Consider the following 56,130-nt stretch of genomic DNA (forward strand, 5'->3'; position numbering starts at 1 on the left):
ACACCAAACGAAGTTATTCTAACAAACCGCCGTATACCGAACGGTACGTACGGTGGTGTGAGGAGACAGCAGGGAAACTAATTCCCTGCTTCTTACTCGATTTTTGTTATTCGCTATATTTAAAAAGATAACAATCTGTAAATATGAAACTAAAAACAAAATTTATAATAGCATCGGTTTTACTCACCGTTATTATGGTAGATATGATTTGGTGGTTCCGGGCAACGGATAGTGATAATTCATTTGAAGTTATCAAACAGAATTACCTTTCAGTATTTCCTGGTTTTTTACAAAATCCTTTATTACTAACCGGTATCGCAATTGTATTTTTGGTTATTTCAGGAATATTTTTTGTTCAAACCAGAAAAGGAAATTTACTTAAAATAGTGTCCACAGTTGGCTTTTGCTTAAGTTTTACGCTGGCTTTCTGGCAGTTATTTTCTTTAATGTTTGGTTAAGTACCAAGGCCCGTGTCCCCACAAAAGAGTCTGCACGTAGTAGCACATGTTGAAGTTAAACTCTTAAGAAATTTCTAAGCTTTCGGAATCAAAATATTTTTAATAATCACATTTATGCTCATTGCATTGGGTTTTATTTCGTTCAGAATTACAAAACCCAGCCGTCTAAACCTGATTGGACGGATGCCGATTTAATTATCTGTTTTTATTTACTTGTGTTATGCTTGCTTCACAGGTTTTCTATCGGCGGGAGGGAAACCAGCCCTTGCTTTCCAAAAAAACAAGAATTGATAATAGCATAAAAGATTGCTTCATAGTTCCTCCTAGCAATGAAGAAAAAAATCCCTCGCTGATTTGATCAACAAGGGATTTTTTATTTGAAAAAGTCAGATTAAAGCTTAAAAACGATTATCGATCAATCGAACCCATTACTTTTTGGCCAAAAGCATTTAATGCATCTTTTTCGGCTGCACCCTCACTTACCATTTGGTGAACTTCAAGCGCACCACAAATATTGGTAATCATTTCACCTGCAACATCCACTTCGTGCTCACTAACGCCTCTAAATTCGCAAAAAGCCTCTAAAACCTCTAAAGTGGTCTCCAGTTGTGCTGGAGTGGTGTTTTGAAATAATTGTCTTATAACCGGAATCTTCATTACTTTATCTTGTTAAATAGTTCTATTAAGCCTTCTGCTTTGTTGGTTTGCACCTGATCTACCAAACTGCCACCTTCAAAAGCTGCGAAAGTTGGTAAATTGTCAACGTTCGCAAATTTGCGTGAGTTTGGAAGTTTTTCGGCATCAACGATCAAGAAAGCCACATCTTCATTTTCTGAAGCCAATTTTTTAAACTTTGGTTTCATGATTCTGCAGTTACCGCACCAGGATGCAGCATACTGAACCATAACTTTTGAGTTATCGGCTAAATATTGTTGAAGGTTATCTTCTGTTAATTCTAAAAACATAACTTTTTGCTTAATTAGTTAGCAGCTAAATATTCAGCTACACCAGTTCTGTTTGCGTTCATTGCTTCTTTTCCTTCTTCCCAGTTTGCAGGGCAAACTTCGCCATGTTTTTGAACGTGGGCATAAGCATCAATTAAACGTAAATATTCTTTAACATTTCTACCTAGTGGCATATCGTTAACACTTTCGTGGAAAACTTTACCAGTTTCATCAATTAAATAAGTAGCTCTGAAAGAAACATTTGAACCAGAGAATGATTCATTTCCTTCTTCGTCGTAGTTAACTTCTTGATCTAAAATATCTAAGATGCCAGACAATTGTCTGTGTGTATCTGCTAAAATTGGATAAGTAACACCTTCAATACCACCATTATCTTTTGGTGTATTTAACCATGCGAAGTGAACTTCGTTGGTATCGCAAGATGCACCAATTACAATTGTATTTCTTTTTTCAAACTCAGGTAAAGCAGCTTGGAAAGCGTGTAATTCTGTAGGGCAAACAAAAGTAAAATCTTTTGGATACCAGAATAATAACACTTTACTATTTTTATTTACAGCTTCTTCAAATACATTGATTTTCAAGTCGTCACCCATGTCTGACATTGCATCAATACTAACACTCGGGAATTTTTTACCTACTATTGCCATAATTTTTGTCTTTAATTTTAAGGCACAAAGGTAAGGCTTAATGAGGAGTCAATCAACCCTGTTTTACTCATTATTTATTGTATTTATTGATAACGATATAGATGAAAACTATATTGTTTTAGGCAACTATAATTGGCTTCTATTTCAGTTTTCTGCTGTCATGCTGAGGCACGAAACATCTTTGTTTGGTTATTATAAATGACGGCCAGATAAATGATAAGGTTACTTCTTCAACGTAGTTTCATAAAGCTTAAATATTCTCTTGTACTCATCCGTCCAGCTGCTAGGCTCAATAAAGCCATGATCTTCTACCGGATAAACGGCAAGTTCCCAGTTGTTTTTACCAAGTTCTATAAAGCGTTGTGTAATGCGTACAATATCCTGAAAATGAACATTTACATCAACCATTCCATGGGCCATTAATAAGTTACCTTTTAACTTATCGGCAAAGTAAATTGGCGAACTTCTTTTGTAAGCAATCGGATCGTTAAAAGGTTCGTTTAAAATGTTCGAAGTATAGCCATGATTGTAATGTGCCCAATCGGTAACCGAACGTAACGCCGCACCACTTGCAAAAACATCCGATTCGTTAAACATGGCCATTAAGGTAATAAAACCGCCATACGAACCGCCATATAACCCAACATGTTGAGGGTTTACGCCATATTTATCAACCAAAAACTTTACGCCATCAACCTGATCGGTTAAATCTTTTCCACCCATATGGCGGTAAATTCCCGTACGGTGATCGCGGCCATAACCAGAACTTCCGGTATAATCGATATCAATTACAGTGTAGCCATTATCTGCCAGTAAGTTATTGAACATGAATTCGCGGAAGTAAGTGCTCCAGCCGAAATGTACGTTTTGAAGATAGCCAGCACCATGAACAAAAACCACAGCAGGGTGGTTTGGGTGTGGATTGCTTGATTTATACACCCTTGCATACACATCGGCGCCATAACGGTTTTTAAAACTTACCATATCCGGCTGACGCCATTTGTAAGCATTAAACTCTGCAGAGGTAGATTGTGTTATTTTTTCGGCTTTTGCGCCCACCTTATTAGGTTGAAGATACAGTTCGCCGGGTTTATCCATGTAAGAATAATTAATGGCAATGTATTTTTCGTCAGGAGAGAGGGTAAGTTCATTCAAGCCTTTCATGGTTGTAATTTGAACCAGCTCGCCACCATTTACGCTGATTTTAAATAAATTGGTAATTCCTGGGTGTTCTTTATTTGTTTTAAGATAGAATGTATTTCTATCCTTCGAAAGCTGAACTGATTGTACTTCCCATTTGCCTGAAGTAAGCTGTTTTTTATCTCCCGTGGCTACATTAACTACATAAAGGTGCGAGTATCCGGTAGCTTCGCTTTGGTAGTAAAAGCGGTTGTTATCAATCCATCCGGTGCTTCCCTGATAAAAGCCACTAATGCCGGGGCCACCAATCCAGGCTTCATCGCGTTGGCGATCAATTAAAGTGAATTTACCTGTTGAAGCGTCTAACTTTAAAATCCAACGGTCTTTATTGTCGGTTGATGTGGCCACAACAATTCCTGTACTTCCGTTATCATTCCAAAGTGGGCCAAAGAAATTTACAGGCCGATCAGCGTTTTTCTTTTTTAAAGTGTCCAGCTCTTTTGGGTAATCTTTCAGGTAATCCGGAAGATCTTTTATACCTGGTATGGTAGCGGTTTGAATGGCATAAACAGAATCTTTTTGGGTATCGTAGATAAAACCCTGAGCGGTATTTTCGCTTTCCCCAACTTTTGTTCTGCCAGGAATATCTTCTGTATAACCAGAAGAAGTAATGTAGTTTGGCACAATGGTGCTGTGGTTGTTTTGCGCAGGTGTTGTTAATTTATAGGTGATGTAATGCCCATCGGGACTAATGGTTACGCTATTTAAAAATTTATCTTCTGTATACAGTTCTTTTAGCGGTTTTGTATCGCCAGTAGCGGCTCCTGAGCGGCCTCTTCCTCCGCGTGTGCCGTTCCTTGTTTCTGCATTTCTTTTTTTAATAATATCGAACAGTTCCGTTTGTTGGGCTTTAAGCCATTTATCCTGCTCTGTAACAGATTTGGTTTCCGGTCTTCCGGCTTTTTTACCCTTCACAAAATTGGTTAACTGCTTAGTTTCAGCTGATTTTAAATCAACTTCGAATAAATTGTCGCCTAATTGGTAAACGATATTCCCATTGGTTAAAAAAATAGGGTTACTTTCTCTTTCCTGCGTACTGGTTAACCGGGTTTCTTTTTTGTTTTTAAAATTTTGCAGGTAGATATCGCCACTTTTTTCGATTAAGCCAAGTGATTGATCTTTATTGTAGGCATAGTTTAAACTCAAAAGTTTTTCGTCTTCTTTCTCCGCTGCTTTAACCGGCTTGGACGATGTTGCCGAAACCTTAAATAAATCCTCTTTAATTTTATTTTCCGGGTTCCAGTTAAAATACAGCGTTTTGCTATCTGCGGTCCAACGGAAGTTGGTGGGTGCAATACCCATCCATTTTGGATCGCGCATAATTTTTTCTACAGTTAAGGGCGCCAATTGTTGCGCAAAAGTATATTCGCCCGTACAGAGCAAAAGAAAAAGTAAATATTTCTTCATGAATTTTTGGTTTGCCTGCAATTTAACGAATGGACAGGCCAATTTTAGCAGGAAATGGAAATGTTACAAGTGTCGTTTTTAATTTATCAGAGATGAAATTTTGAAATTACCTATCACCTCTGTACCAATCAATGCTTAAATATTAGCGGATTACTCTTCCGGTTTTATCTACATTTATTCTATCAAATGGTTCGAGGTATTCGTTAATGATTACGGCAAATTCTCGCCTGGTTAACACTTTTTTAAGGTCGTATTTAGAAGTGAACCTATAATTTTTAGACCATTTTTTTTGAAGATCGGCTTTAGTTGCATCAACAGCTTTATTTCCTACGTAACAAACCATGTTTATGGTATTTTCCAAATCGATGGGGATATTCTGATGATCATCAAACCAAATTTGTGCCTTATAATAATAATCTTTAATTGGTTGTTTAATTTCGTTGTATGTAACTTCTTTTTCAGGTTTAAAATAGGCTTTGTTTTGTTCAAGCTCAGCTTTGATAATGCCTGTTATGCCTATTTTTTGAATGGCCAACCAATTGGAGTCTGTCGGTTTTACATCATCAAAAGGCATTAAAGGATGTTTGTAGGCCAATAACTCGCCCTGAATCCCTTTTAAATTTGACAAACTCGTTTTGGTATTGTAAAATGATGCATATGCTGCGGTTGCACCTGCTGGTGGTCCAATTTCATATTGATCTGCGGGAATGTATAAAAGGTTTTCCTGATCAGGAATCAACAAATTATATAAGGATAAATAGTGAGCACCTTGCTGGAAATTACTTGCGATTGTGGTTCGATATAAATTTTCGCTGTAATTTAATACACTTAAAGTTGCAGGTTTTAAGCTGGTTGTTTTTAGCGAAGAGATTAATTTCCCCGGATCATCAGCCATAATCAGAATCTTCGCTTTAATGCTTTTTTCTTTTGTAAGCTTTACTTCCCATCCACTTCCCGACCGCTGAATCGCTGTATATTGGGTGTTGTTAATTACGTTTAAAAGCTGTGTGCTGTCAACAATAACTTTTACAGGCTTTTTTTTATCTGGCTTGGGCTTGGGGATATCAAGGCTTTTCGCATTTTCAGTTTCACGCTTTAAAAAGCTTTGATAAAATGGCATTAAGGTTTTTTTTGTTCCAGCAATTTTATTTAAATCCAATTGATCTTTTTGATTGAGCAGAAGTGTTTTTACGCCCGATTTAAAGGATTGAAACGATGCGGAATAAGCAGCATCACCACTGCCGATAACCAGTACATCTGTTTTTATGGTTTGTGCATGAATAACCAGGGGAATTATGAATGCGGCAACAAAAAACAATCTTTTCATCCTTTATTATTGAATTTTGCTGCAATATGCTTTAAATGAATGAATTTTTAATGAAATGACTACAATTTAACTCGATTTATAACATAAAGTGGTAAGAATTGTGGCTTAATAACAACTTTATAGAGGTAATTGTGCGGTAACATATAAATGCCAAGGATGCGTAGGTTGCACGGAATTGCATTAAATTTCCGTCTATTTATCTGCGTCAAAAACATCACTCATTATTTCTGTAAAATAACTATTTTGCTGTCATGGATTTAGAACAACTTAAATACCCGATCGGTCAGTTTTCAATGCCTAAAGTTTTTGATCAAAAGCAAATTGATACCTGGATTGGAGAAATCGAAGCTTTACCAAGGCAAATTCAAGATGCGACAAATAATCTAACTGATGACGAATTAAACCAGACTTATCGCCCCGAAGGGTGGACCTTGCAGCAGGTGGTTCATCATATTCCAGATAGTCACCTTAATGCATACATCCGTTTTAAACAAGCCTTTACCGAAGATATTCCGGTAATAAGACCCTATTACGAAGAACGTTGGGCCGAAACGGAAGAAGCTAAAAATGGTGACATTAAATTATCAATTGATTTATTAACTGGTTTGCATCAGCGCTGGGTAGCTTTTTTAAAAACATTGAAAGTAGAAGATTACCAAAGAAAATATATTCATCCGGCACAAAATAAAGAACTCACATTGGCAAATATGTTAGGGATGTATGCCTGGCACGGAAAACATCATTTGGCGCACATTACAAATACTATTATAAAATGAAAAGAATATACTTCAGTTTTGTGATCTTAATTTTTATTTGTTTTTACACTAATGTACAAGCACAAAAAAATCTTTCGCAAACTTTCGCTTTTGTACTTGGCTCATGGGAAATGCAAACATCAAAAGGAAAAATTGTTGAACATTGGGAGTTAAATCCAGATAAAACCCTTAGCGGTAAAAGCTACAGCGTAAATGCAAAGGGAGATAGCTTGCTTACTGAAACCCTTCAGATTAAAAAAATTGGGAAAGAAACTTTCTATTGCTCAATTGTAACCAAACAAAATGAAGGAAAAGAGACATGTTTTAAATTGATCTCATCTAAGGATAAAGTCTATGTTTTTGAAAATAAAACACACGATTTTCCGCAGCGAATAGTTTATCAGGATCAGGGAAAAATTGAAATGCTCGCCTGGATTGAAGGCGAGCTTAATGGTAAAAGCCGAAAATCGGAGTTTAGGTACAAACGCCAATAAACATTACATCAAAATCAGCATTACAGCACTCATCGCAATCATTAAGGCATCTTCAACAATGGTTACGGTACTCATGGGTAAGTTAAATACGGCACCTAAGCAGGCACACTGAATCTTTTTCTTGTTTAACACACTTTCCAAAACACCAAAAATACTAATGGTCATTACAATAAGTGTAACCCAGTTAATAATGGTTGGAGATAAGTTTAATGCAAAAGAGAGGCCTAAACCGAGTTCGATAAAAGCATAGATGTATCCCCAGGCACTAAATTTTTTCGCAACAATATCATACATGGCATAACTTTCGGCGAAGGCTTTTAAATTAAGCATTTTAAAAAAGGAGAATGTAAGAAAGAAGCCTGCCATAAAAATGCGCATAAAAGCCATATAATTAAGGCTTTTGCCTTGCCACGAAACTATAAGGGCAATTGCGGTAACATATCCAAAAATTATTAAAATAGGTTTATACGTTTCGGCCCACGATTTTGCTTCTTCAAGTGTTTCGCTATGTTGTGCCGCAGAAATTTGATATTTACTCTCTGTGCCTCCTAAGGCTTGTTGAAGGGTGTTTAAGCCGATGTGTTTATCCATGCTGATGGTAGCAGAATTGCTATCTTTTGAAACCTCGACAGCAGTAACATCAGGTAAAAGGAGCAGGTTGTTTTTTACTTTATTTTCGCAACCGCCACAGGTCATGCCGGTAAGTTGATAGGTATGTGTCATGATTATGAATTCTTTATACAAATTTACCGCTTCGGTAGGCGATAAGCGTTACAGAATAATCATAAAGTTTTATAGAATTTTGAGCCAATGTGATTCTGCAATCAGTCGTTATATTGACTGTAATGGAGAAATCCGTAGTATAGCATTTTCCTTAATAGCCTGAATTTCCTTACGGTAATTATCTAAATAGGCTTTTGACAATTAAAGAGTTAAGAAAATTAAAGTTTATTGGTGGTAAAAAGAATAAAATCAGGCTTTTAACGATTCACTCTGCCTAAACCCCAGCTTATCCTACCAAAACCGAAGTCATGGTTAAAGAACCTCCAACCGCTTTATCATTAAAAAAAGAAACCTCTTCCTTATCATTTTTCATTCCGAGTGTATAAATGAGTGGTAAATAATGTTCTGGCGTAGGGACGGCCAACATCGCATCTGTACCGAGGCTACGGTAATTAATCAGCGGTTTATGATCGCCGTTGGCAATTAAATTTTTAAACTTATTGTTCATTTCGTTGGCCCAATCGTAACCTCCGCCATTAATCATTTCCCAACTTAACATGCGAAGATTATGTACCATATTTCCACTACCCAACACCAAAACGCCTTTTTTACGCAGGGCATAAATTTCCCTGGCAATTTCGTAATGTTGCTCCGGCGATTTTGTATAATCAATGCTCAATTGAAGAACAGGAATATTGGCCTCAGGATACATGTGTTTTACTACTGTCCACGTGCCGTGGTCTAAACCCCAATCGTGATCTAAGCCTACTGGAGTTGAATGAATTAAATCAGGTATTTCTTTCGCTAATTCTGGATCTCCAGGCGCGGGGTACTGCACATCAAAAAGTGCTTGCGGGAATCCGCCAAAATCGTGAATGGTACCCGGAAAATCCATTGCAGTAATGTAAGTACCATGTGTATACCAATGTGCCGATACCACTAATACCGCTTTCGGCACAGGAATATTTTTTGCCAATTCTGCCCAACTCTGGCTAAACTCATTGTTTTCTATACCGTTCATGGGCGAACCATGGCCAATAAATATGGTTGGCATCAAATCGGTTTGAGGCAAACGCTGAGTAAAGTTTTTAAATTGAGATAAGGTTGACATAATGTTATGTTTGTCATGCTGAGCCTTTCGAAGTGCCTATGTGCATTTCGAAAGACTCAATGTGACAGCTTTTTTTTAAATGACGATCTTGTGTTATTTTGCCTGAACAAATTCAAGGTTTAATTTAATGGCAACATCTTTTGCAACGCCAGCACCTGTTGGATCATATTTAATGTTATAATCTAAACGGTTAATGGTAGTTGTTGCACCAAAACCCGCTTTGGTATTGCCTTGTTGATCTTTAGCTGTACCGCCATAAACAACCGCAAATTTTACATCTTTTGTAACGTCGCGGATGGTTAATTTTCCACTTAATTCGTAATTATTACCACTTAGTTTTTTGAAAGAAGTGCCTTCGAATTTCATTGTTGAAAATTTCTGAGCGTTAAAGAAATCGTCAGTTTTTAAGTGATTATCTCTCATTTCAACACCTGTAGTAATGCTGTTTACATCAACCGTAAAGTTGATTTTAGCATCTGTTAAATCTGGTTTCGAAGCAGTAACTGTTCCGTCGAATTTTTTAAATGATCCATCAACAAAAGAAATGCCCATGTGTTTAATCGAAAAGTTAACAAATGAGTGCATTGGATCTATTTTCCAACTTGTTTGTGCAAATGAGGCCACACTGATAGATGTAGCGATCAGAAATAAGAATAATTTTTTCATCAGGATATAATTTAGTGAATTATTAAGTACAAATGTAGTTAAGGATCGGCCGATCAATCTTGACTTATGGTAAGAAATTTAGAGTTGGGTTAATCGGAGGATTAATTGTTAACTGAAAACTTTTAACTGGTTAATAGTCTTATAGTTGACTGACGGTAGCTAATAGGCCATCAACCATGATCTATCTTACCAATAACCAATGTATTTTTTTATGCATTATACCTCATCAAGTGTTTTCCTGCTATCTGTTGAGTTACCTTTGTAAACAGAAGGGGTAATGCCGGTTACTTTTTTAAATTGTGCCGATAAATGTGCTACGCTGCTGTAATTTAGCTGATAAGCAATTTCGCTTAATGTAAGTTCGCCATAAGTAAGCATTTCTTTAGCTTTCTCTACTTTTTGTGCGATGAAATACTTTTCAATTGTCTGGTTTTCCACTTCCGAAAACGCAGTGCTGAGCGTATTGTACTCCATTTTCAATTGCTCGCTTAAGTACACAGAGAGATTAATTTTTAGCGGCTCTTTGGTGTAATGCACCAAATTAATAATCGTCGTTTTAATTTGTTCTGCAACCTGCATTTTCTTATCCTCAAGCAATTCGAAACCAAAACGGCTCAAATTCTGCCCTATTTTGCTTTTATCTTCCGCTGAAATGCAATAGGCAAGCGTAACTTCACCAAGTTCAACCAATAGTGGTGTAAAGCCGAGCTGCTCCAGCTCAGCCTTAACCACCATTTTGCAACGGTTGCATACCATATTTTTGATATGCAGTTTCATTACTTAGATTTTATGGTTTCAGAAACATCACCACAATCAAACATCATACTTCCATAATATGGATTTTCGATATTTTCTTTTTCATTTAACCAGCTTGCTTTAGCCATCGGGCAGTGTTGAATGTAAACCGTTTGGCTATTAAATTTTAAGCCTTTAAGAGTCTTAATCATGGCATAAGAAATTCCTTCGAAAGCTTTTCTTTGTGTTTTTATATCATTCGATCCCGCAAGCTGTGCTGCTTTACTTTTGATAATGGCTGCTTGTTCCATAAATAGTTTATGTTGATCGGCAGGAAGATCTTTATGATTGACTGCATTCACTTTTTCTGATAAAAATTTTGCTTTTTCTACCGCAAGGTCTTTCTTATCTGTTGCCAATGCATTTTTTACATCGTAATAAGCCGTTAGTACTTGATTTAATGCTGCATCTGTTTTGCTTTGTGCATAGGTAAAAGCTGTTGTTGCGATTGTTATGATGGCAACTAATCCTAATATTTTTTTCATCTTTTTATTATTTTAAAACATTAAAGAAATTAAATTCTGCACGTAGCAGGTACATGTTTTTGGTATATCGGTTCTCCATATTTCCGGTAGCCTGAAAACGATAGCCTAAATCGATCCTTGTTTTACTGTTCAAAACCATTTGTATGGCAGGGGCTATATCCAGATAAGATTGGCCACTGCTAGGATCTGTTTTGCCTAGCAATTCGAGATATACATTAAAATTTGGCTGATTGTAATCCTTGTAAACCACAGGTAAAACCAGGTAACCTGATGACAAGCTATAGGATAACATGTTTTTCGGCTGAGGCATTCCGGCAATCTGCCGCTCATTATTTTCAAATGCGTGTGCATAACCCAAAGTTGACGAAAGTGCTAATTTGTGCAAAAGCTGAGTGAAAATTAATCCACCCTGCACACCACTGTTATCGCCTTCCAAATTTATGTCGTGCGTATAGGTAGGTCTTCTACTGGTACTTGCCCGGCCAAATGCTGAGGCCCTAAAATGGCTGTGTGTATCATCCAATGATAGAAACCGATACTTTGCATACAAACTTCCACCTTCTAAACGGTATTTTCCATCCATATCAGACAGGAAAGCTTGTGCATGCATCATTAAGTTTTTGTTAAAGCCGATCATTACCTCCGGAATCGTTCTGCTCACATAGCCGGGGTAATTAAACATCCCTTCATTGGTAATTCTAACACCGATTGATTTGGTGGGCATATTGCTCGCCGGCTCCGTAAATACATATAATTCTTGCGCATGAGCGAGATTATAAACGCCGATAAATACCAGCGCTAACATTAATATCCGTTTCATTTTAAGAAAGAACGAGGTGATAAATGCGTGTTTTTTTGCCATTTACAACACCTGCGCCACTAGCATAAGCATCTGAATTAGCTGTTTTGGCCTGTTTTTTAAATGCAGCACCCGAAATAAAATCTTTATCAACCACACTTGCCTTTACTGTGCCGCTAAGCGTTTTGCCTTTTACGTTTACAAAACGGTACACATTACCATCAACAATAGCCTGGCCTTTATCATCAACTTTTACATCGTTAAAGTTAAAACTAGCTGTTAAATTGCCTACCGAAAATCCAGCATCCTGAACTTTTTTACGAACGAGATCAAGATTGATATTGGCATCTTTTTTAAATGTTAAAACAAAAATATTTTTGTTTAAGTCTGGCTTCACACTGCTGATGAAATTTAATGTTTCTAAAGATTTTTGTGTTGCTTTTGAACACATGGAACAAGTTAAACCAGTTACCTGTAAATCTGCTGAAGATATTTGTTGCGCCGAAACACTAACGGCGAAGAATAGCATAAGAATGCTGAAAATTTTTATTGTTTTCATGATTTTTTGAATTAGAATTTTAAAAAAATGTCACATTGAGCCAGTCAAAACGCTAAAACGTGCATTGACGAGCTGATGCTTAAATCCTAATTCCTAAAAATGCAATTGAAAACGTGAAGTGCAATCCGCGAAGATAAAGGCGGTGCCTTGTTTGAATTTTTACTAAAAAACTTTGGAAAAATGTTGCTTAGAAACTCAAAAACAGGAGGGTGGAGAAAAAGCTGAATCGAAAACAACTTCGGCATTTGTACTTGTGCCTCTGTTTGATGGCTATCTTTAACCTTAACCGTTACCTGGGTATTTTTGCAACAACCGTCGTCTTTCTTTTCTGCAGGAATATCTTTACAGAATTTGCACGATAACTCATTGCTGAAAAGCTTAACATTTTCCAATTTGCCTCCACAGAAATGGAGACTTAAAGCCAAGCCCATAACACTAACTGCATAGAATACAGCTAAAGAAAGTGCTATTTTTTGTTTTAACTTCATTAATACAAAGGTAAAGGAAAAAAAACCGAATAATGCCAGTATTTATTTATTGAATTTCATTTTTTAGCTTAATTTAGCGTCAAACCAATTTAAATGAAGAAACTATTACTATTTCTATGTGCTTTTTCTGTGCTTTCTGCTTTTGCGGCTAAGCCTAAAAATCAATACGTACGCATTAAAACTGAATTCGGAGAATGTATTATTAAGTTGTATAATGAAACACCATTACACCGCGATAATTTTTTAAAATTAACCAAACAAGGGTATTACAATGGCGTTCTGTTTCATCGTGTGATTAAAGATTTTATGATTCAGGGTGGAGATCCAGACTCTAAAAATGCCAAGCCAGATTCATTGTTGGGCAACGGCGGACCAAAATATACCATTCCTGCGGAGTTTAATGATAGTTTATTTCATAAAAAAGGTGTTTTAGCCGCGGCCAGAGAAGGCGATGATGTTAACCCAGCTAAAGCATCAAGTGGTAGCCAGTTTTACCTGGTACAGGGAAAGGTTTTTACCGAACAGCAATTGAATAATGTAGAAGAAAAGCGGCTCAAATTTAAAATTCCTGAGTGGCAACGTGTGGTGTATAAAACCTTAGGCGGTACGCCACATTTAGACCGAAATTATACCGTTTACGGCGAAATTGTTGTGGGTTTGGATATGGTTGATAAAATAGCTGTTTTAGCGACGGATAAAAATAACCGACCAAAACAGGATGTTAAAATGGAAATCACTATTTTGAAAAGGAGAGAGGCAAAAAAGTTGGAAAAACAATTGCTGCAGGGATCGTTGAAAGATAAAATGGTTATGTAATCAAAGGATCCTGTCTGTTGTCAAAAAAGAATAGGATTCTAATTTCTTCCTGATAAACCTGATAGTAAAAAGAAGTATATTTTGAAATAACACCTTTTCTCACTTGTTTATTTTAGCGAAATGGGTTCGTAAATGAAAGGCTGAATGGCAACTAAATCAATTTTTCTATAAGCGGTTTGGATAAATTTTTCGGCTTGATGATATCCCCATGTTTCTTCAATAAAAATCCCAATTAAAAGTAGTGTTTCATAGGCTTCTTCTGAAAAAGAAATGTTTAATGCCATTTCTCAGAAAGTCTCCTTTTAACTTCTTCATAAGGAATTAACTTGCCCTCCTCGGCCTGCTTTAGTCCCCTTTTAATCCCTTCCTGTACATGTTTTGGTAATTCATCCAGCACCACTTTTTCATTGTAGTTTAAAAGCATCTCCAACTCTGATAAAAGATTTTCATCGTCCGTTTCAAAAACTTTTTTTGCAATCTCGATTTTTAATTCCTCAATGCTCATAAACAAATTTAACGAAAGCAAATCTCAATTACTAAGCATTTATTTAATTAATTTCTAAATTTACCGCCCACAACAATTGAAATTTACGGAATGAAGATTATCTCCTATAATGTTAATGGGATCAGGGCAGCAAGTACCAAGAATTTTTTCGGTTGGCTTCAGGCTACAGCTGCTGATATGGTATGTTTGCAGGAAGTAAAAGCGCTGCCATCTCAAATACCTGAAATTATTGCGTTAATTGAGCAATTAGGGTATCACCATTATTGGTTTCCGGCAGAGAAAAAAGGGTATAGCGGAGTTGCCATTTTATCCAAAATTAAACCCAATCATGTAGAATTTGGCTGCGGAGAAGAATGGATTGATAAGGAAGGACGCATTTTAAGGGCTGATTTTGATAACTTTTCATTAATGAGCCTTTACATGCCATCAGGCTCTAGCGGGGATGAACGCCAGGTTAAAAAGTATGAATTTATGCGTTTCTTTGATGTGTATATTGATGAATTGCGAAAAGAAATCCCAAACCTAATTGTGAGTGGCGATTATAATATTTGCCATACCCCGATAGATATTCATAATCCTAAATCAAATGCCAATTCATCGGGGTTTCTGCCTCAGGAAAGGGAATGGATGCAGTTATTTTTAGATAATGGTTTCATTGATACTTTTCGTCATTTTAATAAAGATCCGCATCATTATACCTGGTGGAGCTACCGTGCGGGTTCGAGAGGAAAAAACCTGGGTTGGCGCATCGATTATCATTTGGCCACCAAACCAATGGAGCATCGCCTGAAAAACGTAAGGATTTTGCCTGACGCCATCCATTCCGATCATTGTCCGGTTCTTCTAGAAATCGATTAAGGATTGAGTTAGCTGGTTAATTTTTTATCGGTTAACTGTAATTCAATTAGCAATTTACACAGATTAAATTTTTAACCTTCAACCTAACCAAATGTTAATCACAGATATAAAAGGCCTGGTAGGCGTGCATCCTAAAGATAAATTGGTGCTCCGCGGAAGTGAATTGGATCAATTGCCTGTTTTGCAAAATGCCTGGCTTTTAATTGAAGATAATGTGATTACAGATTTTGGTATGATGGATGCTATCCCGCCTCATATTTCAAGTCTTCCTGCTCAAGTATCGGCCAAGGGCAGGTTTGTTTTCCCTTCGTGGTGCGATAGCCACACCCATATTGTTTTTGCAGCCCCACGTGAGGAAGAATTTGCCATGAAAATACAGGGCAAAAGTTATGAGGAAATTGCAGCTGCGGGCGGTGGAATTTTAAATTCTGCCAATAAGCTTCAAAATGTATCCGAGGATGATTTGTTCCAAAGTGCAGCAAATCGTTTAAGGCAAATGATTTTTCAGGGAACTGGTGCTGTAGAAATTAAAAGCGGTTACGGTTTAACAACTGAAAGTGAAATTAAAATGCTCAGGGTAATAAAAAGGCTGAAAAATCATTTCCCGATTCCAACCAAGGCAACTTTTTTAGCTGCTCATGCATATCCGGCTGAGTTTAAAAATAACCACCAGGGATATATCGATTTAATTATCAACGAAATGTTGCCGCAAATTGCCGAAGAAAAACTGGCTGATTACATTGATGTTTTTTGCGAGAAAGGATTTTTTTCTGTCGAAGAAACCGATCAGGTATTAAAAGCGGGAGCAAAATACGGCCTTAAACCAAAAGTACACGCCAATCAGCTTTCAGTTTCCGGAGCTATAGAAGTTTCAGTACAAAATAAAGCAGTTTCTGTAGATCATCTGGAAGAAAGTAATGAAGAAACCATTCGAACGTTACAAAATTCCCAAACCATTGTAACTTTATTGCCTTCTTGTTCGTTTTACCTGGGTATTCCATTTGCGGATGCCAAAAGCTTTATTAATGCAGGTTTGCCTGTTGCCTTAGCTACAGATTATAATCCAGGTTCAACACCATCAGGAAACATGAATTTTGTGGTATCGTTAGGTTGCATTAAAATGAAAATGCTTCCTGAACAGGCCATCAATGCAGCTACATTAAATGGTGCTGCGGCGATGGAAATAAGCAGGGATTTTGGAAGCATTGCAATTGGAAAAAGGGCCAATTTATTCATCACAAAACCGATGCCCTCTATTGCCTATTTACCTTATAGTTTTGGCGAAACGCAAATAGAAACTGTGATTATAAACGGTAAAATTTATAATGGATAATCTTAAAATATATTCGCAAAGCGACATTGATCATTTGATTATCCGGAGGGATGGAGAGTGCAAAATTGGCGAGCATGTTGCTGTTTTTTCATCGTGGAACAATTTGGAGCACACCAATGCGAAATTTGTGTTTTTAGGTATTCCTGAAGATATTGGCGTGCGGGCAAATGCCGGTATTGCTGGTGCTGCATCCGCCTGGAGAACAAGTTTGGTTGCTTTTCTTAATATCCAAAGCAATCGTTTTTTAAGTGGTGAAGAAATTTTGGTTTTGGGCCATTTTGAAATCAATGAGCCAGAAGATCCTTCTATAAATGGTTTAAGGAACAAAGTAGCTGAAATTGACAACCTGGTTTATCCGGTAATTGAAAAAATTGTTGCTGCGGGTAAAATTCCGATTGTAATAGGCGGGGGGCATAATAATGCTTATCCGATAATCAAAGGCACTTCATTAGCAAATAAACAACCAATAGATGTTTGGAATGTAGATGCCCATGCTGATTTAAGAAAGCTTGAAGGTAGGCACAGTGGCAATGCGTTTTCTTATGCCTTAAATGAAAGTTACCTGGATAACTATTTCATGTATGGATTGCATCAAAGCTATAATAATGAAGAAATTTTAAACCAGATAACAACGAATCCTAAATTGAAAGCGGTGTTTTTTGATGATATTTTAACAGGAGCAGATTATAGCGGATTAATTAATAATCTTGGACAAACAGCTGGCCTGGAAATTGATTTGGATTGTATTGAAAATGTGCTTTCGAGTGCTGAAACACCTTCAGGTTTTACCGTTAATGAGATTAGAAAACTAATTTTGACTACCGCTAAAAAATTTTCCTATTTGCACATATGCGAAGGTGCAACGCGGATGCTTGATGGAAGGGTAAGTAGGTTGACGGCTAAATTAATTGCTTATTTGGTGAGCGATTTTGTAAAGGCATATACTTCTTAGGTTTAGCCAAGGAGTCACAGAAACACTGAATATTTCTTGTTTTGCGTGGTTCTGAACTTGTTTCATCATCTTTCTTGTTCTCTTAATAGTTGAATGATTATGTCTTGAAATGTAGGTTCTGAAACAAATTCAGGATGACGATTCATAAGTAGAAAATTCTACAAATGCTCGGCTTCGTATTTTTCTCCGGCTTTCAACATCAGCTCAATCTGCTTTAGGTCTTCTGCTGTTAATTCTTCCTTTTCCTGTAATTCGAACACCGCAATCATATTGTCTTCGTATTGTTTTTCAGTTTTGATAACGATTTCTTGTGGCATGCCGGTAAACTTAAAATTTTATAATTTCTGTAGGTGTAATGCAAAAATCCAACTTAATGTCATGTTCATTTACATTGTCGATTTTTTCAATAGCAGGATACAAAGATAAGCCTATTTTCTGAGCATTTAAGCCTTCAAGAAAGCGATCGTAAAAGCCTTTACCATAACCTACGCGATAACCTTCTTTATCGAATGCTAAAAGTGGAACAATCACCAGGTCTACTTCACCTTTATGCAAGCTTCCTTTTTGTGGCTCCAGAATATTATAAAGGTTTTTCTGAAGGTCATCAATGCCCAGGTATTCATGGTTTGTCATCAACGCCGTTTCAAAATCAGCTTTAGGGACGATAATTTTAATTTCCGGATGATTTTTATTCAGCCATTCTATCAGCAGAAATGTATCAGGTTCTTTTTTTTCTACAATCGGCAAAAAAATATGAAGGGTCTTAATCTTGCTGAAATCAAGCGATTTGAATTGGTTTAAAAGAGCTTTATTAAGTTTTCCATATATTTCGGCATTCAGTAATAATCTGTCTTTTAACGCCTGCTTTCTGATTTCGGCTTTTAGCATAATAGCAAAGATAAATATTTTAAAAGCCCGTCGGTTTCAAAAATCTGCGAGGTTTACATCACGCCGAGAATAAAGAAACAAAAAAGCCTCTAAGAATTAATTTAGAGGCTTTTAAGTAATTTGTTTAAACTATTTTACACGCTCAACATATTCGCCTGTGCGCGTATCGATTTTAATTTTATCGCCCTGGTTTACAAACATCGGAACTTTAACTTCAACACCATTTTCTAAAGTAGCTGCTTTTAAAGCGTTTGTAGAGGTATCACCCTTAACCGCTGGCTCCGAATAGGTAATTTCAAACTCAGCAAAGTTTGGTAATTGAGCCATAATTGCTTCTTCACTTTCCATAGAAACAATAATGTTCATGCCTTCTTTTAAAAATTTGATGGCCGAACCAAATAATGATTTCTCTACGTTAAACTGCTCGTAGCTGTTGTTATCCATTACAACAAGGTAATCGCCTTCTTCGTATAAATATTGATAATCGTTGGTTTCAACGCGGCAAATTTCAACAGCTTCGTCGGTATTCATACGTGCTTCAACAATTCTGCCCGATTTAATGTTACGGAATTTACCAGTGTAAAATGCTCCACCTTTTCCAGGTGTACGGTGATTCCATTCGTCAACAGTAACCAGTTCGTTGTTTATACGAAGGATGTTACCTGTTTTAATTTCTGATGCTTTAGCCATATTGTGTTATCCTAAATTGGATTTATATTTCATTTTTTCGTGACGGCAAAGGTAAAATTATTTTGATAAAAACCTATAAAGGTTTAAGGGATAAGGCCTAGGGAATTGAGGGGATTTTTAGAATTCGGGATGGTTTTATTTTACCCTTTCCATGTATTCGCCGGTTTTGGTATCAACCTTCACTTTATCACCCTGATTAATAAATAGAGGAACCCTTATTTCGGCACCTGTTTCTACTGTAGCATATTTTTGCGCACTTGTAGAGGTATCGCCTTTTACAGCAGGTTCAGAATAGGTAATTTCTAATTCTACACTATTGGGCAGTTGCGCAACAATTGGTTCATCACTTTCAAAAGCGATGGTTACATTCATTCCTTCTTTTAAAAATTTAATAGAATTTCCGAAAAGCAATTTTGGGATGTTGTACTGCTCAAAAGTATTGTTATCCATCACTACCAAATAATCGCCATCTTCATAAAGATATTGGTAGTCGTTGGTTTCTACACGGCAAATGGTTACCTCCTCGTCTGTTCGGAAACGGTACTCAACAATTTTTCCTGTTTTTACATTGCGCATTCGGGCTTGATAAAATGCCCTTAAATTTCCGGGGGTGCGGTGTATATATTCTTCTACACTTACCAACTCCCCGTTAAAACGAAGCACATTTCCGCTTTTTACTTCTGATGCCTTTGCCATTTATGTTGAAATAATGTTTTGTTAATTTTAAATATCAAAGTTAAAAAAATCAATCATGATTTGGAAAGGAAAAACTGTAATCCATTGTTCCATGGGTCATTTATATTGATTTGTTTTTTGTTTACAATATGGCCAGGGGAGGTGAAAAAGGCCGTATAAAAGAAATGCCTTTGGGAACCACTCCAAAGGCATAATCAACCTAAACCTCAAACTAAACTATGAAAAACTCTTTGCCTTTAACGGGCTATATATTTTGTTTCGGACTAACCGAAAATATGATCTTTTAATGAAGAGATAAATTAATAATTGTTTCTCTTTTTGGTGGTGCAAAGGTAAGTATATTTATTGAACTACAAAATATTTTTTTAAAAAAATATTTATAATACAAATGTATGACAAAACAGACTTAGCTTTATGTGATTAAAGCATGTTTAACTTACTTGTAATCTGATATTTGTATCTGATTTGTGCAGAAGTCGTATTCTTGTATTTGATTGGAGCCAATAATTGTTAGCCTGTCTTTTGCAAAATTTTCGATCAGTTCGCGGTACCAACTAATTCCCTGAACGTCTAAATTACTTGTTGGCTCATCTAAAAATAATATTGGCGTATCGGCACAGCAAGCCAAACCTAGTTTGGTTCTTTGCTTCATTCCCGACGAAAAGTACTTGATTTGTTTGTTTGCTGCTTTTTCCAAACCCAATATGCCGATCAGCTTTTTGGCATCAAGCCCAGAGGCGAAATTTTTAAACTTAAAATGAAAATCTATACTTTCTTTTAAAGTAAAGGTTTCTACCAGTTCGAGGTACGGCGCAGCTAAACCGATGTATTTGTAAATGTTTTCTACAGGAATTTCTTTGCTTTCAGAGAATGAAATCTCACCTTCAGAGGGTGATAAACTGCCCGTTAAAACACTCAATAAAGTAGATTTGCCCGAGCCGTTGGGCCCTAGTATGGCATAACTGCTGCCTGAAGAAAATTCAGTGCTTAAATTTCTGAAAATCCATTCTTTATTAAATCTTCTGCCTACGTTGTTTAATGAGATTTTCATTTTTGCCGGGCCGTTTAAGATTTTGCGTTAAGCGGTTTAATCATGCAAACGCTGTTATCAATACCAACATATTGACCATAATTTGGCGTAACCTGATAACCGGATTTTTGGTAAAGAGATATGGCTTCTGGTTGTTTTTTGCCAGTTTCTAAAACACATGAAGCAAAACCCAGCTCGGCAGCCCAGCTTTCCAAACCGTTTAAAACTTTAGCCGCGATGCCCTTTTTTCGGTAATCGGGGTGCACAAACATTCTTTTAACCTCGGCTTCTGTTGCTGAGAAAGGTTTTATTGCACCACAGCCAACCGGATTTTCATGATGATAAGCTACAATTACAGCTTTAATGGCGTAAATCTTATTAAACTGAGCATAAAAAGTATGGTCTTCACCATCCCTAACCGCCAAATCCTGATCTAACAATGCTACCAATGATTTAAAATCGGTATTATCTGAATCGGTTCTGACTAGTGTTAACTCACTCATGAATATTTGTTTTGCTTTAAGCTTGGTATTGCTGCTCTATGATTAGCTGCCCATTCCGAAACCCTTCATTACACCACGGTTAGAATTACGGATAAAATCTACAATTTCGTCACGGATTTCAGTTGGTTTAAATTCGGCTTCGATCATGTCCAAAGCTTTGGTTACGTTATTATGTTTTACAAAAAGCACACGGTAAATTTCCTGAATCTCGTCAATCTGTTCGTTGGTAAAACCTCTTCTCCGCAAGCCAACAGAGTTAATTCCTGCATAAGAAAGTGGTTCGCGGGCCGCTTTAACATAAGGAGGAACATCTTTACGCACCAATGAACCACCGGTTACAAAAGCATAAGAACCTACTTTAACAAATTGATGTATGGCAACCAAACCTGCCAAAACCACATTGTTTCCAATGGTTATATGGCCAGCTAGTGTGGTACTATTGGAAAAAATACAGTTATTGCCTACTTCACAATCGTGTGCAATATGTGAATAAGCCTGAATTAAGCAATTGCTGCCAATGGTGGTTTTCCATTTATCTTTTGTACCACGGTTAATGGTTACGCACTCGCGTATGGTGGTATTATCCCCAATTTCTGCAGTGGTTACCTCACCGGCAAATTTTAAATCCTGCGGCTCACCCGAAATTACAGCACCAGGAAAGATGCGGCAATTTTTACCAATGCGTGCACCATCCATAATGGTTACATTCGATCCGATCCAGGTTCCTTCGCCAATTACCACATCTTTGTGTATCACTACGAAGGGTTCAATCACCACATTTTCGGCGATTTTAGCCTGGGGGTGTATGTATGCTAGCGGTTGTATCATTATTGCGTGGGTTCTGCTTGTTTAATTTTTGAAATTTGCGCCATCATTTCGGCTTCTACAACGATTTTTTCGCCAACCATACCTACACCTTTCATTTGGGCAATACCCCTTCTGATCGGTTCAAGTAAATCGCAACGGAAAACAATAGTATCGCCAGGGAGCACCTGTGCTCTAAAGCGTACGTTATCTATTTTTAAAAAGTAGGTTAAATAATTTCTAGGGTCTGGAACGGTACTTAAAACTAAAATACCCCCAACCTGGGCCATTGCTTCAATCTGGATTACGCCAGGAAAAACAGGTGCACCCGGAAAATGCCCTTTGAAAAACTCTTCATTCATGGTTACGTTTTTAACGCCAACAACATGATTTTTAGAAAGTTCCAATATTTTATCTACAAATAAAAATGGCTGGCGGTGAGGCAAAATATCCATAATCTGAACTACGTCATATAATGGCTTTGCACTCGGGTCGTAAACCTTTTGTATTTTTTTGTTTTTTTCTTTTTTAATGGCAGCTTTAATCTTTTTAGCAAAAGCAACGTTTGCCGCATGGCCGGGGCGTGCAGCCATAATGTGGCCTTTTAAGTGCATGCCTACCAATGCCAAATCGCCAATCATATCCAGTAATTTATGTCGCGCAGGCTCATTTTGGTAACGAAGTTCCATGTTGTTCAAAATTCCCTGTGGGGCAACATCGATATCCTTGCGGTTAAATAACTTCGCCAAATGGCTCAATTCATCTTTGGTAACTTCTTTATCTACAATTACTATGGCGTTATTTAAATCGCCGCCTTTAATTAAATTGTGCGATAACTGGTACTCTAATTCGTGTAAGAAACAGAATGTACGACAAGAAGCAATTTCTTTTTTAAACTCTGCAATGGTGTTAATGCCAGCATGCTGACTGCCCAAAACAGGAGAGTTATAATCGATCATACAGGTAAAGCGATAATCATCAAGCGGCATTGCCACAATTTCTACTTTCCTGTCTTCTTCTGTATAGGTAATGTTATGTGGAATGGTAAAATATTCGCGATCTGCATTTTGCTCCACTGTTCCAACTTCCTCCAGTAAATCAACAAACTGGATTGAGCTACCGTCCATAATTGGTGTTTCTGGTCCATCTAACTTAATCAGCACGTTATCTAAATCCATGCCTACTAAAGATGCCATTACATGCTCAACGGTGCTTACGCTTGCACCATTTTGGGTAAGTGTTGTTCCGCGTGAAGTATCGGTTACGTTATCTGCATCGGCTTCGATAATCGGATGTCCGTCTAAATCAATACGCTGAAATTTAAAGCCATGATTTTCGGGAGCGGGGCAAAATGTTAAAGTAACATTAGCGCCTGTGTGTAAACCAACACCAGATGCCGATATTTCTTGTTTAATCGTTTTTTGTCTAACGTTCATTGTGTATTGTATTCTTTTCCAGTTCAGCTATAAGCTTTTTCAATTCGTCTTCGAGCGCGTTTATTCTTTTCTCTACATCTGGAAGATGCTTGAAAATTACTGAGGCACGCATCCAATTGCGTAAAGGTTGCGCCGGACTGCCATGCCATTGTTTATTTTCTTCTGTAATATTAAAGTTAATGCCTGCCTGTGCACCAATTTGCGTGCCTTTGGCTAAAGTGAGGTGTCCGGCAATACCTACCTGGCCGCCTACAACACTGTTGGGACCAATTTTGGTGCTTCCTGATATTCCTGATTGTGCGGCCAAAACGGTATTTTCACCAATTTCAACATTGTGCGCAATCTGAATCAAATTATCAATTTTTGCACCTTTTTTTACAATTGTTGATCCCATTGTTGCACGATCTACAGTAGTATTTGCACCAATTTCTACATCATCTTCGATAATTACATTGCCGATTTGAGGTATTTTATTGTAAGTACCATCTTTTTGAGGTGCAAAACCAAAACCATCACTACCAATAACAGTGTTTGAATGGATAACCACTCTTTTACCGATCACTGAATTATGGTAAATTTTTACCCCAGGAAAAAAAGTGCTGTTTTCGTCAATTTTAGAGTTTGCACCAACAAATGTTTGTGCATTTAACTTACAACCGTCGCCAATTTCTACGTTTTCAGCAACATATGCAAAAGCATCAATGAACACATTTTTACCGATTTTTGCTGTTGGATGCACAAAGGCGAGCTTATCAATGCCAGATTGTGCGGCATGAGCGTTCATCGCCTCGTTGTATTTATCCAGTAAAATGGTAAAAGCACTATATGGGTTTTCTACCCTGATTAATGTGCTGGTGTAAGGTTGGGTAGGAGCGAAATCTTTAGATACGATCACAACTGACGCCTGGGTAGAATACAGAAAGTTTTCGTACTTAGGATTAGAAAGAAAAGACAAAGAGCCTTCTTTCCCGTCTTCTATTTTGGAAAGTTCGGTAACGGCTACATCTGGGTTGCCATCAATGGAACCGTTCAAAAACTGACTTATCTGCGTGGCAGTAAATTGCATCGTACAAAGGTATATGTTAAATTGATATGAACAAAAAAACCTGCTACGGTTAAGATGTGTATATTTTACACAATAATAAGACTTAAAACGGCAGTAAAAGTTAAATATTTTGTTAAATAAGCTTAAATCCCTCTGGGGTAACAGAGGATATATTTTTCTACTGTTTTTTGCAACGACTCCAGGTTTGATAAATCCGACGCTTTTGCGATATCAACAATATCGTTATTTTTCATTAAAATTTTAATATTTCCAACCCCGGCATTATATGCACGGTTTTGGATCGAATCCGTAAAAACAAAATACCTGGCTTCTGCCGGGTTAATCTCCAATAAGTTAACGGCTGCATCCTGCAAAAAGTTTACGCGGTCGTTATTTGCTTTTTCGTTACCCATTTCTACTTTATACAAGTTTCTGGAAGTAAGCATTTTACACAGCGTAGACAAAATTTTATCGGGGTGTTTGGCCCAAACTTTAACTGCAGCGTAAATATCCTGATCATCAAGATTGGTAAAGTGCTCCAAATTTTCATGTTGAGCAAAAAAATTGGCCTCGTTGATGTCGTTTTTTAAGAAATAATTTAATGATGGTGAAGCAAACAAACTTTCTCCGTTAACCGATAATTCTTTTGCGCGTTCCAGTAATTTCACTAAAATCATTTCGCCTGATATTACTGTTTTATGCAAATAAACCTGCCAGTACATCAGCCTTCGGGCAATTAAAAATTTCTCTATTGAATAAATACCTTTTTCTTCAATTACAAGGTTATCATCATAGATATTAAACATTTTAATAATCCGGTCGAAACTGATTACACCCTCACTTACGCCGGTAAAAAAGCTGTCGCGGTTTAAATAATCCATCCGGTCTAAATCCAACTGACCGGAAATTAACTGATGTAGAAACTTTTTAGGGTAGGTGCCGTTAAAAATCTCAATGGCGTGTGTTAAACGTCCATCAAAATGTGCATTCAAATCCTGCATCAGTTTTGCCGAAATATCTTCATGTCTGATGCCGGTAACTAACGAATGTTCCAATGCATGAGAAAAAGGTCCGTGGCCTATGTCATGCAGCAAAATGGCCAAAATGGCGGCTTCTTCTTCGCCGGGTGTAATGCTATGTCCTTTGCTTTTTAAAAGATTAATGGCCAAACTCATTAAGTGCATCGCACCTAAAGCATGATGAAAGCGGGTATGTAAAGCTCCGGGATAAACCAAATGGGTCATTCCGAGCTGTTTAATGTAACGCAAACGCTGGAAATACGGATGTGAAATTACATCGTATACCAATTCAGACGGAATGCTGATGAAACCGTAAACCGGATCATTTATTATTTTCTTCTTATTCAATCGTTAAAAATAGTTAAATAGGTAGATACGGTACAAAAATTGCTATTTTTATTTATAGTTTGATTTACCTGCCAAAATTAAAAGGCAATACTTACCTATTTTTACAAAAACATGCAAGAAACTAAGATATTATGGGCCGATGATGAAATCGACTTACTAAAACCACATATATTATTGTTAAATGATAAAGGTTATCATGTAACTACATTTACCAACGGTAACGACGCACTCGAAGCATTTGGAAAAGCGCATTTTGACCTGGTTTTTCTTGATGAAAACATGCCGGGAATGAGCGGTATCGAAACATTATCTGCCATTAAGAATTTAAATCCTGATGTGCCTGTTGTTTTGATTACAAAAAGTGAGGAAGAAAACCTGATGGAAGATGCCATCGGCAGCAAAATTGATGATTACCTGATTAAACCCGTAAACCCGAAACAGGTTTTATTAACCATTAAAAAGCTGATTGATAATAAACGCTTGGTTAGCGAAAAAACCTCTATGGCTTACCAGCAGGATTTTCGCCGTTTGGGGATGACTTTGGGCGACAGGTTAAATTACGAAGAGTGGGTTGATGTTTATAAAAAAATTGTTTTCTGGGAACTTGAGTTGGAAAAACTGGATGATCCGCAGATGCATGAAATTTTAACCATGCAAAAACAAGAGGCGAATACACAGTTTACTAAATTTATTGAAGAAAACTACCTAGACTGGATTAAGAATAAGGATACAGCACCTTTGCTTTCGAATGAGTTGTTGAAGAAAAAGGCATTTCCTCATATTAATGATAATACACCGGTATTTTTTATCCTGATTGATAATTTACGTTACGATCAATGGAAAATTATCAACCCGTTAATTTCAGAATATTTCAGAATTGATGAGGAAGATATGTATACCAGCATTTTGCCAACAGCCACACAGTACGCCCGTAATGCAATTTTTTCGGGTATGATGCCTTTGGATATGGAAAAACGTTTTCCTCAACTTTGGCAAAATGATGATGATGAAGGTGGAAAAAATATGCACGAAGAAGCTTTTCTGGCCGATAACATTAAGCGCAGCTTAAGAAAAGACTGTAAATTCAGCTACAATAAAATTCTAACTTTCGAACAGGGAAAAGATCTGGTTGACCAAACCAATAATTTGTTGCAGAACGATTTTAACGCTATTGTATTCAACTTTGTTGATATGTTAAGCCATGCCCGCACCGATATGCAGATGATTAGGGAATTGGCTAATGATGATGCTGCTTACCGTTCGTTAACACTATCGTGGTTTGAACATTCTCCGCTTTGGGATTTGCTTAAAAAAATCTCACAGAAAAAGGTAAAAGTGATCATTACAACCGATCATGGAACCATCCGTGTTAAAAAACCGGTTAAAGTAATTGGCGATAGGAGTACAAATACGAATTTAAGGTATAAACAAGGTAGAAACCTTAATTTTAATGCCAAAGAGGTGTTTTTGATTAAAAACCCGCACGATGCTTTATTGCCGAAAATCAATATCAGCAGCAGTTATATTTTTGCCCGTGAAGACAGTTATTTTGTTTACCCGAATAACTACAACCAGTTTGTAAATTATTATAACGAAACCTTTCAGCATGGCGGAATTTCGTTAGAAGAAATGATTATTCCGGTGGTAACGTATTCGCCGAGATAGTGTTAGAGATTGGATGTTAGATTTGAGACATGAGGCCGTTCATTTTCAATAGGATCGTCTTCCTGAACATGTTTAAGGATCTGTTGCGATGGTAGGGGCTTCTACAGGCTCAGGCTGACAAATCACAAATAGTAAGGCAAAAGCAATGCAATTATGTATTACTTTTGCCTTTATTTTTTTAAAATGGATATTGATGTAAATAATTTAGCCGATTTACCTGCTGTTGCCCAACAGCTTTCAGATTTTGCCGGCAACCAAAAGGTTTTTATTTTTGAGGGCGAAATGGGTGCAGGAAAAACAACTTTCATCAAAATTTTCTGTAAACACCTGGGGGTTGATGATGTGGTTTCGAGTCCTACATATTCTATTGTTAACGAGTATGAAAGTGCTAACGGTTCAGTGTTTCATTTCGATTTTTACAGGATAAAAGATATTCACGAAGCGTATGATTTAGGTTACGAGGAATATTTTTATGGTGATGGAACCTGTTTAATAGAATGGCCGGAAAGGGTAGCGGAAATCTTACCGGAAAACTATATTAAAGTACAGATAAATGTACTGGATGAAAACCGCAGATTATTCAGGCTTTCAAAGGTATAACAATTAGTTATCAATAAATTAACAGATTTTCCTTACCTTGAACAACCTAAAACTATCAAAATTTTAATTCAACATGGCTACAGGATTACGCGAAGGAATGGCCGATATAGCTCGTCAGGGTTTATTACAAACACAAGAGGCAAAGCTGGAAACCCGAAATAAAAAAAATAATCTATACATAGGTATACCAAAAGAAATTTCCTTTCAAGAAAATAGAATTGCCTTAACACCATTATCTGTGGCCTTATTGGTAAACAATGGGCATAGGGTTGTTTTGGAAACTGGGGCAGGAATAGCTGCAAATTTTTCTGATACGGAATATGCCGAGCAGGGCGCAAAAATTGCATACGATAAAAAAGAAGTTTTCGAGGCCGATATTCTGGTGAAAATTGCACCACCAATGCTGGAAGAAATCGAAATGATGCACAAAGGCCAAACGCTTATTTCTTCATTACAAACCGGAACGTTAAAACAGGATTATTTAAAAGCGTTGATGCATAAAAAAATTAATGCACTGTGTTTTGAAAACCTGCGTGATGAGGGTAATGTATTGAGTGTAGTGCGGGCCATGAGTGAAATTGTTGGCTCTACCTCCATTTTAATTGCTGCAGAATATTTAAGCAATGTTACGGGTGGCAAGGGTTTAATGCTTGGTGGTTTTACCGGCGTTCCGCCGACTGAAATTGTTATTTTAGGTGCCGGCACTGTAGGCGAGTATGCGGCCAGAACGGCTTTGGCATTAGGAGCCGAGGTTAAAGTTTTCGACAGCTCTATTTACCGTTTACGCCGTTTACAGAATAATTTGGGCAGCAGCAGGGTATTTACTTCGGTAATGCAGCCAATTGTATTAAATAAAGCCATTATAACTTGCGATGTAGTGATTGGTGCCATACGCGCCACACATGGCCGCAGCCCTTGCGTGGTGATGGAAGAAACTGTTGCCAGGATGAAACCACATTCGGTGGTTATCGATATCAGTATTGATCAGGGTGGTTGTTTTGAAACCTCAGAAGTAACCAACCATACCAATCCGGTTTTCAGGAAATATGATGTAATTCACTATTGTGTGCCTAATATTGCTTCGCGCGTGCCAAGAACGGCATCTTATGCGCTGACAAATATTTTTGCGCCTATTTTATTGGATATTGGCGAATTTGGGGGCTTAGTGAATATGGTTTGGAATAATCCGGGTATACGTGAAGCGCTTTATATTTATCAGGGAAACTGCACCAATAAAGACCTGGCTGATATGTTTAACCTGCCATTTAAAGATCTTGAATTATTGGTGGTTTCGAATCAGTAATTACGACCAACTCAAGCCAATTCTGTTATGAAAGTTAGTTGCCTTATATTTTTTCTGTCGTTTTCTTTATTTGCGGTTGCTCAAACTACCTCAAAACCTGAGCAAAAACTGGTTGTTGTAAATTCTTATACTCAATACCTGGCATCAATAAAAACAAATCCGGATAATGAACTGATAGAAATTAAGAAAGCAATTCCAAATATTAAGTTGGATATTCGTTACGCTACCAAAAATAACTTTATGCAACAAGTGATGTACAAACAGGCAAGGGCCTTTGCCAGAAAGCCTGTGGTAGAATCGTTAAAGAAAATCCAAAAAGAATTAAATAAAAAAGGTTACGGATTAAAAATATTCGATGGTTACCGTCCGTATGCCATTACTGTAGAGTTTTACAAAAAGGCAAGCGACAAAAATTTTGTAGCCAACCCGGCAAAAGGTTCTAAACACAATAGGGGTTGTGCAGTAGATTTAACATTAATTAATTTAAAAACAGGGAAAGAATTGGTGATGCCAACACCATATGATAGTTTTTCGGCTGCTGCAGCTGCAAATTATCAAAATATATCACCCGAGGCAAAGAAAAACCGAGATTTCCTGATTGCGATTATGGCCAAATACCAAATGAATGTGCTGGAAAATGAGTGGTGGCACTATGATTTTTCTGGTTGGAGGAATTACAATTTAATGGATATTCCTTTCGAAAAGTTATAGCAATTTATTTTCAATAGTTATTGGTGCTTTGGGCTGGAAATAGCGCCTATCAAAAACACAAAACTACAAATGATGTGGCCTGCCGTATTGCTCCATTTTAACCCTTGCTTTGTCTTCCTTAACTGATAATTCAAAAATATAGTCGTAATCATCATCGGTTAATTCTTCTTTTGGTTTTTTGCCACCTAGGGCCTCAATAATTTCAAGTACGGTATTGGAATGCCCTGCTACCATCACCGTTTTGCCCAGGTAATTTGTTTTAATGCTATCTACCAGCGATTTTATGTCTTTATAATCAATTACTTTCGGAATCACCAATGAATCTAATGTTTCATGCGTTCTTTTTGTTGGCGTAGCAAAAGCAACATCGAATTTTACCTTTTTTAAATAAGTGGCTAAATCTCCTGCTCTTACTCTTCCTTCATCCGAAAGGTTCGGGTTGGTATCTTGTGGGTTAGATTTATCTTTTTCAGCATGTCTAACAATCCACACGGTAGTGGTTTGTGCAGAAACAATGTTGGCAAGTAGAAGCGTTAACGATAAGAATAGGAACAGTTTTTTCATGTTATAAATATTGAAAAATTAATCGGATAAGGAAAGGTTAAAAATTTATAGCTGTTATCAACCTTTCGATATCCTCTTTTTCATGCCAGGAGGAAAGCACTATACGGTTTAAAATTTTGTCTGTAGGGTTCGGATAGGGAAAAGACGAAATCAGGATCTGCCTTTGCAAAAGATGTTGTGAAAAATTTACATCACCCAGTAGATACACAGGGAAACCCGGCTCACATTTCCAAGTAAGATTTGAAACCGTTTCGAACATTGCCATGTTGTTTTTCAGTTTGTTTAATGCTTTGTTGTATATTTCTTCAGCATGGATAAATGCATAAAGCCCCGCCGCACTGGATGGGGAGGCCCCAATAAAAGTATTAGAACTTTTAAGTTTATTAATTACTGAATTTGAAGTTAAAACAATACCAGCATCAACACCCAATGCCTTTGCCATTGAGGCAACCACTACATTTTGGATGTTTTCTTGTTTGGGGAGGTTTTTGATCGTACCCATCCCATTGTTATTTACGCCAATCCCGTGCGAATCATCTACAATGAGGGTAATATTTTTATCTTTTCGGATCTCTTTTAGAAAATTGAAATCATAAATTTCAGGGATGAGGTTGTTCATCGAATTGCTGATCAAAACCCAATTTTTCTCTTCGGATAAATTTATTTTTTCAGTCGTTTCTACCGCCCAATCACTAAATAAACCTAAATTTTTGACCTGATTTTCGCTTAACCAAAGCGCAGGATGACTACCTGGGGCATATACCACTTCTGAAGATTCGGATAGTGCTTTAACCGTGAGCTGAGCTGCTAAATATCCACTTGAAGTAATTAATGCTGCTTCTGTACCATACCTCACCGCGGCTATATTTTCTGCTTCATTATAAATGCCCAGTTGAATATTGTTTGTGCGACTTGTACCGTTATTTAAACCATATTTCTTAATTCCTTCAATATAAAGATCGATAAAAGGCTTGTTTTGAGGAATACCCAGATAAGCAGTTCCGCCAAAATATAAATACGATTTACCATCAATATTTATGCTGTTAGAAAAAGGCTGGGTAATGGATTTAAAATCTGGCATTAAAAATTATCATGTATATAAGTTACTATCCTCACCATTTCTGCCCGTACCTCTGCTGTTGGTTTTATAAAATTATTGTTCATAAAAGAGTAGATATAGGTTTTGCCTTTTTTGGTAAGTACATACCCGCTTTGATTATGTACCCCGCCCAGCGAACCTGTTTTGCCATATACAAAAGGTTTGTCGGTTTTAGGGTAGGCATTTTTTAAGGTTCCGCTTTTTCCTCCCGCAGGAAGCATATCGAATAATTTTTCGGGATTATTTACCATCTTATAAATAGAATCCAGTAAATAAACATTGTCGCGGGGCGTAAACAAATCCTGACGGGATAAACCAGAGCCATCTACCCATTTTACTTGATCCGGTAAAAAGGAGAGGTAATTTTTTGTAATGTGCTCAATTGCTTTTGCTGTGCTTAAGGTATCTCCAATCTGGTTTGAGCAAACCAATAATAAGTGTTCGGCAATAAAATTATCGCTGGGTAACATCATATGTTTTAAAACCGAATCGCGTTTTGCGCCAGGTAAAGTTTTAGCATCAGCTGGCATTTTATACTTTATAATGCCTACAGGTTTATGCAAAGTATCTGCAAGTATTTCTACGGTAACCTGTGTACTGGTTTTATACGGATTTTGTTGGTTATAACCTGGTTTTACAGCAACGGCAGGATAATGGAACCGGTTGGTTAAAAAATCTCTGGTTACTTGAAAATTGCCTGTAGTTTTTGTAGAATCTATTTCGAAACAAGGTGCAAAAACCTTTGGCTCTATATTAATTTTGTTTGGAGAGGCATAGGTAGAAGTAACCATATTATCCATAATCGGCATTTCTGTAATTTCCGGCTGGTAGTAATAATCATAATCATCCCAGGCCCAGCCATCGCCAAAAAAATTACCTGCATAGCGGCCCGGCGCAAAAAACAGTTTTTTGTTAGAAGCCAAAAGAAAATTATAGGCCGATTTATCTTTTACAGCAAACTGTAAAAATGCCGGATCGCCTGTTCCCCAAAAAATTAAAGAATCGTTCCGCTCAACATATTTTAGTGCAGGCATTAAATCAGGAATCATTTTCATGCTTGCAAAAAAAGTATAGAGTTTTGTATTAGAGGCAGGAGTAAAATACTTGTCGGCATCTTTCTCAAAAATCATTTTTTTATCAGTAGGATTAAAAAGTGCAAAACCAACCTGATATTGTTTAATTACCTGTGAGTTTTTAAATTCTTTCGCCACCTTATTCGAAATAATTTTATTGGTTGAGCAACCGGTTAACACACAAATAAATAGCGTAAACGACAGAAAAATGAAATTTTGATTTTTAAACTTGAACATGTTCTAAATTTAGTGGGAATAATAAGCAACTAATTTATTAAATTTAGTTTAATGTTAACCAAATATAGCCCCGGTGTAATAATCTGTTTACGTAAACTAACCATTTGCCTGGGTTTTTTATTTCTTGCATTTTCGGGTTTCTCTCAGGAGTTTTTATTCAAAAGAAACCGGCAGAAACAATCCATTGCTTTTAAGTGCATTAAAAACCTAATGGTAATTCCGGTTTATGTAAACGGCAAAGGCCCGTTTGATTTTGTTTTGGATACCGGTGTTGGACCAATGATTATAACCGATCCTTCAATTATTGATTCGTTAAACTTTAGCATGCTCCGTAAAATTAAGGTTTCGGGCCTGGGCATAGAAAGCGTAGAGGCCTATGTATCGCAGAGTTTGGATGTTAAAGTGGGCAATACGGCTATAGAGCGTATACCAACAGCAATTTTAAAAGAAGATCTCTTTAATTTATCAGGACATTTGGGATTAAAAATTTATGGTTTATTGGGTTACAGCTTTTTTAACAGTTTTATTGTTGATGTACGGTACAGCGAAAACAGGCTGATTATTTACAATCATGAGGCGAAAATAAAATATCGAGGGAAAAAAATCCCCATCCAGATAGAAAACCAGAAACCCTATATTTTGGCAAGTATAGAAATACCAGATAGCGGAACCGTTACAGCCAGGTTTTTAATGGATACAGGTGCCAGTCATGCCTTATCGATGGAAATGCTGAACGGAACAGAATTTCCTCTGCCCGAAAAAAAAATTAAAGCCAATCTCGGAATGAGCCTGAGTGGACAGATTAAAGGCTATGTTGGCCGTTTGAGTAAACTTAATGTAGGCGGTTTTGTGTTTAAAGATGTAGTTGCAGGTTTTCCGGATTTTAAAACGATTGCCAATAAAATTGATTTATCAAAAAGGAATGGAAATTTAGGGGCTGATCTGCTTCGGAAATTCAATATCCAGTTCAATTACCAGGATGGTTTTATTTACGTTAAACCCAATGGCGCGAGTAAAACTCCTTTTGAGCACGATATGGTAGGGATGGTTATTTACCTTGATCAAAAAGATTATAAACGATTGATTATTGGAGAAATAGATGAAGATAGCCCTGCTGAAAAAGCCGGATTATGCCCCGATGATGAAATTATTGGTGTAAACTTTAAGGGAATAGATGCATATTCGTTAAACGATCTTACCGAATTATTTAAATCAAAAGCAGATCGGAGCTTAATTTTCGAAATTTATAGAGATAAACAAGTTTTTTTTAAAGTAGTAAGGCTCGAAAAGAGGATTTAACAGAGGTAATCTTCCTGTTACAAAAGAATTGTGGTGTAACAAGATTTTAACTTTAACCTCTTATTGCCAAGCAAACTAACTTTATAAACACATGAAGAAAAACTTTAAGGTACTTGCGTTAGCGGGTATCGTAGCACTTGGTGTAGCCGGATCAAACTCCGCCTATGCCCAGAAAAAGTCTAAAACCACAAAAGGAGCCACACCAGCTACTCCGGCCACCACAGCAGCAGCACCTAAAAAAGAAGGAATTAAACCATTTTCAGAGGTAATTACTGCAAAAGCCAGAACAACAAACGGTTTGTTCAAAACACACAAAGTAGATGATAAATGGTATTTTGAAATACCAGATTCGATGATTAACCGTGAAATGCTTGTGGTTACACGTTTGGCAAAAGTACCGGCAGGCGTTAAAGTGGGCAACCAGCAATATGGTGGTGAAGAACTGAACGAACAGGTTTGGAAATGGGAGCGTAGAGGCAAGCAGGTTTATATCCGCGTACCAAGTTACTCAACCAAAGCAGATCCGAACAGCGATATGTACGAATCGGTTCAAAACTCCAATCTGGCGCAAATTTTAGCCAGTTTTGAAATTAAAGCTTATAATAAAGATACTACAGGTGTAGTGATTGATGTTACCGATTTTTATAATGGTGATATAATGGCAATCGGTGCAACCGATCAGATGCGTAAAGCCTATAAAGTTACCGTGTACGATGCCACGCGTTCATACATCGATACTGTTAAAACTTTCCCGATAAACCTTGAAGTAAAAACTGCGAAAACTTATCGTGCGGCCGAATCGCCAACTGATAACAGCAATGCCGCTGTTACTTTTGAGTTTAATACCTCAATGTTATTGTTGCCGAAAATACCTGTTAAAGCCAGAATAATGGATAACAGAGTAGGTTTCTTTGGTCAATCGCAAATAGATTATGGAACCAATGCACAAAAAGCAGAGCGTACCGCATACATTCACCGCTGGAATTTGGTACCGAAAGATACCAACGCCTATAAACGTGGCGAACTGGTAGAACCTGTAAAACCGATTGTGATTTACATTGATCCGGCAACACCAAAAAAATGGGTGCCGTTTTTAATCCAGGGAATTAACGACTGGCAGGTAGCGTTTGAGGCCGCAGGTTTCAAAAATGCCATAATAGGTAAAGAAGCACCAACAGCGCAGCAAGATCCTCAGTTCAGCGTAGAAGATTCGAGATATTCGGTTGTGCGCTATTTTGCATCTGATATTGCCAATGCATACGGACCGCACATCAGCGACCCTCGTACCGGCCAGATTTTAGAAACACACATCGGTTGGTACCATAACGTAATGAACTTATTGCGTAATTGGTATTTTGTACAAACAGCAGCCATTAACCCCGAAGTACGTAAAGCGCAGTTTACAGATGCACAAATGGGCGAATTGATCCGTTTTGTTTCTTCACATGAAATTGGCCATACCTTAGGTTTGCCACACAACTTTGGTTCTAGCTATGCTTATCCGGTTGATTCTTTAAGATCTAAAACCTTTACAGATAAACATGGTACCGCACCATCAATCATGGATTATGCCCGTTTTAACTATATCGCACAACCAGGCGATGGCGTAACCAAGCTTCATCCTCAAATTGGCGAATATGATAAATGGGTTGTAAAATGGGGCTACTCATGGATTCCTGGAAATAAAACTGCCGAGCAGGAAAAAGAAGTTTTAGACCAATGGACTTTAAAAAATGCAGGTAACCCTTTATATTTCTATGGCCGCCAGGGAACTTCTTTAGATCCACGCTTACAAAGTGAAGATTTAGGTGACAATGCCATGAAAGCAAGTACTTATGGTATTGCAAACTTAAAACGTATTCTCCCTAATGTAGAAAAATGGACATATCAAAAAGGTAAAGATTACAGCGATTTAAAAGAAATTTATACTGAAATTGTTGGCCAGTTTAACCGTTATATGGGTCATGTGGCAACAAATGTTGGTGGTTTGAGTGAAAACTTTAAAACTTACGAGCAAAAAGGACCTGTTTATGCTTATTTGCCAAAAGCCAAGCAAAAAGAAGCAATTACTTTCTTTAATCAACAATTGTTTGCCACACCATTGTGGTTAATTAGCAACGATCAATTGAGCAAATTTGATAACGGCGTGTTATTAAACCGTATTAAAGGTGTTCAAACCAATACCTTAGGCAATTTATTATCAGCATCACGTATTGCACGCTTGTTGGATAATGAAACCAAAAACGGTGCAGCAAAAGCTTATACATTACCCGAATTATTTACTGATTTAAGGTCATCGGTTTTTGTGGCTGGCAGAGCAGATGCCTTTAAACGTAACTTACAACGCGCTTATGTAGACCGTTTACAAGATTTAATGACAAAAGATGCTGATCTTCCTGTTGGTTTCCCGGTAGATTATGCTGCGAGTTATGGTTTAACGCCAATCAATGTAGGTTTATCAGATATCAGACCATTGGTTAGAGCTGAATTGAAAACACTCTTGGCTACAACAAAAGCCAGGGCAACAGCAGGCGATGCCATTACAAAAGCACATTACGAAGATTTGAGCATCAGAATTAAAGATATTTTAGATCCGAAAAAATAAATGGTTGAAGTAAAAGCAATCATTTAAAAATCATTCATTCAAACATTTTTTGCGTTGCTTAAACCTCGCAGGTTATAAACCTGCGAGGTTTTCTTTTTATTGATACCTTTTGTATAATTCTTGATGCTTTAAGGGAAACGCTAAATCGTTTTTTAATTTTATTGCAAAACCAGAATTATGTTCAAAAAGCTAATATTTTCACTTACCTTACTAACAATCGGTTTATCTGCTTTTAGTCAGAGCAACGATTCTTTAGCCGTCGTAAAAGCCAAATGGCAGAAAAATAAAATTGCCAAGCAGGTGGTTTTATACAGGCATCATTTTGATCAAAAAAATCTTTTCACTGCAAATGAAAATATTTCGTTCTTGGAAATAAAAAATACCGGACGTAAAGCTGTATTTGCCATCGGTGCAGAAGAAAAAGAATTGATTACCACCAGTAATTTCGGTTTAAGGGATACAGCTATAGCTGCGGTAAATGGCAATTTTTTTGATGTAAAAAATGGAGGATCGGTAGATTTTGTGCGCGTAAACGGAAATACCATCAATACCAACCGTTTAGATAAAAATAATAGCCGCGCAAGGCACCAGGAAGCGGCCATTGTAATCGAAAACGGAAAAATTTCAATCCAAAAATGGGATGGTTCTGCTGATTGGGAAACTAAATTAACGGCAGAAAATGTTTTATTGAACGGACCGTTATTAACATTAAACAATATTGATGAAACATTGGATACGGCAGGCTTTAACCGCTTGCGCCATCCACGTACCTGCCTGGGCATGAAACCAAATGGAAGGGTAATTTTATTGACGGTTGATGGAAGAAACGAAAATTCAGCAGGCATGAGTTTGTTTGAGCTTACCAAACTGATGCGCTGGTTGGGTTGTACAAGCGCGATAAATTTCGATGGCGGCGGCTCTACCACACTCTGGGTAAATGGAATGCCAGATAATGGCGTGGTAAATTTTCCAACAGATAATAAAAAATGGGACCATGAAGGGCAGCGGAAAGTAGCAAATGTAATTTTAGTAAAGAAGCCAGCCAGGCGATAGCCGCTATCGACCATAAGAATGTTTAGCTCTGGTTAAAAAAACTTATTTTAGCCAAAGATTTTTGTAGAAATGATTAAAAATACGATATACTTTTTCTTTTTTGTGCTGATGCTTTCTGCCTGCAAGTTTGGCTCTAAAACCAGTGATCCAACTTTAAGGGATTTCACTTTCGAGCCCGTTAAAGGTATTCGTTATCAGGAGGTTAAACGCAGGTTTAAAGATGGGCTTTCTTTCAACGAAGCCGGATTTATGCAAAAACCATCGTGGATTATCGAAGTTGCAAAAGAAGATACGATGATGGCCTGGAGTCCGCAGAAGCAAAAGATGCAGAAATTTTACATGCAATACGACCACGGAAATGTATACAATTTTGCCGCAGAATTTTTTAAAGTAAAACACATCAGTAAAGATAGTTTGGTTTTTCAACGGGTACAGGTTGATGGAAAAGTGATCGCTTCGGATGTTCGATCGGACGTGAATATGACCTTTTACGCACAGAATTACATTAAAAATAAATTAAAAGTAAAAGCTGCCGATCTTCAAAAGCCAACGAAAGCGGATACTGCTTTTATTGAGAAACGCGCAGCAAAGGTAAACCTGAACAGCGACAGTGCTTTTGCTGCAACAGACCCTGTTCAGTTTATACCCAAAAGCAAAATTGCACGCGTAGAAAAAATCAGTACGGTAGACCGGGCAAATAACAGAACGGAGGCTTACGATTACATGTTTCCGCAATACATCATCAGGATTGACCGCGCTTATAAAGATTTTGCTTATCAGGTTGCAGCCGTTGTGGATTTTCAGGGAGGGATACATGTAAAAACCATTTATAATGTACTTCCGGAGAATGCCGAAGCGAAGAAAAAAGTGGCTCAGGGAATAGCCGATATTTATGTTAGAAACCTTTTTAACGTAGCTCCCGGAACCACACTCGGAATCCCGCATAATAGTGAAATTACTTTAACAATAATTGGTAAGGCAATTAAAACGCCTTAATAATCTGATGTTTACAAAATTTTAACGTTAAAAAAATGTTAAAATTTATTTTGATTTTAAAAATTAAAACTTACCTTGCAGACTTAATTTTAATATTTAATACAATGCAAGAAGGCACAGTAAAATTCTTCAATGTAACTAAAGGTTTTGGCTTTATCGTTCCTGCGAATGGCGACAGCGAAATTTTTGTTCATTCAACAGGTCTTATCGACGAAATCCGTGAAAACGACAAAGTACAGTACGAAGTTGCTAACGGTAAAAAAGGCTTAAACGCCGTTAATGTGAAAGTAATTTAATTTATTTATCATATTTACAGAGAAGGCTGCTTTCTTGCGATGGCGGCCTTTTTTTATTTTCTTTTTTCCGAATCGATTTCAGTACCCGTTAAATCTCAGTATGACTTATTACTTCATTATTCCTGGCTTGGGCAATTCCGGCCCGGATCATTGGCAAAGCTATTTTGAAAAATCAGGTGAAAACTTTATCCGCATCAATCAAAAGGAGTGGGATGAACCGGCAAGCAATGATTGGATTGAAAATATAGACAATGCCCTCAGCAGTTATAACCTTGAAGAGGTGGTTTTAATTGGCCATAGTTTGGGTTGCGTAGCAATTGCCAACTGGGCAAAAAAATATCAGAGGATTATTAAAGGAGCATTATTGGTTGCACCAAGCGATTTGGAAGCACCACGTTACACATTTAATACCGTAGGTTTTGATTACATGCCCGATGATAAAATAAATTTTAAAACCATAGTGGTAACCAGCTCAAACGATGAGTGGGTAACATTGGAAAGGGCTAAATTTTTTGCAGAAAATTGGGGAAGCGAATTTATTAATATTGGCGAAGCGGGCCATATTAATGCAAAAACAGGATTTGGAAACTGGCCGGAAGGATTGGAAATTTTGAAAAAATTGGGTTAAATTTCCCGCAGATTGCGCGGAAAACGCAGATCACAATAAATCTGCGTAAATCATCTTGATCTGCGGGGCATTTAAATAAAAGCGTATTATTTATGCATCTTTTTCCTTAAAAACTGATCAAGAAATATCAATCCAATCACCAGGTCGAAAAATAAAAAGCTATACAGTACAGTAGGCGTGATGTACTGATCTACATTAAAATTCAAATTAACATTAAAACTAAATTTAGGCATGCTTAGGTTCGAAATGTAGAGCACATAGCCAAATAAGGCTAGCAAGGAGATCACAAAAAAGCCAACAATGCTATAAATAATCTTTTTATCAACCTGTGTTTTCATGGCCACAGGTGCAGGAACCAGGGCAACACTTTCCATCACATTCCTGGTGAACGATAGGGAAGGTTCATCAAGATCCATGCTTTCGAAAGATAAATTAAGTTTAACTAAATCCTCATATTGAGATTTTATCTCAGCATCAGATTCAATTTTTTCTTCGATGGCTTTTTTAGCAGATTCATCTAAATTTCCATCAATATAATCCCAAAGCTGTTGTTCTATTGTATTCATAGTAACTCCTTTACTTCATCTTTTAACAAATATTGTAATTTTTCTTTAAGCCTTTGCCTTGCCCTATGCAATTTTACTTTTATGGTATTCGCTTCCATATGCAAAGCTTCACCAATTTCTTCCAGACTTTGCTCGCCTTTATAAAACATCGTAATAATGGCAGCATCATCCGGCATTAATTGGGTAATGGCCAAATTTAAAAAAGCATGACTATCTTGTTTCTCATAACCATTGGCATTAAAGCCAGAGGTGTGATTTTCAAGTTGTATACTGGTGCTTTCGTCATGAATTGAAGCGGTATCTAAACGGTTTTTCCTCAAAAAAGTCATTGCAGTTGTGTAGGTAATTGTATAAAGCCAGGTGCTAAATTTGGCTGTTTGTTTAAATGTACCCAACGCTTTATATGCTTTTACAAAACAATCCTGAGCAATTTCTTCTGCATCTTCTCTATTTTTCGAAAACCTTAAAGCAAGCGTAAATACAAACCGTTGATGGCGTTTTACCAACAAAGCATACTGAGCGGTTTCACCGTTCAATACATTTTGTATAAGTGCCAAGTCTGTAAGTTTTTGCTCCATGTTTAGCGGTAAGACTACAATAGAGATAAGTAGGTTACACGTGAAACATCATTTTTATGATCAGGCTGAGTTAACAGCGCATTTGTAGTTAATGGGGAGTAAAATCCTATGTGGTTTGGAAAACGAAAGGGCAGTAATTCTTGGCGGTTTACAGTCCTGCTCGCTATAGTCCCGATGAAAAAACGGGAGCTGCCGCTGCCATCAGGTTTATTAACAACGTTGGTATACAGTGCAAATTTTTAAAATGAATGTTGCTTTAGCCAACCAGCCCGAGTGAAGGCCCCCTCAATATTATTAGCGTTTTTAACCACAGATGGACATAGATAAACACAATCTTTATGTCTGTGTGCATCCTTTTTATCTGTGGTTGATACTTGCTAATGCGATGCAAAAAACTTTAACCCTGCAATAGAGCCAATTAGTGTACAGATAAAAAATATCCGCCAAAAAGTTGCCGGCTCGTTAAAATATACAATTCCAATAATTACTGTTCCAACAGCACCTATGCCTGTCCAAACGGCGTAAGCTGTTCCCATAGGTAAGGTTTGTGTAGCTTTATTTAATAATAAAAAGCTTAAGGCGATGCAAACGAAAAATGCTGCACTCCATTTTATATTCGAAAAATTGTTCGATAATTTAAGGCAGGTAGTAAAACCAACCTCGAAAAGGCCGGCAATAATTAATATAATCCAGTTCATAATAAATGTGTTTGTACAAATTTACAGCACATTTATGGGGCAGCATTTTACAAATGTTAAAAAAATAAACTTATTTATTAGCTGCCCTGATGCGGCTTAAAGTAACCTGCGTTACGCCAAGATAAGAAGCAATGTGTTTTAAGGCCACACGTTTTATCAATTCAGGCGATTGCGTTAAAAAATCCTGGTAGCGCTCTGCTGCTCCTTTAAAAGCCCTGTCAATTAATCTTCTTTCTGTAGCAATTAATTCCTGTTCAGCAATTTTTCTACCCCAATTGGCAATTTCTAAATGTTGGCTATAAAGCGAAAACAGATCGCTCAGTTTCATCTGGAGTAAGCAACAATCGTCTAAAAGCTCAATGTTTTCGTAACCTGGCTTATTGTTAATGTAGCTGTTAAAAGAAAAAAGAACATCGCCACTTTGCCCAAACCAAAAAGTAATCTCCTGGTTTTCACCATCAGAATATGCCCTGGCTATGCCGCTTAAAAGAATATAAAAATGGGGTTCTGTTTTATCTGCATAAATCAGGATTTTTCCTTTTTGATGCTGTACTTCTAAACTAATCGCAGCTAACCGATCTAAAGCCTCATCGCTTAAAGATTTAAAAATTGAGATATTTTTTAACTGATTGTGCAAGGGGATTATTTAATTGTTGGATAAAGCTATTGTTTTTTTTGAGCAAGGGTGTAACCTGATTAAAAAGTATGTAGTCATAATACACAGAACACGGTTCAATAGACAAATAGAATATTTACAAATTAAAAAATTATAATCATGGAAGCTATATTAGTACCAATCTCACTTTTTTTAGGCGCATTCGCAATGGTATTTGGAATACGCTATTTATCAAATAAAGAAAAAATGGCAATGATTGAGCGGGGAATCGATCCTGGCGTGCACAAAGCAACGCCAAAACCTTTTTTAAGCTTAAAATTCGGACTGCTTTTAGTGGGTTTAGGAATAGGTTTATTGGTGGCCCTTTTTACTGTTAGAGGTGTATTTGGTAGCAACATGACAAACGCCGAACAAGGGCAGTCAGTCGCCATATATTTTGGTTGCATCGGTATCTTCGGTGGCCTGGGCCTTATCGTTTCTTATCTCGTAGAAAAGAAATGGCTGGATAACAGCAGCAAGTTTTAATCAGCAGAGAAGTCAAGTTTTTATCGTGCGGAAGCAATTAAACTTGACTTCTCTTTTTTACTGCGGCTTATTAATAATTGCAACCGTTAAGCGGCTAATGCAATTCATTTTGCCACGTTCATCATAAATTTTAATTTCCCAAACCTGTGTTTTCGCACCAACATGTAAGGGTTTGCAAATGCCTTTAACCAAGCCTGATTTTACCGGACGCAGGTGGTTTGCGTTAACTTCTAAACCAACGGCAACATACTTTTCAGGATCGATACACATATAAGAGGCGATACTGCCCAACGTTTCGGCCAAAACTACCGAAGCACCGCCATGAAGAATTCCGGCTGGTTGGTGTGTACGTTCATCAACAGGCATTGTACCAACAATAAAATCTTCGCCAATTTCTGTAAAACGAATATCGAGCAGCGCACCTAAATGATTTTTAGGGCGGTTATTTAAATCATCAACGGTAAAATTTTTAAACCACTTCATAACGTTCTTTTAATATAGAAATATGGTGTAAAATATGACCAGCAACAATGAATAGAATTGATTTTACATTAATCTCCCTGCCTGAAGCGATTCCTTTCCGGTTTAATTCTTCTTCATTTAACGATCTAAAAAGATAAAGATTGGCTTTGCGCAGCGCAGTAAATTCTTCGATTAAATCTTCCAGATCACGCTCCGCAAAGCGTGCATTTGCTACATATCCGTCTTCTTCAAAACCTGGTAAAGCTTGCTTTTCATTTCGAGCAAAACAGGTAATGCGGTAGGCAAAAACACGCTCTGTATCGATAATATGCCCTAACATTTCTTTCAACGTCCATTTGCCGTCTGCATAGGCATAGTTTGCTTTGTCGGTATTGGCCCTAAATAAAGCCGGTAAACTTTGTGCCTGATCGTTTAAAATCTCAAAAATATCTCCATCAACTTTACTGATGTAAGTTTCGCCCCAAATAGGATATTCATTAGGCTGTGGTCGGTTCATATCTTAAGCTGCTTTTTAATATTATTCTAAAGGTTGTGCCCTTACCCAGCTCAGATTCCTTTACAAAAATTTCGCCACTGTGGTAATTCTCAACAATACGTTTGGTAAGCGACAAACCTAAGCCCCAGCCTCTTTTACGTGTGGTATAACCTGGTTGAAAAACGGCATCAAATTTAGAACGTGGAATCCCTTTTCCTGTATCGCTTACATCAATAAATACCTGCTCTTTGGCGAGGTTTTCAATAATATTAATAGAGATTGAACCCTCATTTTCGATTGCATTGGCTGCATTTTTTAAAAGGTTTTCAATTACCCAATCAAATAAAGGCACATTTAGCATCGCTCTTACCTGCTCATCGCCCGTAATGCTAAATTTAACCTTATCTGATGTACGAACCTTAAAATAACGGATAAAATCGCTGATTACAATATAAACCGTATGGTCTTCAAGTATTGGTTTTGAGCCGATTTTAGAAAAACGGTCCGTAATAATCTCAAGCCTTTTAATGTCATTTTCCATTTCAGCAATTAAAGGGTCGTCTTCCGCATCAAATTTGGATTTCATTAACTCCGTCCAGGCCATGAGCGATGATATGGGAGTACCCAGCTGGTGGGCCGTTTCTTTGGCCAAACCTACCCAAACATGGTCTTGCTCATCTTTTCGGGCAGAACTGAATGCAGCATAAGCCGTTAGCAGAAAGAGAAAGATAACTCCCATTTGTATGTAAGGGAAATACCTCAACTGTGTTAAAATAAACGAATCGCGATAGTAAGCCTTAAATTTTTTGCCGAAAATATTCATTTCATCCGGCGGATGCTGAGTTTTCATTTGCCTTAGCTGCCTCACAAAGTATAAGCTATCGTAACTAAGCTGGGTATCGGCAGTGGCATAATTGGTTTTAGTGCTGTCCAACCCAAAAAAGGAGCTGATCATTCCTGCCGAATCAATCATGATTACAGGAGTTTTGGTATTTGCACGTACCGTTTCTACAATAACACGGTAATCGTCATTATCATATAAAAACATGGCCCTTTCCTGTATTTTAACCCAAAGGTGAAATTGATCTGCTTCCTCACGTTCCATTTTTTTTACAAAAGAATCGGTGTAAAATACTGAAGCAATGCCAATTAAGATGGCAAAAATGAGAAGGAAAAACTTCCAACGGCGTTTCTTTTGATAAGGATTCATGCTTTAGCTAGCCAAATTACAATAACAAAACGGAAAAATCGTAAAACCATTATGCTTTTTCCAAAACCTTAAGGCAATCTTTTAGAAATTACAGTTGCTTCATCACAGATGAAAACGATATAAAATGGATGAAAAACATATCTTTGTGCCGAGCATAGTGCTTAGCGCTTAGAGCATGGATTGCACCGTACCCTTTGCCCTTAACTCCCTGCTCTTTGCTTAATCATGGATAAAAAAGTTAGAGTAAGATTTGCCCCAAGCCCAACCGGAGGCTTACATTTAGGTGGTGTACGCACCGCTTTGTTCAATTATTTGTTTGCCAAAAAAAATAACGGAACTTTTGTGCTTCGTGTAGAAGATACCGATCAAAACCGTTTTGTAGAAGGTGCCGAAGCGTATATCGTAAACTGTTTAAATTGGTGTGGAATTACTCCGGATGAAAGCCCTGCCAACCCCGGCGTTTACGGCCCTTACCGTCAAAGTGAACGCAAACCGAGTTATAGGAAATTTGCCGAGCAGTTAATTAGCGATGGTTATGCCTATTATGCGTTTGATACCCCCGAAGATTTAGATGCTAAACGTAAAGAGATTCCGAATTTTCAGTACGGCCAGGCCACACGCATGCAAATGCGCAACTCGTTAACTCTTACTATAAGTGAAGTAGAAGAGTTATTGGCAGCTAAAACTCCGCACGTAATCCGTATTAAAGTACCAGCTGATGAAATTGTACATTTTAACGATTTAATCCGTGGTGATGTAAGCTTCGAAACCTCACTTGTTGATGATAAAGTGTTGTTAAAAGCCGATGGAATGCCAACTTACCATTTAGCCGTTGTGGTTGATGATAGGGCGATGGAAATTACACATGCTTTTAGAGGCGAAGAATGGTTGCCATCAGCACCTGTTCATATTTTACTTTGGAAATATTTAGGTTGGGAAACAGATATGCCGGCCTGGGCGCATTTGCCTTTGATTTTAAAACCAGACGGACACGGAAAATTAAGCAAACGTGATGGCGACAGATTGGGTTTCCCGGTTTATGCCATGAATTGGACCGATCCTAAAACTGGTGATGTAACCAAAGGCTTTAAAGAAATGGGTTTTATGCCCGAAGCTTTTGTAAATATGCTTGCGCTTTTGGGTTGGAATGATGGTACCGATCAGGAATTGTTCTCGTTAAAAGAATTAGAAGAAAAATTCTCTATAGAAAGAATCAGTAAAGCTGGTGCCAAATTCGATTTCGAAAAAGCAAAATGGTATAACCATGAGTGGATCAAAGCGGAACGCGCAGAGCGTTTGGCGCCGGGCGTTAAAGCTGAGCTCGAAAAAGCAGGATTCGAAATTAATGATGATGCGTTTTTAAACACCATAATCGATCTTATTAAAGACCGTTGCACGCTATTGCCCGATTTTGTGGCGCAAAGCAGTTACTTTTTTGCTGCGCCTGCCGAATATGATGTAAATGCTGTTAAACCAAAGTGGACATCCGAAAAAGCTGAATTTTTTAATGCTTTTGCCGATAATTTAAGTCTTACAGATGCCATTACTGCCGAAGCAGCTTTTAAAGCTTTGGCTGATGAAAAAGGATTTAAACCAGGCGAATTGATGTTGCCTTTCCGTATAATGTTGGTAGGTGGCAAGTTTGGCCCGGGTGTTTTTGATATTGCCTTGCTGCTCGGCGTTGCAGAAACCAAAGCCAGGATAGCTAAAGCAATAGCTGTTTTTAATGGCTAAGATATTTATTGTATAAATAAATGGGTGCCTTTAATTTTTACTGACACCCATTTTATTATCATTTATCCAAATAAACCTGATCTGAGGTACAATTATACTTCTTTCTCATTTTGTGAGCGATTATATTTAAACCATTAAATTGTGTGACAATTTTTAAGTGACACATTTTTTGTCACATAGAAATGTGTCACAACTCTGCGTCCAAATTCTAAGAAGGAATAAAAAAAGGTCGCAAAACAGATTTATGTTGTAATTGTAGCCAGAATTGCGATTGGATACAACCTAAAAAGGGTAATTCAATCAAAATAATTTCTACTTTAGTATAACAATTGTGCCGTGATTAAGGTTATTCATTAAACTAAAAAATATAAACTATGCAATGGTTTGGTAAAGGCAGTAATAATGTAGAAGATGGAAGAAGTGGCGGTGGCGGAAAAACTATCCTGGGCGGCGGCATCGGTATTGTTATTGTAGTACTTGGATTAATTTTCGGTAAAGATTTAACCGGGGTGGTAAGCCAGATCCCCGCTACCACAGGAACAGAAGAAGTAAAACAAGGTGTACCGGCTAATGATGCTCAGGCACAGTTTGTTTCCGGGGTTTTAGAATCAACAGAGCAAGTTTGGGATAAAGAATTTCAGGCAATGGGCAAACAGTACGAGTACCCGAAATTAAGGTTGTTCAGGGAGGCTGTGCAAACCGCATGTGGAAATGCAAATGCCAATGTAGGGCCCTTTTATTGCCCGGGCGATCGTAAAGTATATATCGATCTGTCATTTTATGATGATTTAAAAAACCGTTTCGGAGCAGCCGGCGATTTTGCCCAGGCGTATGTAATTGCTCACGAAGTTGGGCATCATGTTCAGAATTTATTGGGCATTTCAGAGAAATTAGATCAGGCACGAGGTCAGGTAAGCGAAAAAGAGTATAACCGTTTATCCGTTAAATTAGAATTGCAGGCTGATTTTTTTGCCGGTCTTTGGGCACATAACGCACAAAATCTAAAAGATTTTAAATTAGATGAAGGCGATATTGAAGAAGCTTTAACTGCTGCCAATGCCATTGGCGATGATAAACTTCAAAAGCAGGCCACAGGCGATGTACAGCCTGATTCTTTTACGCATGGCACTTCGGCACAGCGCATGTATTGGTTTAAAAAAGGTTTCGAAACCGGAGATATAAAACAGGGTGATACCTTTAACTCAAATAATTTATAAAAAAATTAAAACTTTTTTGAAACACCATTGTTTGTTTACAGTTAATGAGATTTTTATCTCCAAACCAAACATAATTATCCCGGCTTCTTATTTGTTTTAATAAAGATGATCCTTATAGTTGATGACAGGCCCGAAAACCTGATCTCGTTACAGAAAGTACTCCAAGCACACAATTTTGAGGTTGATACCGCATCATCCGGCGAAGAAGCACTAAAAAAAGTTTTAAAGAATAATTATGTGCTGATTATTCTTGATGTACAAATGCCAGATATGGATGGCTTTGAAGTGGCAGAAGCCATTTCGGGTTTCAGTAAAGCAAAAGATACCGCCATAATATTTCTTTCTGCAGTTAATACCGAACTTAAATTTATTACCAAAGGCTACCTGAGCGGCGGGTTGGATTACATTACCAAGCCTGTTGATATCAATGTACTGTTGTTAAAAATAAAAACGTTTTACCGAATTTACGAACAGAACAGAAAACTTAACGAGGTACAGGAGAAACTGATCGAAGAAATCGAATTCAGAAAGCAGGCCGAACATAAAAAAGACGAGTTTATCAGTATTGCCAGTCATGAGTTAAAAACGCCGTTAACCAGTGTAAAAGGTTACATTCAGCTGTTGCAGAGAAGCTTAAAAAGAGATGATAAAACCATGGCGGAGAATCATCTTGAAAAAGCAAGCATTCAGCTCGAAAAACTAAATGAGCTCATTGTCGATCTGCTCGATATCTCTAAAATTGAAAGCGGGAAGATGAAGTTTAACATGAAAAGCTTCTGTGCCGATAACATGGTAAACAACGCCATAGAGATGCTGCAACATTCCAACCCTGATTTTAAAATCACTAAGCTGGGCAAAACAGATGAGATGATTTTTGGTGATGAAATGCGCCTGGAGCAGGTTGTAATCAATTTTATTACCAATGCGATAAAATATGCCCCTGGCACCAACCAGGTTAATGTTACTATCAACATTAAAGATGAAAAACTGTATCTGGCCGTTAAAGATTTCGGTATCGGTATTTCTAAAGAACAGCAGCATAAAATATTCGATAAGTTTTATCGCGTAGAAGAAAACAGCAACCGTTTTAACGGGTTGGGCATTGGCTTGTACATCTGTTCCGAAATCATCAACCGCCATGGTGGCACTATTGGTGTAAATAGCGTTCCGGATGAAGGTTCTGAATTTTATTTCATCATTCCCATCACCGAAGAAGAAATCCTTAAAAACCAGATCTAATTATCCTTAATACATATAATGAAAACAACTCTTAAAAATAATTTACGTTTGGGCCTGGGCCTGTCGCTAATTATTCTATTTATCAGTTCATTGGCATCTTACATCAGTATCAGTAACCTGATTAAAAGTACCGAACTGGTAAAACACAGCGATGAAGTTATTTTAAATACCCAAGGTGTAATTTCTACCTTAAAAGATGCCGAAACCGGGCAGCGGGGCTATCTTTTAACAGGGAATAAAATATTTTTACAGCCATACTACGGTTCTACAGATACCGCAATGGCCGTTTTAAAGAGGATAGAAGCACAAACGAAAGATAATGTAGCCCAGCAAAAAAATGTTGCCGAATTAAGAAATATACTTGCCCGCAGACTCAATATTATTACCTCCACTATAGAAATTAAATCATTGGGCGGACAGGTAGATCCTACGGTATTGTTAGAGGGCAAAATCTACATGGATCAGGCACGTTCAGTGGTAAACAGAATGGTAAAGGAAGAAAGGAGATTGCTCGAAAACCGTACAATCGAACTTAATAAACTTACCGCCTATACCCCGGTTCTAATTTTAATTGCAGCTATTTTGGCCATACTGATTACACTGTTTTTTTATAGAAAAGTATCAGTCGATTTTGATGAGCGTGTTAAGCTTCAAAAAGAAATTGAGGATAAGAAATATGAGATGGAAAAACGCATAGCAGCCATTAAAGAAATTGCTTACCAGATTTCTAACGGCAACTACGGCGTAAAACTCGATAGCCAGTCGCAGGATGATATCGGCGAACTTTCCGAATCGCTAAATAACATGTCATATTCGTTGAAAAAATCTTTTGATACGCTCGAAGAAAATGAATGGATACAAACGGGAGTGGCCAATTTAAATGTAAATATGGTAGGCGAAAAAGATGTTTTCCATTTAGCCGAAGATATTATAGAGTTTTTAGCCAGTTATACCAAAAGCCAGATCGGTGCATTATACTTATTTAAAGATGACGGTTACCTGCATTTAAAAGGCCAGTATGCATTAGAAGGGCAAAACCTCGTAAAAACCCTTGAGCTTGGGCAAGGATTAATTGGCCAGGCCGTAAAAAGTGGTAAACCTATTTTACTTGATGAGGTACCGCAAAATGAATTAACTGTAACGCATGCAACAGGAAATATTAAACCTGCGCAACTAATTGTATTGCCAATTATCAGGAACGAAATTTCTATAGGTGGTTTAGAATTGGGTACAATAGGTAAATACAGCGATTTGCAATTGCATTTTTTAAAGCTCGTTTTATCTGATATAGGCACCGCATTATTAGGCGCACAAAACAGGCAGAAACTTCAGCAATTGTTAGAAGAAACGCAGGCACAATCAGAAGAGTTGCAGGTACAGCACAATGAACTTGAGGGCTTAAATGCAGAACTGGAAGCCCAGGCACAAAAACTACAGGCAAGTGAAGAAGAACTTCGTGTGCAACAGGAAGAACTGTTGCAAAGCAACCAGGAGCTTGAAGAAAGAAGCAGTTTGTTAGAAGAGAAAAATGAACTGATTGAAGAAAGAAATATCGAAATCCAGCAAAAGGCCGAGGCTTTAGAGCTGAGCACAAGGTATAAATCAGAGTTTTTAGCAAACATGTCTCACGAGCTAAGAACGCCTTTAAACTCAATTTTACTATTGTCGAGATTAATGGCCGAAAATGAGGCAATTGACCGTGAGCATCAGGAATATGCGGAGGTAATTCAAAGTTCGGGCCAGGGCTTACTAAGCTTGATTGATGAAATTCTGGATCTTTCTAAAATTGAGGCCGGTAAAATGGAACTTGATAGAATGAACATTAAAGTTGATGATGTGATCTTCAACATGCGTTCATTATTTAATCCTTTGGCAAAAGAGCGCAAACTTGATTTTGTAATTGATAAAGCGGCAGATGTTCCTGAATTTTTCCATACCGATAAAATGCGTTTAGAGCAGATTATTAAAAATCTGTTATCAAACGCAATTAAATTTACCACAGTTGGTTCAGTAACGCTAAACATTAGCAAAAACGACAAACTAGGCGCATTAATATTTAAAGTTACCGATACAGGTGTAGGTATTGCCCCTGAAAAACAGGGAATGGTATTTGAAGCCTTTCAGCAGGCCGATGGTTCTACCCGCCGCAAATTTGGTGGTACTGGTTTGGGCCTTTCTATCAGTAGAGAACTGGCTAAGTTACTCGGTGGTTACATAGAATTAAAAAGTACCGAAGGAGAAGGTAGTATATTTACTTTAACCCTTCCTATTGATAAAAATAAAGGTTTTGATGGTGTTGTAACCGATTTTGAAAAACCTGTAGTGGTTACACCTGCAGAACCTGCGCTTAAAAAGGTGAGTCATTTAACCGTAAATAATATCCCACAGGAAATAGAAGATGACCGTGATAACATCCAGCCCGATGATAAAGTAATTTTGATTGTGGAAGATGATACCCCTTTTGCAAAAACTCTTTTGGATTTTACCAGGAAGAGAAATTACAAAGGCCTGGTAGCTGTGCGTGGCGATGTAGGTATCGAAATGGCAAAAAACTTTAAACCGCTGGCCATTTTACTTGATATCCAGCTACCGGTTAAAGATGGCTGGCAGGTAATGGAAGAATTAAAGGCCGATCCATCAACAAGGCCCATACCGGTGCACATCATGTCGTCATTGCAGGTTAAAAAAGAAAGTTTATTAAAGGGAGCTGTAGATTTTATCAACAAACCCTTTGCTTTTGAGCACATGCAGGAGATTTTTTCTAAACTAGAACATGCGTTAAGCCGTTACCCTAAAAAAGTACTTATTGTAGAAGAGAATGAGCAACATGCCAAAGCACTGAGCTATTTCCTGAGCAATTTTAATATCCAGACAGAAATTGTTAACCAGGTAAATGAAAGTGTTTCGGCATTACATAAACCCGAGGTTAACTGTGTAATTTTAGACATGGGCATTCCTGATAAACATGCTTATGAAACACTCGAAGTGGTTAAAAAAACACCGGGGTTGGAAAATCTGCCGATCATTATTTTTACAGGTAAAAACCTTTCAAAGGGCGAAGAAAACCGCATTAAACAATATGCCGATTCTATAGTGGTAAAAACCGCTCATTCTTATCAGCGTATTTTGGATGAAGCAGGCCTTTTCTTGCACCTGGTAGAAGAAAAAAGTAAGGAAAAAATAAAATCACCTAAAAAATTCTCCGAATTACAAGATGTTTTGGTTGGCAAAACAGTTTTGGTTGCAGATGATGATGTGCGTAATATTTTTTCTTTAACCAAAATGTTGGAGCAACACCAAATGAAAGTTGTGGCAGCTACAGATGGTAAAGAGGCACTTAAATTATTAAACGAGCATCCGGAAGTAGATGTGGTTTTAATGGATATGATGATGCCTGAACTGGATGGTTATGAAACTACAACAGCCATCAGACAGGACATTAAATACCGTAATTTACCTGTTTTAGCCGTAACAGCTAAAGCCATGATGGGCGACCGCGAAAAATGTATTGCAGCAGGTGCTTCAGATTACATTAGCAAACCGGTAGATATGGATCAATTGGTATCACTTTTACGCGTTTGGCTTTACGAAAATCATCATAAATCATAACCCATTTTTTTAAACTATGCCTCAAAAATTAATTCTCATTATTGATGATGACAACCGAAACATTTTTGCTTTAAAAGCTGTTTTAAAGGCCAAAGGTTTCGATTGTTTATCTGCTGTAAGTGCCCAGGAGGGTTTTTCAATTATAGAAAAGCACGAGAATGTTGCCATTGTTTTAATGGATATGATGATGCCCGATATGGATGGTTACCAGGCCATTGCCGTAATGAAAAAATCGGCTAAAATGCAAAACATTCCTGTATTGGCCGTAACTGCGCAAGCAATGGTGGGCGATAAAGAACGTTGCTTAAGCGCGGGCGCATCGGGTTATGTTTCAAAACCTATAAATGTTGACGAATTATTAGCACAGATAGAAAAATTTACAAAATAGCCGGTGATAAGTGATGCAATAGATAATGATCAGGTGGAAATCCTGCTGAATGATGTTTTGGAAAGCCACGGATACGATTTTCTGGAATATTCTCACGCATCAATAAAAAGGAGAATAACCCGCCTTTACGCACTGGATAATTTTGTGAGCTTTGCCGAATTCCGCTATACAATTAAAACCGATAAACAATATTTTAAGCGTTTCCTGGAAGAAATTACGGTTAATGTTACCGAAATGTTCCGCGATCCGTCTTTTTATAAGGCATTACGGAATGATGTTTTACCGGTTTTAGGCACTTATCCCTTTATCCGAATTTGGGTAGCAGGTTGCTCTACCGGAGAGGAAGCCTATTCGCTGGCAATTGTTTTAAAAGAACTTAACTTGCTCAATAAATCGCTTATTTATGCCACCGATATTAATCCCTCTGTTTTGGAAAAGGCAAAAAAAGGCATGTTTCCATTAAATTATCTAAAACAGTATTCAGAAAATTACCTGCAATCGGGAGGGGTAAAAGAGTTTTCCAGTTATTATACCGCAAATTACTCTTTGGCAAAGTTTGATGAGAGTTTAAACAGTAAAATGATTTTTTCGACACATAATTTAGTTTCAGACCATTCTTTTAATGAATTTCAGCTGATTTTATGTCGAAATGTATTAATTTACTTCGATAAAGAGTTGCAGCATAAAGTATTTAACCTGTTTGATGGAAGTATCGAGAAATTAGGATACCTTGCTTTGGGCAGTAAAGAAAGTTTAGAATTTTGGCCAAAATCAAAAGAATATAAAAGGGTAAAAATGGAGAAAATATGGCGCAAACTATAAATTCTGCCCGCTGTAATGCATTAATTATTGGCGGTTCGGCCGGCAGTTTGGATGTATTGCTGGAAATTTTTCCTGCTTTAAGGAATGATATGAGTTTTCCAATTGTTTTGGTGGTGCACCGTAAAGCCAGTAACGAATCGCTCTTAACCGATCTGTTGCGCAGCCGCACCAAACTGGAAGTAAACGAAGCTGAAGAAAAAGAATTTTTAACACCCGGTAAGGTATTTATTGCCCCGGCAGATTACCATATGTTGATAGAAGAGGATTTTAGCATTTCGTTAGATTACTCAGAAAAAGTAAATTACTCGCGGCCATCTATCGATGTAACCTTTCATTCTGCGGCTGAGGTGTTTAAAGAAACGTTAGTCTGCATTCTGCTATCAGGATCCAATGCAGATGGGGTAGAGGGTTTAAAAACGGTAAACAATTTGGGGGGCAGCGTGGTTATACAGAATCCAAATACGGCCATAATGCCATATATGCCCCAACAGGCTGTAATTAACGTTAAGCCACATGTGGTATTGGATGGCCATAATATGGCTGATTATATAAATAATTTAAATAATTAATTTGCTTTCGGAGGTTAGTATGACAGTTGCAAAAAAAGTATTCGTTTTTGATGATAATAGAGATATTCTTGATCTATGTACTTTTATTTTGGAAGATGCGGGGTATGAAATCAAAACATCTGAGAATGCCAATAATATAGAAGAACAGGTATCAGAATATATGCCTGATTTAATTTTTATGGATAACTGGCTGCCCGATTTAGGTGGTATACAAGCCACCAGAGCCTTAAAAAGCCACCCGGATTTAAAGCATATCCCGGTGATTTATTTTTCGGCAAATAACGATATTTCTTCGTTGGCTGATGAAGCAGGTGCCGATAGTTATTTATCAAAACCTTTTGATATTGCTGCGCTCGAAGAAATTGTAAAAAAACATTTGAGTTAGTTGCGCTTGCCTTACGAAGTTTCGATCGCCCATTTGCCGGAGAAACTTCTTAAGCCTAGTTCCGGCTCAAGCTAAACTGCCGCATTTTTGCCTTCCGTTTTACCCAGGTTAAAACTTTGTGTTAATTCTTTCCCCAAATCCTGGTATTCAAATCCAGTTCCTTAACAATATCATACATAAACGTTATGGTGGCAATATCTTCATTTATGGTTTCAGGCTTTAATAAAGATTTAAATACAGGGGCCTCGAAATAATTTCTATTTAGAGGAAAGCCAATGTACATCCTTGATTCAATAAAAGATAGGCTAATGTTGTATTTGCTTTGCTGATTGAGCTTTAATATCCGTTCCATCATGGCAGGAGTAAGGATATACCTCGATTCTACCTGATCAGAACCATGCGTTACAAAAGTTTTTTCAAAATCTATGTTTTCCAGCTGAATAACATCATTGCTGCCGAAAGAAAAAAGGTTTTTTGAGAACCATGCTCCAAAGGCAGCTCCAAAATCCTTTGGTTTAACAATCGTAACCCCATTAAGTTTCTTGTTAAAATCAGCTGCGAAAATAATCCCTTTAAAAATGTCGTGCCATTCTGTTCTGGTTCCGTTTTTGGTTTGGGTAACTGTTTTATATTCTGCATGCACTTCTGCAAAATAAAATCTGGTTTTGCCAGCGCAACCTGTAACCAGATCTTCCGTTTTATAGCGATCTGGCTCAGTGTTAAAAAGCTGGGTATACATAAACTCCGAAGCTTGAATTCCCTGTTCGGGGTTTAGCGATAAACTCTCATCAAGAAATTTTAAGCCCGCACCGATTACATCCCTTTTGTAGGCATTTTGGTAAGCCGATAAAGCATCGCTGATTTTAAATAATAAAACACCGCCATAAATTATCGGTATTAAGCCAGCAATTACCGCAGGAATGGGAAAGCCCAGATAAAAACCGAGAATTAAGAGTAAAATGCCTGCTGCAATAAAAATATAACCTTTGGTTTGCGTAGCTGCAATTCTTTTGCGCTCCACTTCCATTGTAGCCAAAACTTGCTGTAAGGCTACATTACTTTCAATATTGAATGCCATTAATTAT

63 protein-coding genes (1 of these 63 only partly in view) are annotated in these 56,130 nt (G+C 37.4%); 26 read left to right on the forward strand and 37 right to left on the reverse strand.

Annotated elements, in window-relative coordinates; all coding sequences use genetic code 11:
• Positions 1-143: 143 nt before the first annotated feature.
• Complete coding sequence (locus ASE74_RS03100; protein WP_055904016.1) at positions 144-458, forward strand: hypothetical protein; 315 nt, start codon at positions 144-146, stop codon at positions 456-458.
• A 408-nt stretch (positions 459-866) separates the two neighbouring features.
• On the opposite strand, the gene ASE74_RS03105 is transcribed toward ASE74_RS03100, so the two are convergent.
• From ASE74_RS03105 to ASE74_RS03125, 5 genes are all read right to left on the reverse strand, one after another.
• On the reverse strand, positions 867-1,115 hold the full coding sequence (locus ASE74_RS03105; protein ID WP_010599336.1) for a hypothetical protein: 249 nt from the start codon (positions 1,113-1,115) through the stop codon (positions 867-869).
• Positions 1,115-1,423 carry a co-chaperone YbbN gene (locus ASE74_RS03110; RefSeq protein WP_025141703.1) on the reverse strand — a complete coding sequence of 103 codons (309 nt, stop codon included), beginning with the start codon at positions 1,421-1,423 and terminating at the stop codon, positions 1,115-1,117. Before ASE74_RS03110 ends, ASE74_RS03105 begins: the two co-directional genes overlap by 1 nt.
• Before the next feature lie 14 nt (positions 1,424-1,437).
• A complete protein-coding gene (locus tag ASE74_RS03115; RefSeq protein ID WP_025141704.1) occupies positions 1,438-2,070 on the reverse strand; it encodes a peroxiredoxin in 633 nt (210 codons plus the stop codon).
• Between the two features lie 222 nt (positions 2,071-2,292).
• Positions 2,293-4,677: a prolyl oligopeptidase family serine peptidase gene (locus ASE74_RS03120; protein WP_055904019.1), complete on the reverse strand. Its 2,385-nt coding sequence runs from the start codon at positions 4,675-4,677 to the stop codon at positions 2,293-2,295.
• A 142-nt stretch (positions 4,678-4,819) separates the two neighbouring features.
• Positions 4,820-6,004: a hypothetical protein gene (locus ASE74_RS03125; RefSeq protein WP_055904022.1), complete on the reverse strand. Its 1,185-nt coding sequence runs from the start codon at positions 6,002-6,004 to the stop codon at positions 4,820-4,822.
• 251 nt (positions 6,005-6,255) lie between these two features.
• Between ASE74_RS03125 and ASE74_RS03130 the strand changes: the two genes are divergently transcribed.
• Positions 6,256-6,780 (forward strand): YfiT family bacillithiol transferase, encoded by a 525-nt coding sequence (locus ASE74_RS03130; protein WP_055904025.1) that lies wholly within the window; start codon positions 6,256-6,258, stop codon positions 6,778-6,780.
• Positions 6,777-7,253, forward strand: a complete 477-nt coding sequence (locus ASE74_RS03135) for a DUF6265 family protein (protein ID WP_055904028.1) — start codon at positions 6,777-6,779, stop codon at positions 7,251-7,253. The genes ASE74_RS03130 and ASE74_RS03135 overlap by 4 nt, the downstream gene beginning before the upstream one ends.
• 3 nt (positions 7,254-7,256) lie before the next feature.
• On the opposite strand, the gene ASE74_RS03140 is transcribed toward ASE74_RS03135, so the two are convergent.
• The 8 genes from ASE74_RS03140 to ASE74_RS03175 form a co-directional block, all read right to left on the reverse strand.
• Positions 7,257-7,976, reverse strand: coding sequence for a heavy-metal-associated domain-containing protein (locus ASE74_RS03140; RefSeq protein ID WP_082458630.1), 720 nt, complete (start codon positions 7,974-7,976; stop codon positions 7,257-7,259).
• Positions 7,977-8,262: 286 nt separating this feature from the next.
• Entirely contained in the window at positions 8,263-9,087 is an 825-nt protein-coding gene (gene ygiD / locus ASE74_RS03145) for a 4,5-DOPA dioxygenase extradiol (RefSeq protein ID WP_055904031.1), read from the reverse strand.
• A 93-nt stretch (positions 9,088-9,180) separates the two neighbouring features.
• Entirely contained in the window at positions 9,181-9,753 is a 573-nt protein-coding gene (locus tag ASE74_RS03150; RefSeq protein ID WP_055904034.1) for a YceI family protein, read from the reverse strand.
• A gap of 216 nt (positions 9,754-9,969) precedes the next feature.
• A complete protein-coding gene (locus ASE74_RS03155; RefSeq protein WP_055904036.1) occupies positions 9,970-10,530 on the reverse strand; it encodes an AraC family transcriptional regulator in 561 nt (186 codons plus the stop codon).
• Positions 10,530-11,033 (reverse strand): DUF3347 domain-containing protein, encoded by a 504-nt coding sequence (locus ASE74_RS03160; protein ID WP_055904039.1) that lies wholly within the window; start codon positions 11,031-11,033, stop codon positions 10,530-10,532. Before ASE74_RS03160 ends, ASE74_RS03155 begins: the two co-directional genes overlap by 1 nt.
• 7 nt (positions 11,034-11,040) lie before the next feature.
• A complete protein-coding gene (locus ASE74_RS03165; RefSeq protein ID WP_055904042.1) occupies positions 11,041-11,853 on the reverse strand; it encodes a hypothetical protein in 813 nt (270 codons plus the stop codon).
• Between the two features lies 1 nt (position 11,854).
• Positions 11,855-12,391, reverse strand: coding sequence for a heavy-metal-associated domain-containing protein (locus ASE74_RS03170; protein WP_055904045.1), 537 nt, complete (start codon positions 12,389-12,391; stop codon positions 11,855-11,857).
• 86 nt (positions 12,392-12,477) lie between these two features.
• Positions 12,478-12,879 carry a hypothetical protein gene (locus ASE74_RS03175; protein WP_055904048.1) on the reverse strand — a complete coding sequence of 134 codons (402 nt, stop codon included), beginning with the start codon at positions 12,877-12,879 and terminating at the stop codon, positions 12,478-12,480.
• A gap of 93 nt (positions 12,880-12,972) precedes the next feature.
• On the opposite strand from ASE74_RS03175, the gene ASE74_RS03180 reads away from it, so the two are divergent.
• Entirely contained in the window at positions 12,973-13,695 is a 723-nt protein-coding gene (locus ASE74_RS03180; RefSeq protein ID WP_055904051.1) for a peptidylprolyl isomerase, read from the forward strand.
• 107 nt (positions 13,696-13,802) lie between these two features.
• On the opposite strand, the gene ASE74_RS24660 is transcribed toward ASE74_RS03180, so the two are convergent.
• Both ASE74_RS24660 and ASE74_RS03185 read right to left on the reverse strand, forming a co-directional pair.
• A complete protein-coding gene (locus tag ASE74_RS24660; protein WP_157255331.1) occupies positions 13,803-13,979 on the reverse strand; it encodes a hypothetical protein in 177 nt (58 codons plus the stop codon).
• Entirely contained in the window at positions 13,970-14,200 is a 231-nt protein-coding gene (locus ASE74_RS03185; protein ID WP_055904054.1) for a hypothetical protein, read from the reverse strand. The genes ASE74_RS24660 and ASE74_RS03185 overlap by 10 nt, the downstream gene beginning before the upstream one ends.
• 90 nt (positions 14,201-14,290) lie before the next feature.
• On the opposite strand from ASE74_RS03185, the gene ASE74_RS03190 reads away from it, so the two are divergent.
• From ASE74_RS03190 to ASE74_RS03200, 3 genes are all read left to right on the forward strand, one after another.
• Positions 14,291-15,058, forward strand: coding sequence for an exodeoxyribonuclease III (locus ASE74_RS03190; RefSeq protein WP_055904058.1), 768 nt, complete (start codon positions 14,291-14,293; stop codon positions 15,056-15,058).
• A 91-nt stretch (positions 15,059-15,149) separates the two neighbouring features.
• Entirely contained in the window at positions 15,150-16,391 is a 1,242-nt protein-coding gene (gene hutI / locus ASE74_RS03195; RefSeq protein ID WP_055904061.1) for an imidazolonepropionase, read from the forward strand.
• The gene (locus ASE74_RS03200; RefSeq protein WP_055904064.1) at positions 16,384-17,343 is read left to right on the forward strand and encodes a formimidoylglutamase; all 960 of its coding nucleotides are present in this window, start codon (positions 16,384-16,386) and stop codon (positions 17,341-17,343) included. The genes hutI and ASE74_RS03200 overlap by 8 nt, the downstream gene beginning before the upstream one ends.
• A 158-nt stretch (positions 17,344-17,501) precedes the next feature.
• On the opposite strand, the gene ASE74_RS24665 is transcribed toward ASE74_RS03200, so the two are convergent.
• The 10 genes from ASE74_RS24665 to ASE74_RS03245 form a co-directional block, all read right to left on the reverse strand.
• Positions 17,502-17,660: a hypothetical protein gene (locus ASE74_RS24665; RefSeq protein WP_157255332.1), complete on the reverse strand. Its 159-nt coding sequence runs from the start codon at positions 17,658-17,660 to the stop codon at positions 17,502-17,504.
• Positions 17,661-17,670: 10 nt separating this feature from the next.
• The gene (locus ASE74_RS03205; protein WP_055904069.1) at positions 17,671-18,231 is read right to left on the reverse strand and encodes a 5-formyltetrahydrofolate cyclo-ligase; all 561 of its coding nucleotides are present in this window, start codon (positions 18,229-18,231) and stop codon (positions 17,671-17,673) included.
• A 129-nt stretch (positions 18,232-18,360) separates the two neighbouring features.
• Entirely contained in the window at positions 18,361-18,921 is a 561-nt protein-coding gene (efp, locus tag ASE74_RS03210) for an elongation factor P (protein WP_055904072.1), read from the reverse strand.
• A 135-nt stretch (positions 18,922-19,056) separates the two neighbouring features.
• Positions 19,057-19,617, reverse strand: coding sequence for an elongation factor P (efp, locus tag ASE74_RS03215; RefSeq protein WP_055904075.1), 561 nt, complete (start codon positions 19,615-19,617; stop codon positions 19,057-19,059).
• A 436-nt stretch (positions 19,618-20,053) separates the two neighbouring features.
• Positions 20,054-20,668, reverse strand: coding sequence for an ABC transporter ATP-binding protein (locus ASE74_RS03220; protein ID WP_055904078.1), 615 nt, complete (start codon positions 20,666-20,668; stop codon positions 20,054-20,056).
• Positions 20,669-20,682: 14 nt separating this feature from the next.
• Entirely contained in the window at positions 20,683-21,150 is a 468-nt protein-coding gene (locus ASE74_RS03225) for a GNAT family N-acetyltransferase (RefSeq protein WP_055904081.1), read from the reverse strand.
• Positions 21,151-21,192: 42 nt separating this feature from the next.
• Entirely contained in the window at positions 21,193-21,978 is a 786-nt protein-coding gene (gene lpxA / locus ASE74_RS03230; protein WP_029274294.1) for an acyl-ACP--UDP-N-acetylglucosamine O-acyltransferase, read from the reverse strand.
• Positions 21,978-23,390, reverse strand: a complete 1,413-nt coding sequence (locus ASE74_RS03235) for a bifunctional UDP-3-O-[3-hydroxymyristoyl] N-acetylglucosamine deacetylase/3-hydroxyacyl-ACP dehydratase (protein ID WP_055904084.1) — start codon at positions 23,388-23,390, stop codon at positions 21,978-21,980. Before ASE74_RS03235 ends, lpxA begins: the two co-directional genes overlap by 1 nt.
• Positions 23,380-24,456, reverse strand: coding sequence for a UDP-3-O-(3-hydroxymyristoyl)glucosamine N-acyltransferase (lpxD, locus tag ASE74_RS03240; RefSeq protein WP_055904087.1), 1,077 nt, complete (start codon positions 24,454-24,456; stop codon positions 23,380-23,382). Before lpxD ends, ASE74_RS03235 begins: the two co-directional genes overlap by 11 nt.
• Before the next feature lie 122 nt (positions 24,457-24,578).
• Complete coding sequence (locus ASE74_RS03245) at positions 24,579-25,802, reverse strand: HD domain-containing protein (RefSeq protein ID WP_055904089.1); 1,224 nt, start codon at positions 25,800-25,802, stop codon at positions 24,579-24,581.
• Between the two features lie 111 nt (positions 25,803-25,913).
• On the opposite strand from ASE74_RS03245, the gene ASE74_RS03250 reads away from it, so the two are divergent.
• The 4 genes from ASE74_RS03250 to ASE74_RS03265 all read left to right on the forward strand — a co-directional run bounded on the left by ASE74_RS03250 (position 25,914) and on the right by ASE74_RS03265 (position 30,081).
• Positions 25,914-27,467 carry a PglZ domain-containing protein gene (locus tag ASE74_RS03250; RefSeq protein WP_055904092.1) on the forward strand — a complete coding sequence of 518 codons (1,554 nt, stop codon included), beginning with the start codon at positions 25,914-25,916 and terminating at the stop codon, positions 27,465-27,467.
• A 183-nt stretch (positions 27,468-27,650) separates the two neighbouring features.
• Entirely contained in the window at positions 27,651-28,067 is a 417-nt protein-coding gene (tsaE, locus tag ASE74_RS03255; protein WP_055904095.1) for a tRNA (adenosine(37)-N6)-threonylcarbamoyltransferase complex ATPase subunit type 1 TsaE, read from the forward strand.
• Positions 28,068-28,140: 73 nt separating this feature from the next.
• Positions 28,141-29,370, forward strand: coding sequence for an alanine dehydrogenase (locus ASE74_RS03260; protein ID WP_055904098.1), 1,230 nt, complete (start codon positions 28,141-28,143; stop codon positions 29,368-29,370).
• Positions 29,371-29,397: 27 nt separating this feature from the next.
• Complete coding sequence (locus ASE74_RS03265) at positions 29,398-30,081, forward strand: M15 family metallopeptidase (protein ID WP_055904101.1); 684 nt, start codon at positions 29,398-29,400, stop codon at positions 30,079-30,081.
• 63 nt (positions 30,082-30,144) lie between these two features.
• On the opposite strand, the gene ASE74_RS03270 is transcribed toward ASE74_RS03265, so the two are convergent.
• Genes ASE74_RS03270 through ASE74_RS03280 form a run of 3 tightly spaced genes read right to left on the reverse strand, consistent with a single transcriptional unit; the run spans position 30,145 to position 33,054 of the window.
• Positions 30,145-30,645: a phosphoglycerate mutase family protein gene (locus tag ASE74_RS03270; protein ID WP_055904104.1), complete on the reverse strand. Its 501-nt coding sequence runs from the start codon at positions 30,643-30,645 to the stop codon at positions 30,145-30,147.
• Between the two features lie 37 nt (positions 30,646-30,682).
• The gene (locus ASE74_RS03275; RefSeq protein ID WP_055904107.1) at positions 30,683-31,726 is read right to left on the reverse strand and encodes an aminotransferase class I/II-fold pyridoxal phosphate-dependent enzyme; all 1,044 of its coding nucleotides are present in this window, start codon (positions 31,724-31,726) and stop codon (positions 30,683-30,685) included.
• Complete coding sequence (locus ASE74_RS03280) at positions 31,726-33,054, reverse strand: D-alanyl-D-alanine carboxypeptidase (RefSeq protein ID WP_055904110.1); 1,329 nt, start codon at positions 33,052-33,054, stop codon at positions 31,726-31,728. Before ASE74_RS03280 ends, ASE74_RS03275 begins: the two co-directional genes overlap by 1 nt.
• A gap of 51 nt (positions 33,055-33,105) precedes the next feature.
• Between ASE74_RS03280 and ASE74_RS03285 the strand changes: the two genes are divergently transcribed.
• The 6 genes from ASE74_RS03285 to ASE74_RS03310 all read left to right on the forward strand — a co-directional run bounded on the left by ASE74_RS03285 (position 33,106) and on the right by ASE74_RS03310 (position 39,931).
• A complete protein-coding gene (locus ASE74_RS03285) occupies positions 33,106-34,353 on the forward strand; it encodes an aspartyl protease family protein (RefSeq protein WP_055904113.1) in 1,248 nt (415 codons plus the stop codon).
• 91 nt (positions 34,354-34,444) lie between these two features.
• Positions 34,445-36,958 carry a zinc-dependent metalloprotease gene (locus ASE74_RS03290; RefSeq protein WP_055904116.1) on the forward strand — a complete coding sequence of 838 codons (2,514 nt, stop codon included), beginning with the start codon at positions 34,445-34,447 and terminating at the stop codon, positions 36,956-36,958.
• A gap of 177 nt (positions 36,959-37,135) precedes the next feature.
• Positions 37,136-38,011, forward strand: a complete 876-nt coding sequence (locus tag ASE74_RS03295) for a phosphodiester glycosidase family protein (protein WP_055904119.1) — start codon at positions 37,136-37,138, stop codon at positions 38,009-38,011.
• A 69-nt stretch (positions 38,012-38,080) separates the two neighbouring features.
• The gene (locus ASE74_RS03300; RefSeq protein WP_055904122.1) at positions 38,081-39,007 is read left to right on the forward strand and encodes a hypothetical protein; all 927 of its coding nucleotides are present in this window, start codon (positions 38,081-38,083) and stop codon (positions 39,005-39,007) included.
• Between the two features lie 104 nt (positions 39,008-39,111).
• Complete coding sequence (locus ASE74_RS03305) at positions 39,112-39,303, forward strand: cold-shock protein (protein WP_025141747.1); 192 nt, start codon at positions 39,112-39,114, stop codon at positions 39,301-39,303.
• 100 nt (positions 39,304-39,403) lie between these two features.
• Positions 39,404-39,931, forward strand: a complete 528-nt coding sequence (locus ASE74_RS03310) for an alpha/beta hydrolase (RefSeq protein WP_055904125.1) — start codon at positions 39,404-39,406, stop codon at positions 39,929-39,931.
• Between the two features lie 86 nt (positions 39,932-40,017).
• On the opposite strand, the gene ASE74_RS03315 is transcribed toward ASE74_RS03310, so the two are convergent.
• From ASE74_RS03315 to ASE74_RS03330, 4 genes are all read right to left on the reverse strand, one after another.
• Positions 40,018-40,497, reverse strand: a complete 480-nt coding sequence (locus tag ASE74_RS03315) for an anti-sigma factor (RefSeq protein ID WP_055904128.1) — start codon at positions 40,495-40,497, stop codon at positions 40,018-40,020.
• Positions 40,494-41,075, reverse strand: a complete 582-nt coding sequence (locus ASE74_RS03320) for an RNA polymerase sigma factor (protein WP_055904131.1) — start codon at positions 41,073-41,075, stop codon at positions 40,494-40,496. The genes ASE74_RS03315 and ASE74_RS03320 overlap by 4 nt, the downstream gene beginning before the upstream one ends.
• A 377-nt stretch (positions 41,076-41,452) precedes the next feature.
• Positions 41,453-41,773, reverse strand: coding sequence for a multidrug efflux SMR transporter (locus tag ASE74_RS03325; protein WP_025141751.1), 321 nt, complete (start codon positions 41,771-41,773; stop codon positions 41,453-41,455).
• A 70-nt stretch (positions 41,774-41,843) separates the two neighbouring features.
• Entirely contained in the window at positions 41,844-42,410 is a 567-nt protein-coding gene (locus tag ASE74_RS03330) for a Crp/Fnr family transcriptional regulator (RefSeq protein ID WP_055904133.1), read from the reverse strand.
• A 138-nt stretch (positions 42,411-42,548) separates the two neighbouring features.
• On the opposite strand from ASE74_RS03330, the gene ASE74_RS03335 reads away from it, so the two are divergent.
• Positions 42,549-42,914: a DUF6249 domain-containing protein gene (locus ASE74_RS03335; protein WP_055904136.1), complete on the forward strand. Its 366-nt coding sequence runs from the start codon at positions 42,549-42,551 to the stop codon at positions 42,912-42,914.
• 57 nt (positions 42,915-42,971) lie between these two features.
• Here the strand turns inward: ASE74_RS03335 and ASE74_RS03340 are convergent, their stop codons facing one another.
• Genes ASE74_RS03340 through ASE74_RS03350 form a run of 3 tightly spaced genes read right to left on the reverse strand, consistent with a single transcriptional unit; the run spans position 42,972 to position 45,082 of the window.
• On the reverse strand, positions 42,972-43,397 hold the full coding sequence (locus ASE74_RS03340) for a hotdog fold thioesterase (protein ID WP_055904139.1): 426 nt from the start codon (positions 43,395-43,397) through the stop codon (positions 42,972-42,974).
• Positions 43,384-43,893, reverse strand: a complete 510-nt coding sequence (locus ASE74_RS03345; protein ID WP_055904142.1) for a DinB family protein — start codon at positions 43,891-43,893, stop codon at positions 43,384-43,386. Before ASE74_RS03345 ends, ASE74_RS03340 begins: the two co-directional genes overlap by 14 nt.
• A complete protein-coding gene (locus tag ASE74_RS03350; RefSeq protein WP_055904145.1) occupies positions 43,874-45,082 on the reverse strand; it encodes a HAMP domain-containing sensor histidine kinase in 1,209 nt (402 codons plus the stop codon). Before ASE74_RS03350 ends, ASE74_RS03345 begins: the two co-directional genes overlap by 20 nt.
• A gap of 225 nt (positions 45,083-45,307) precedes the next feature.
• Here ASE74_RS03350 and gltX point away from each other — a divergent pair, with 225 nt between their 5' ends.
• From gltX to ASE74_RS03390, 8 genes are all read left to right on the forward strand, one after another.
• Positions 45,308-46,816 (forward strand): glutamate--tRNA ligase, encoded by a 1,509-nt coding sequence (gene gltX, locus ASE74_RS03355; RefSeq protein ID WP_055904148.1) that lies wholly within the window; start codon positions 45,308-45,310, stop codon positions 46,814-46,816.
• Between the two features lie 374 nt (positions 46,817-47,190).
• Entirely contained in the window at positions 47,191-48,033 is an 843-nt protein-coding gene (locus tag ASE74_RS03360) for a neutral zinc metallopeptidase (RefSeq protein WP_055904150.1), read from the forward strand.
• Positions 48,034-48,138: 105 nt separating this feature from the next.
• Entirely contained in the window at positions 48,139-49,272 is a 1,134-nt protein-coding gene (locus ASE74_RS03365) for a cell wall metabolism sensor histidine kinase WalK (protein WP_055904153.1), read from the forward strand.
• Positions 49,273-49,290: 18 nt separating this feature from the next.
• Positions 49,291-52,881, forward strand: coding sequence for a response regulator (locus ASE74_RS03370; RefSeq protein WP_055904156.1), 3,591 nt, complete (start codon positions 49,291-49,293; stop codon positions 52,879-52,881).
• Positions 52,882-52,897: 16 nt separating this feature from the next.
• A complete protein-coding gene (locus tag ASE74_RS03375; protein WP_055904158.1) occupies positions 52,898-53,269 on the forward strand; it encodes a response regulator in 372 nt (123 codons plus the stop codon).
• 3 nt (positions 53,270-53,272) lie between these two features.
• A complete protein-coding gene (locus ASE74_RS03380; RefSeq protein WP_055904161.1) occupies positions 53,273-54,091 on the forward strand; it encodes a protein-glutamate O-methyltransferase CheR in 819 nt (272 codons plus the stop codon).
• On the forward strand, positions 54,076-54,660 hold the full coding sequence (locus ASE74_RS03385; protein ID WP_055904164.1) for a chemotaxis protein CheB: 585 nt from the start codon (positions 54,076-54,078) through the stop codon (positions 54,658-54,660). The genes ASE74_RS03380 and ASE74_RS03385 overlap by 16 nt, the downstream gene beginning before the upstream one ends.
• Before the next feature lie 19 nt (positions 54,661-54,679).
• On the forward strand, positions 54,680-55,045 hold the full coding sequence (locus ASE74_RS03390; protein ID WP_055904167.1) for a response regulator: 366 nt from the start codon (positions 54,680-54,682) through the stop codon (positions 55,043-55,045).
• Between the two features lie 121 nt (positions 55,046-55,166).
• Here the strand turns inward: ASE74_RS03390 and ASE74_RS03395 are convergent, their stop codons facing one another.
• Positions 55,167-56,123 carry a DUF3137 domain-containing protein gene (locus ASE74_RS03395; protein ID WP_055904171.1) on the reverse strand — a complete coding sequence of 319 codons (957 nt, stop codon included), beginning with the start codon at positions 56,121-56,123 and terminating at the stop codon, positions 55,167-55,169.
• Positions 56,123-56,130, reverse strand: partial view of a LemA family protein gene (locus tag ASE74_RS03400; protein WP_055904174.1) — the 3' end only. The gene runs 550 nt beyond the window's last position; the window shows 8 of its 558 coding nt (coding positions 551-558); its start codon lies off the right edge, out of view; its stop codon occupies positions 56,123-56,125. The genes ASE74_RS03395 and ASE74_RS03400 overlap by 1 nt, the downstream gene beginning before the upstream one ends.

Source organism: Pedobacter sp. Leaf216 (assembly GCF_001421515.1).
Taxonomy (GTDB): Bacteria; Bacteroidota; Bacteroidia; order Sphingobacteriales; family Sphingobacteriaceae; genus Pedobacter.

What these genes read in the sequence shown, in the direction of transcription:
- ASE74_RS03100 (WP_055904016.1), top strand. Translation starts at nt 144, where the DNA reads ATGAAACTAAAAACAAAATTTATAATAGCATCGGTTTTACTCACCGTT.
- ASE74_RS03105 (WP_010599336.1), bottom strand. Translation starts at nt 1,115, where the DNA reads ATGAAGATTCCGGTTATAAGACAATTATTTCAAAACACCACTCCAGCA.
- ASE74_RS03110 (WP_025141703.1), bottom strand. Translation starts at nt 1,423, where the DNA reads ATGTTTTTAGAATTAACAGAAGATAACCTTCAACAATATTTAGCCGAT.
- ASE74_RS03115 (WP_025141704.1), bottom strand. Translation starts at nt 2,070, where the DNA reads ATGGCAATAGTAGGTAAAAAATTCCCGAGTGTTAGTATTGATGCAATG.
- ASE74_RS03120 (WP_055904019.1), bottom strand. Translation starts at nt 4,677, where the DNA reads ATGAAGAAATATTTACTTTTTCTTTTGCTCTGTACGGGCGAATATACT.
- ASE74_RS03125 (WP_055904022.1), bottom strand. Translation starts at nt 6,004, where the DNA reads ATGAAAAGATTGTTTTTTGTTGCCGCATTCATAATTCCCCTGGTTATT.
- ASE74_RS03130 (WP_055904025.1), top strand. Translation starts at nt 6,256, where the DNA reads ATGGATTTAGAACAACTTAAATACCCGATCGGTCAGTTTTCAATGCCT.
- ASE74_RS03135 (WP_055904028.1), top strand. Translation starts at nt 6,777, where the DNA reads ATGAAAAGAATATACTTCAGTTTTGTGATCTTAATTTTTATTTGTTTT.
- ASE74_RS03140 (WP_082458630.1), bottom strand. Translation starts at nt 7,976, where the DNA reads ATGACACATACCTATCAACTTACCGGCATGACCTGTGGCGGTTGCGAA.
- ygiD (WP_055904031.1), bottom strand. Translation starts at nt 9,087, where the DNA reads ATGTCAACCTTATCTCAATTTAAAAACTTTACTCAGCGTTTGCCTCAA.
- ASE74_RS03150 (WP_055904034.1), bottom strand. Translation starts at nt 9,753, where the DNA reads ATGAAAAAATTATTCTTATTTCTGATCGCTACATCTATCAGTGTGGCC.
- ASE74_RS03155 (WP_055904036.1), bottom strand. Translation starts at nt 10,530, where the DNA reads ATGAAACTGCATATCAAAAATATGGTATGCAACCGTTGCAAAATGGTG.
- ASE74_RS03160 (WP_055904039.1), bottom strand. Translation starts at nt 11,033, where the DNA reads ATGAAAAAAATATTAGGATTAGTTGCCATCATAACAATCGCAACAACA.
- ASE74_RS03165 (WP_055904042.1), bottom strand. Translation starts at nt 11,853, where the DNA reads ATGAAACGGATATTAATGTTAGCGCTGGTATTTATCGGCGTTTATAAT.
- ASE74_RS03170 (WP_055904045.1), bottom strand. Translation starts at nt 12,391, where the DNA reads ATGAAAACAATAAAAATTTTCAGCATTCTTATGCTATTCTTCGCCGTT.
- ASE74_RS03175 (WP_055904048.1), bottom strand. Translation starts at nt 12,879, where the DNA reads ATGAAGTTAAAACAAAAAATAGCACTTTCTTTAGCTGTATTCTATGCA.
- ASE74_RS03180 (WP_055904051.1), top strand. Translation starts at nt 12,973, where the DNA reads ATGAAGAAACTATTACTATTTCTATGTGCTTTTTCTGTGCTTTCTGCT.
- ASE74_RS24660 (WP_157255331.1), bottom strand. Translation starts at nt 13,979, where the DNA reads ATGGCATTAAACATTTCTTTTTCAGAAGAAGCCTATGAAACACTACTT.
- ASE74_RS03185 (WP_055904054.1), bottom strand. Translation starts at nt 14,200, where the DNA reads ATGAGCATTGAGGAATTAAAAATCGAGATTGCAAAAAAAGTTTTTGAA.
- ASE74_RS03190 (WP_055904058.1), top strand. Translation starts at nt 14,291, where the DNA reads ATGAAGATTATCTCCTATAATGTTAATGGGATCAGGGCAGCAAGTACC.
- hutI (WP_055904061.1), top strand. Translation starts at nt 15,150, where the DNA reads ATGTTAATCACAGATATAAAAGGCCTGGTAGGCGTGCATCCTAAAGAT.
- ASE74_RS03200 (WP_055904064.1), top strand. Translation starts at nt 16,384, where the DNA reads ATGGATAATCTTAAAATATATTCGCAAAGCGACATTGATCATTTGATT.
- ASE74_RS24665 (WP_157255332.1), bottom strand. Translation starts at nt 17,660, where the DNA reads ATGCCACAAGAAATCGTTATCAAAACTGAAAAACAATACGAAGACAAT.
- ASE74_RS03205 (WP_055904069.1), bottom strand. Translation starts at nt 18,231, where the DNA reads ATGCTAAAAGCCGAAATCAGAAAGCAGGCGTTAAAAGACAGATTATTA.
- efp (WP_055904072.1), bottom strand. Translation starts at nt 18,921, where the DNA reads ATGGCTAAAGCATCAGAAATTAAAACAGGTAACATCCTTCGTATAAAC.
- efp (WP_055904075.1), bottom strand. Translation starts at nt 19,617, where the DNA reads ATGGCAAAGGCATCAGAAGTAAAAAGCGGAAATGTGCTTCGTTTTAAC.
- ASE74_RS03220 (WP_055904078.1), bottom strand. Translation starts at nt 20,668, where the DNA reads ATGAAAATCTCATTAAACAACGTAGGCAGAAGATTTAATAAAGAATGG.
- ASE74_RS03225 (WP_055904081.1), bottom strand. Translation starts at nt 21,150, where the DNA reads ATGAGTGAGTTAACACTAGTCAGAACCGATTCAGATAATACCGATTTT.
- lpxA (WP_029274294.1), bottom strand. Translation starts at nt 21,978, where the DNA reads ATGATACAACCGCTAGCATACATACACCCCCAGGCTAAAATCGCCGAA.
- ASE74_RS03235 (WP_055904084.1), bottom strand. Translation starts at nt 23,390, where the DNA reads ATGAACGTTAGACAAAAAACGATTAAACAAGAAATATCGGCATCTGGT.
- lpxD (WP_055904087.1), bottom strand. Translation starts at nt 24,456, where the DNA reads ATGCAATTTACTGCCACGCAGATAAGTCAGTTTTTGAACGGTTCCATT.
- ASE74_RS03250 (WP_055904092.1), top strand. Translation starts at nt 25,914, where the DNA reads ATGCAAGAAACTAAGATATTATGGGCCGATGATGAAATCGACTTACTA.
- tsaE (WP_055904095.1), top strand. Translation starts at nt 27,651, where the DNA reads ATGGATATTGATGTAAATAATTTAGCCGATTTACCTGCTGTTGCCCAA.
- ASE74_RS03260 (WP_055904098.1), top strand. Translation starts at nt 28,141, where the DNA reads ATGGCTACAGGATTACGCGAAGGAATGGCCGATATAGCTCGTCAGGGT.
- ASE74_RS03265 (WP_055904101.1), top strand. Translation starts at nt 29,398, where the DNA reads ATGAAAGTTAGTTGCCTTATATTTTTTCTGTCGTTTTCTTTATTTGCG.
- ASE74_RS03270 (WP_055904104.1), bottom strand. Translation starts at nt 30,645, where the DNA reads ATGAAAAAACTGTTCCTATTCTTATCGTTAACGCTTCTACTTGCCAAC.
- ASE74_RS03275 (WP_055904107.1), bottom strand. Translation starts at nt 31,726, where the DNA reads ATGCCAGATTTTAAATCCATTACCCAGCCTTTTTCTAACAGCATAAAT.
- ASE74_RS03280 (WP_055904110.1), bottom strand. Translation starts at nt 33,054, where the DNA reads ATGTTCAAGTTTAAAAATCAAAATTTCATTTTTCTGTCGTTTACGCTA.
- ASE74_RS03285 (WP_055904113.1), top strand. Translation starts at nt 33,106, where the DNA reads ATGTTAACCAAATATAGCCCCGGTGTAATAATCTGTTTACGTAAACTA.
- ASE74_RS03290 (WP_055904116.1), top strand. Translation starts at nt 34,445, where the DNA reads ATGAAGAAAAACTTTAAGGTACTTGCGTTAGCGGGTATCGTAGCACTT.
- ASE74_RS03295 (WP_055904119.1), top strand. Translation starts at nt 37,136, where the DNA reads ATGTTCAAAAAGCTAATATTTTCACTTACCTTACTAACAATCGGTTTA.
- ASE74_RS03300 (WP_055904122.1), top strand. Translation starts at nt 38,081, where the DNA reads ATGATTAAAAATACGATATACTTTTTCTTTTTTGTGCTGATGCTTTCT.
- ASE74_RS03305 (WP_025141747.1), top strand. Translation starts at nt 39,112, where the DNA reads ATGCAAGAAGGCACAGTAAAATTCTTCAATGTAACTAAAGGTTTTGGC.
- ASE74_RS03310 (WP_055904125.1), top strand. Translation starts at nt 39,404, where the DNA reads ATGACTTATTACTTCATTATTCCTGGCTTGGGCAATTCCGGCCCGGAT.
- ASE74_RS03315 (WP_055904128.1), bottom strand. Translation starts at nt 40,497, where the DNA reads ATGAATACAATAGAACAACAGCTTTGGGATTATATTGATGGAAATTTA.
- ASE74_RS03320 (WP_055904131.1), bottom strand. Translation starts at nt 41,075, where the DNA reads ATGGAGCAAAAACTTACAGACTTGGCACTTATACAAAATGTATTGAAC.
- ASE74_RS03325 (WP_025141751.1), bottom strand. Translation starts at nt 41,773, where the DNA reads ATGAACTGGATTATATTAATTATTGCCGGCCTTTTCGAGGTTGGTTTT.
- ASE74_RS03335 (WP_055904136.1), top strand. Translation starts at nt 42,549, where the DNA reads ATGGAAGCTATATTAGTACCAATCTCACTTTTTTTAGGCGCATTCGCA.
- ASE74_RS03340 (WP_055904139.1), bottom strand. Translation starts at nt 43,397, where the DNA reads ATGAAGTGGTTTAAAAATTTTACCGTTGATGATTTAAATAACCGCCCT.
- ASE74_RS03345 (WP_055904142.1), bottom strand. Translation starts at nt 43,893, where the DNA reads ATGAACCGACCACAGCCTAATGAATATCCTATTTGGGGCGAAACTTAC.
- ASE74_RS03350 (WP_055904145.1), bottom strand. Translation starts at nt 45,082, where the DNA reads ATGAATCCTTATCAAAAGAAACGCCGTTGGAAGTTTTTCCTTCTCATT.
- gltX (WP_055904148.1), top strand. Translation starts at nt 45,308, where the DNA reads ATGGATAAAAAAGTTAGAGTAAGATTTGCCCCAAGCCCAACCGGAGGC.
- ASE74_RS03360 (WP_055904150.1), top strand. Translation starts at nt 47,191, where the DNA reads ATGCAATGGTTTGGTAAAGGCAGTAATAATGTAGAAGATGGAAGAAGT.
- ASE74_RS03365 (WP_055904153.1), top strand. Translation starts at nt 48,139, where the DNA reads ATGATCCTTATAGTTGATGACAGGCCCGAAAACCTGATCTCGTTACAG.
- ASE74_RS03370 (WP_055904156.1), top strand. Translation starts at nt 49,291, where the DNA reads ATGAAAACAACTCTTAAAAATAATTTACGTTTGGGCCTGGGCCTGTCG.
- ASE74_RS03375 (WP_055904158.1), top strand. Translation starts at nt 52,898, where the DNA reads ATGCCTCAAAAATTAATTCTCATTATTGATGATGACAACCGAAACATT.
- ASE74_RS03385 (WP_055904164.1), top strand. Translation starts at nt 54,076, where the DNA reads ATGGCGCAAACTATAAATTCTGCCCGCTGTAATGCATTAATTATTGGC.
- ASE74_RS03390 (WP_055904167.1), top strand. Translation starts at nt 54,680, where the DNA reads ATGACAGTTGCAAAAAAAGTATTCGTTTTTGATGATAATAGAGATATT.
- ASE74_RS03395 (WP_055904171.1), bottom strand. Translation starts at nt 56,123, where the DNA reads ATGGCATTCAATATTGAAAGTAATGTAGCCTTACAGCAAGTTTTGGCT.